This window comes from Lysinibacillus sp. ZYM-1, assembly GCF_001308875.1.
Lineage (GTDB): Bacteria > Bacillota > Bacilli > Bacillales_A > Planococcaceae > Lysinibacillus.
On record NZ_KQ465134.1, the window covers coordinates 1 to 51,723 of the forward strand.

General features: G+C 33.2%; 59 protein-coding genes and 2 pseudogenes. 21 read left to right on the forward strand and 40 right to left on the reverse strand.

Features of this window, described 5'->3' with window-relative positions; genetic code table 11:
- Positions 1-166 precede the first annotated feature (166 nt).
- Positions 167-1,390 (forward strand): IS110 family RNA-guided transposase, encoded by a 1,224-nt coding sequence (locus AO843_RS18780; protein WP_054612617.1) that lies wholly within the window; start codon positions 167-169, stop codon positions 1,388-1,390.
- A 456-nt stretch (positions 1,391-1,846) separates the two neighbouring features.
- Here the strand turns inward: AO843_RS18780 and AO843_RS18785 are convergent, their stop codons facing one another.
- Entirely contained in the window at positions 1,847-3,019 is a 1,173-nt protein-coding gene (locus AO843_RS18785; protein ID WP_156313991.1) for an MFS transporter, read from the reverse strand.
- A gap of 91 nt (positions 3,020-3,110) precedes the next feature.
- On the opposite strand from AO843_RS18785, the gene AO843_RS18790 reads away from it, so the two are divergent.
- On the forward strand, positions 3,111-3,980 hold the full coding sequence (locus AO843_RS18790; RefSeq protein WP_054612619.1) for a LysR family transcriptional regulator: 870 nt from the start codon (positions 3,111-3,113) through the stop codon (positions 3,978-3,980).
- 943 nt (positions 3,981-4,923) lie between these two features.
- On the opposite strand, the pseudogene AO843_RS25220 reads toward AO843_RS18790, so the two are convergent.
- The 4 genes and pseudogenes from AO843_RS25220 to AO843_RS18805 all read right to left on the reverse strand — a co-directional run.
- Positions 4,924-5,181: pseudogene (locus AO843_RS25220) on the reverse strand (Bcr/CflA family drug resistance efflux transporter); the annotation flags it as partial.
- A 50-nt stretch (positions 5,182-5,231) separates the two neighbouring features.
- Entirely contained in the window at positions 5,232-5,999 is a 768-nt protein-coding gene (locus tag AO843_RS18795) for a hypothetical protein (RefSeq protein WP_054612620.1), read from the reverse strand.
- Positions 5,989-6,573 carry a sigma-70 family RNA polymerase sigma factor gene (locus tag AO843_RS18800; RefSeq protein WP_054612621.1) on the reverse strand — a complete coding sequence of 195 codons (585 nt, stop codon included), beginning with the start codon at positions 6,571-6,573 and terminating at the stop codon, positions 5,989-5,991. The genes AO843_RS18795 and AO843_RS18800 overlap by 11 nt, the downstream gene beginning before the upstream one ends.
- A 544-nt stretch (positions 6,574-7,117) precedes the next feature.
- Positions 7,118-7,702, reverse strand: coding sequence for a zinc metalloprotease (locus tag AO843_RS18805; RefSeq protein WP_054612622.1), 585 nt, complete (start codon positions 7,700-7,702; stop codon positions 7,118-7,120).
- 759 nt (positions 7,703-8,461) lie between these two features.
- Here AO843_RS18805 and AO843_RS18810 point away from each other — a divergent pair.
- The 3 genes from AO843_RS18810 to AO843_RS18815 all read left to right on the forward strand — a co-directional run bounded on the left by AO843_RS18810 (position 8,462) and on the right by AO843_RS18815 (position 9,886).
- A complete protein-coding gene (locus AO843_RS18810) occupies positions 8,462-8,656 on the forward strand; it encodes a hypothetical protein (RefSeq protein WP_054612623.1) in 195 nt (64 codons plus the stop codon).
- A 120-nt stretch (positions 8,657-8,776) separates the two neighbouring features.
- The gene (locus tag AO843_RS25615) at positions 8,777-8,830 is read left to right on the forward strand and encodes a hypothetical protein (protein WP_369814438.1); all 54 of its coding nucleotides are present in this window, start codon (positions 8,777-8,779) and stop codon (positions 8,828-8,830) included.
- A 585-nt stretch (positions 8,831-9,415) separates the two neighbouring features.
- On the forward strand, positions 9,416-9,886 hold the full coding sequence (locus AO843_RS18815; protein ID WP_054612624.1) for a DUF2975 domain-containing protein: 471 nt from the start codon (positions 9,416-9,418) through the stop codon (positions 9,884-9,886).
- Positions 9,887-10,003: 117 nt separating this feature from the next.
- Here the strand turns inward: AO843_RS18815 and AO843_RS24195 are convergent.
- Both AO843_RS24195 and AO843_RS18820 read right to left on the reverse strand, forming a co-directional pair.
- Positions 10,004-10,096: pseudogene (locus AO843_RS24195) on the reverse strand (IS3 family transposase); the annotation flags it as partial.
- An 87-nt stretch (positions 10,097-10,183) separates the two neighbouring features.
- The gene (locus AO843_RS18820; protein ID WP_054612625.1) at positions 10,184-11,863 is read right to left on the reverse strand and encodes a diguanylate cyclase domain-containing protein; all 1,680 of its coding nucleotides are present in this window, start codon (positions 11,861-11,863) and stop codon (positions 10,184-10,186) included.
- Positions 11,864-12,434: 571 nt separating this feature from the next.
- Between AO843_RS18820 and speD the strand changes: the two genes are divergently transcribed.
- On the forward strand, positions 12,435-13,940 hold the full coding sequence (gene speD / locus AO843_RS18825) for an adenosylmethionine decarboxylase (protein ID WP_054612626.1): 1,506 nt from the start codon (positions 12,435-12,437) through the stop codon (positions 13,938-13,940).
- A gap of 950 nt (positions 13,941-14,890) precedes the next feature.
- Here speD and AO843_RS18830 read toward each other — a convergent pair.
- The 11 genes from AO843_RS18830 to AO843_RS18880 form a co-directional block, all read right to left on the reverse strand.
- Positions 14,891-15,949 (reverse strand): NAD(P)/FAD-dependent oxidoreductase, encoded by a 1,059-nt coding sequence (locus AO843_RS18830; RefSeq protein WP_054612627.1) that lies wholly within the window; start codon positions 15,947-15,949, stop codon positions 14,891-14,893.
- A 318-nt stretch (positions 15,950-16,267) separates the two neighbouring features.
- Positions 16,268-16,429, reverse strand: coding sequence for a hypothetical protein (locus AO843_RS24630; RefSeq protein ID WP_156313992.1), 162 nt, complete (start codon positions 16,427-16,429; stop codon positions 16,268-16,270).
- Positions 16,430-16,597: 168 nt separating this feature from the next.
- Entirely contained in the window at positions 16,598-16,897 is a 300-nt protein-coding gene (locus tag AO843_RS18835) for a hypothetical protein (RefSeq protein ID WP_054612628.1), read from the reverse strand.
- Between the two features lie 415 nt (positions 16,898-17,312).
- Positions 17,313-17,774, reverse strand: a complete 462-nt coding sequence (locus AO843_RS18845) for a GNAT family N-acetyltransferase (RefSeq protein WP_054612630.1) — start codon at positions 17,772-17,774, stop codon at positions 17,313-17,315.
- An 88-nt stretch (positions 17,775-17,862) separates the two neighbouring features.
- A complete protein-coding gene (locus AO843_RS18850; protein WP_054612631.1) occupies positions 17,863-18,234 on the reverse strand; it encodes a hypothetical protein in 372 nt (123 codons plus the stop codon).
- Between the two features lie 91 nt (positions 18,235-18,325).
- Positions 18,326-18,883, reverse strand: a complete 558-nt coding sequence (locus AO843_RS18855; RefSeq protein ID WP_054612632.1) for a GNAT family N-acetyltransferase — start codon at positions 18,881-18,883, stop codon at positions 18,326-18,328.
- A 189-nt stretch (positions 18,884-19,072) separates the two neighbouring features.
- On the reverse strand, positions 19,073-19,354 hold the full coding sequence (locus AO843_RS18860; protein ID WP_054612633.1) for a hypothetical protein: 282 nt from the start codon (positions 19,352-19,354) through the stop codon (positions 19,073-19,075).
- Positions 19,355-19,919: 565 nt separating this feature from the next.
- On the reverse strand, positions 19,920-20,633 hold the full coding sequence (locus tag AO843_RS18865; RefSeq protein WP_054612634.1) for an MraY family glycosyltransferase: 714 nt from the start codon (positions 20,631-20,633) through the stop codon (positions 19,920-19,922).
- Between the two features lie 159 nt (positions 20,634-20,792).
- On the reverse strand, positions 20,793-21,101 hold the full coding sequence (locus AO843_RS18870; RefSeq protein ID WP_231630204.1) for a hypothetical protein: 309 nt from the start codon (positions 21,099-21,101) through the stop codon (positions 20,793-20,795).
- 228 nt (positions 21,102-21,329) lie between these two features.
- A complete protein-coding gene (locus tag AO843_RS18875) occupies positions 21,330-21,941 on the reverse strand; it encodes a Type 1 glutamine amidotransferase-like domain-containing protein (protein WP_054612635.1) in 612 nt (203 codons plus the stop codon).
- A gap of 208 nt (positions 21,942-22,149) precedes the next feature.
- On the reverse strand, positions 22,150-22,629 hold the full coding sequence (locus AO843_RS18880) for a GNAT family N-acetyltransferase (RefSeq protein ID WP_054612636.1): 480 nt from the start codon (positions 22,627-22,629) through the stop codon (positions 22,150-22,152).
- A gap of 217 nt (positions 22,630-22,846) precedes the next feature.
- Between AO843_RS18880 and AO843_RS24635 the strand changes: the two genes are divergently transcribed.
- From AO843_RS24635 to AO843_RS24910, 3 genes are all read left to right on the forward strand, one after another.
- On the forward strand, positions 22,847-23,005 hold the full coding sequence (locus tag AO843_RS24635; RefSeq protein WP_197278960.1) for a hypothetical protein: 159 nt from the start codon (positions 22,847-22,849) through the stop codon (positions 23,003-23,005).
- 391 nt (positions 23,006-23,396) lie between these two features.
- Positions 23,397-24,041, forward strand: coding sequence for a pentapeptide repeat-containing protein (locus AO843_RS18885; protein ID WP_054612637.1), 645 nt, complete (start codon positions 23,397-23,399; stop codon positions 24,039-24,041).
- 277 nt (positions 24,042-24,318) lie between these two features.
- Entirely contained in the window at positions 24,319-24,489 is a 171-nt protein-coding gene (locus tag AO843_RS24910) for a hypothetical protein (RefSeq protein WP_197278958.1), read from the forward strand.
- Positions 24,490-24,728: 239 nt separating this feature from the next.
- Here AO843_RS24910 and AO843_RS18890 read toward each other — a convergent pair whose 3' ends face one another.
- From AO843_RS18890 to AO843_RS18905, 4 genes are all read right to left on the reverse strand, one after another.
- On the reverse strand, positions 24,729-25,553 hold the full coding sequence (locus tag AO843_RS18890) for a DNA alkylation repair protein (protein WP_054612638.1): 825 nt from the start codon (positions 25,551-25,553) through the stop codon (positions 24,729-24,731).
- A 408-nt stretch (positions 25,554-25,961) separates the two neighbouring features.
- The gene (locus tag AO843_RS18895; RefSeq protein ID WP_054612639.1) at positions 25,962-26,843 is read right to left on the reverse strand and encodes a cation diffusion facilitator family transporter; all 882 of its coding nucleotides are present in this window, start codon (positions 26,841-26,843) and stop codon (positions 25,962-25,964) included.
- Between the two features lie 432 nt (positions 26,844-27,275).
- Positions 27,276-27,704: a YxiJ family protein gene (locus tag AO843_RS18900; protein WP_054612640.1), complete on the reverse strand. Its 429-nt coding sequence runs from the start codon at positions 27,702-27,704 to the stop codon at positions 27,276-27,278.
- Between the two features lie 44 nt (positions 27,705-27,748).
- Complete coding sequence (locus AO843_RS18905) at positions 27,749-28,183, reverse strand: DUF1878 family protein (protein WP_054612641.1); 435 nt, start codon at positions 28,181-28,183, stop codon at positions 27,749-27,751.
- A 1,388-nt stretch (positions 28,184-29,571) separates the two neighbouring features.
- Between AO843_RS18905 and AO843_RS18920 the strand changes: the two genes are divergently transcribed.
- The 3 genes from AO843_RS18920 (at position 29,572) to AO843_RS24205 (ending at position 30,867) form a co-directional block, all read left to right on the forward strand.
- Positions 29,572-30,063 carry a DUF2798 domain-containing protein gene (locus tag AO843_RS18920; RefSeq protein WP_054612644.1) on the forward strand — a complete coding sequence of 164 codons (492 nt, stop codon included), beginning with the start codon at positions 29,572-29,574 and terminating at the stop codon, positions 30,061-30,063.
- A 332-nt stretch (positions 30,064-30,395) separates the two neighbouring features.
- On the forward strand, positions 30,396-30,506 hold the full coding sequence (locus AO843_RS24200; protein ID WP_082389533.1) for a YjcZ family sporulation protein: 111 nt from the start codon (positions 30,396-30,398) through the stop codon (positions 30,504-30,506).
- A gap of 244 nt (positions 30,507-30,750) precedes the next feature.
- The gene (locus AO843_RS24205; protein ID WP_082389535.1) at positions 30,751-30,867 is read left to right on the forward strand and encodes a YjcZ family sporulation protein; all 117 of its coding nucleotides are present in this window, start codon (positions 30,751-30,753) and stop codon (positions 30,865-30,867) included.
- 282 nt (positions 30,868-31,149) lie between these two features.
- Here AO843_RS24205 and AO843_RS18925 read toward each other — a convergent pair whose 3' ends face one another.
- The 6 genes from AO843_RS18925 to AO843_RS18945 form a co-directional block, all read right to left on the reverse strand.
- Entirely contained in the window at positions 31,150-31,896 is a 747-nt protein-coding gene (locus tag AO843_RS18925) for a VOC family protein (RefSeq protein ID WP_054612645.1), read from the reverse strand.
- 110 nt (positions 31,897-32,006) lie between these two features.
- Positions 32,007-32,729 carry an SDR family NAD(P)-dependent oxidoreductase gene (locus tag AO843_RS18930; RefSeq protein ID WP_054612646.1) on the reverse strand — a complete coding sequence of 241 codons (723 nt, stop codon included), beginning with the start codon at positions 32,727-32,729 and terminating at the stop codon, positions 32,007-32,009.
- Positions 32,730-32,980: 251 nt separating this feature from the next.
- Positions 32,981-33,142: a hypothetical protein gene (locus AO843_RS24915; RefSeq protein ID WP_197278959.1), complete on the reverse strand. Its 162-nt coding sequence runs from the start codon at positions 33,140-33,142 to the stop codon at positions 32,981-32,983.
- Positions 33,143-33,398: 256 nt separating this feature from the next.
- On the reverse strand, positions 33,399-33,686 hold the full coding sequence (locus AO843_RS18935) for a hypothetical protein (RefSeq protein ID WP_054612647.1): 288 nt from the start codon (positions 33,684-33,686) through the stop codon (positions 33,399-33,401).
- Positions 33,668-34,648, reverse strand: coding sequence for an anti-sigma factor (locus tag AO843_RS18940; RefSeq protein WP_054612648.1), 981 nt, complete (start codon positions 34,646-34,648; stop codon positions 33,668-33,670). Before AO843_RS18940 ends, AO843_RS18935 begins: the two co-directional genes overlap by 19 nt.
- Positions 34,649-34,650: 2 nt before the next feature.
- On the reverse strand, positions 34,651-35,127 hold the full coding sequence (locus AO843_RS18945) for a sigma-70 family RNA polymerase sigma factor (protein ID WP_054612649.1): 477 nt from the start codon (positions 35,125-35,127) through the stop codon (positions 34,651-34,653).
- Positions 35,128-35,670: 543 nt separating this feature from the next.
- On the opposite strand from AO843_RS18945, the gene AO843_RS18950 reads away from it, so the two are divergent.
- From AO843_RS18950 to AO843_RS18965, 4 genes are all read left to right on the forward strand, one after another.
- Positions 35,671-35,883: an RNA polymerase subunit sigma gene (locus AO843_RS18950; protein WP_231630205.1), complete on the forward strand. Its 213-nt coding sequence runs from the start codon at positions 35,671-35,673 to the stop codon at positions 35,881-35,883.
- A gap of 280 nt (positions 35,884-36,163) precedes the next feature.
- The gene (locus tag AO843_RS18955) at positions 36,164-36,505 is read left to right on the forward strand and encodes a hypothetical protein (RefSeq protein ID WP_054612651.1); all 342 of its coding nucleotides are present in this window, start codon (positions 36,164-36,166) and stop codon (positions 36,503-36,505) included.
- 283 nt (positions 36,506-36,788) lie between these two features.
- The gene (locus AO843_RS18960; RefSeq protein WP_054612652.1) at positions 36,789-37,637 is read left to right on the forward strand and encodes an MBL fold metallo-hydrolase; all 849 of its coding nucleotides are present in this window, start codon (positions 36,789-36,791) and stop codon (positions 37,635-37,637) included.
- Positions 37,638-37,818: 181 nt separating this feature from the next.
- Positions 37,819-38,325, forward strand: a complete 507-nt coding sequence (locus AO843_RS18965; RefSeq protein WP_054612653.1) for a tubby C-terminal domain-like protein — start codon at positions 37,819-37,821, stop codon at positions 38,323-38,325.
- A 64-nt stretch (positions 38,326-38,389) separates the two neighbouring features.
- Here the strand turns inward: AO843_RS18965 and AO843_RS18970 are convergent, their stop codons facing one another.
- On the reverse strand, positions 38,390-38,758 hold the full coding sequence (locus AO843_RS18970) for a DUF6713 family protein (RefSeq protein ID WP_054612654.1): 369 nt from the start codon (positions 38,756-38,758) through the stop codon (positions 38,390-38,392).
- A gap of 179 nt (positions 38,759-38,937) precedes the next feature.
- On the opposite strand from AO843_RS18970, the gene AO843_RS18975 reads away from it, so the two are divergent.
- Positions 38,938-39,138: a hypothetical protein gene (locus AO843_RS18975; protein ID WP_054612655.1), complete on the forward strand. Its 201-nt coding sequence runs from the start codon at positions 38,938-38,940 to the stop codon at positions 39,136-39,138.
- Positions 39,139-39,257: 119 nt separating this feature from the next.
- Here AO843_RS18975 and AO843_RS18980 read toward each other — a convergent pair whose 3' ends face one another.
- Genes AO843_RS18980 through AO843_RS18990 form a run of 3 tightly spaced genes read right to left on the reverse strand, consistent with a single transcriptional unit; the run spans position 39,258 to position 41,587 of the window.
- Entirely contained in the window at positions 39,258-40,136 is an 879-nt protein-coding gene (locus AO843_RS18980; protein WP_082389534.1) for an NAD(P)-dependent oxidoreductase, read from the reverse strand.
- A gap of 17 nt (positions 40,137-40,153) precedes the next feature.
- Positions 40,154-41,236 carry a DNA alkylation repair protein gene (locus tag AO843_RS18985; protein WP_054612657.1) on the reverse strand — a complete coding sequence of 361 codons (1,083 nt, stop codon included), beginning with the start codon at positions 41,234-41,236 and terminating at the stop codon, positions 40,154-40,156.
- 21 nt (positions 41,237-41,257) lie between these two features.
- The gene (locus tag AO843_RS18990; RefSeq protein WP_054612658.1) at positions 41,258-41,587 is read right to left on the reverse strand and encodes a hypothetical protein; all 330 of its coding nucleotides are present in this window, start codon (positions 41,585-41,587) and stop codon (positions 41,258-41,260) included.
- Between the two features lie 156 nt (positions 41,588-41,743).
- On the opposite strand from AO843_RS18990, the gene AO843_RS18995 reads away from it, so the two are divergent.
- On the forward strand, positions 41,744-42,691 hold the full coding sequence (locus AO843_RS18995) for a helix-turn-helix transcriptional regulator (protein WP_054612659.1): 948 nt from the start codon (positions 41,744-41,746) through the stop codon (positions 42,689-42,691).
- A gap of 50 nt (positions 42,692-42,741) precedes the next feature.
- Here the strand turns inward: AO843_RS18995 and AO843_RS19000 are convergent, their stop codons facing one another.
- Positions 42,742-43,506 (reverse strand): SDR family oxidoreductase, encoded by a 765-nt coding sequence (locus AO843_RS19000; protein ID WP_054612660.1) that lies wholly within the window; start codon positions 43,504-43,506, stop codon positions 42,742-42,744.
- 158 nt (positions 43,507-43,664) lie between these two features.
- On the opposite strand from AO843_RS19000, the gene AO843_RS19005 reads away from it, so the two are divergent.
- Positions 43,665-44,105 (forward strand): Lrp/AsnC family transcriptional regulator, encoded by a 441-nt coding sequence (locus AO843_RS19005; protein ID WP_054612661.1) that lies wholly within the window; start codon positions 43,665-43,667, stop codon positions 44,103-44,105.
- Between the two features lie 377 nt (positions 44,106-44,482).
- Complete coding sequence (locus AO843_RS19010) at positions 44,483-45,001, forward strand: CcdC family protein (protein ID WP_054612662.1); 519 nt, start codon at positions 44,483-44,485, stop codon at positions 44,999-45,001.
- A 172-nt stretch (positions 45,002-45,173) separates the two neighbouring features.
- On the opposite strand, the gene AO843_RS19015 is transcribed toward AO843_RS19010, so the two are convergent.
- From AO843_RS19015 to AO843_RS25620, 6 genes are all read right to left on the reverse strand, one after another.
- On the reverse strand, positions 45,174-45,401 hold the full coding sequence (locus AO843_RS19015) for a YhjD family protein (protein WP_231630206.1): 228 nt from the start codon (positions 45,399-45,401) through the stop codon (positions 45,174-45,176).
- A gap of 138 nt (positions 45,402-45,539) precedes the next feature.
- The gene (locus AO843_RS19020; RefSeq protein ID WP_054612664.1) at positions 45,540-47,798 is read right to left on the reverse strand and encodes a type I restriction endonuclease; all 2,259 of its coding nucleotides are present in this window, start codon (positions 47,796-47,798) and stop codon (positions 45,540-45,542) included.
- A gap of 130 nt (positions 47,799-47,928) precedes the next feature.
- The gene (locus AO843_RS19025; RefSeq protein WP_054612665.1) at positions 47,929-48,540 is read right to left on the reverse strand and encodes a hypothetical protein; all 612 of its coding nucleotides are present in this window, start codon (positions 48,538-48,540) and stop codon (positions 47,929-47,931) included.
- Positions 48,541-48,822: 282 nt separating this feature from the next.
- Positions 48,823-49,053 carry a hypothetical protein gene (locus tag AO843_RS19030; RefSeq protein WP_054612666.1) on the reverse strand — a complete coding sequence of 77 codons (231 nt, stop codon included), beginning with the start codon at positions 49,051-49,053 and terminating at the stop codon, positions 48,823-48,825.
- A 107-nt stretch (positions 49,054-49,160) separates the two neighbouring features.
- Positions 49,161-49,343 (reverse strand): hypothetical protein, encoded by a 183-nt coding sequence (locus AO843_RS19035; protein ID WP_054612667.1) that lies wholly within the window; start codon positions 49,341-49,343, stop codon positions 49,161-49,163.
- Between the two features lie 145 nt (positions 49,344-49,488).
- The gene (locus AO843_RS25620) at positions 49,489-49,650 is read right to left on the reverse strand and encodes a DUF6710 family protein (RefSeq protein WP_369814439.1); all 162 of its coding nucleotides are present in this window, start codon (positions 49,648-49,650) and stop codon (positions 49,489-49,491) included.
- A gap of 229 nt (positions 49,651-49,879) precedes the next feature.
- On the opposite strand from AO843_RS25620, the gene AO843_RS19040 reads away from it, so the two are divergent.
- The gene (locus AO843_RS19040) at positions 49,880-50,965 is read left to right on the forward strand and encodes a hypothetical protein (RefSeq protein ID WP_054612668.1); all 1,086 of its coding nucleotides are present in this window, start codon (positions 49,880-49,882) and stop codon (positions 50,963-50,965) included.
- 202 nt (positions 50,966-51,167) lie between these two features.
- Here AO843_RS19040 and AO843_RS19045 read toward each other — a convergent pair whose 3' ends face one another.
- Positions 51,168-51,692, reverse strand: a complete 525-nt coding sequence (locus AO843_RS19045) for a P-loop nucleotide/nucleoside kinase family protein (RefSeq protein WP_054612669.1) — start codon at positions 51,690-51,692, stop codon at positions 51,168-51,170.
- Positions 51,693-51,723 lie beyond the last annotated feature (31 nt).

Below are 51,723 nucleotides of genomic sequence, written 5' to 3' on the forward strand. Positions count from 1 at the left end.
GGTCGATGAACTATGGTGCCATAGAGCCCATCCGTTAGTCTGACTCCAACGACCACGGTGCATCACAGAATGTCGCTCCCTTACGGGAAGCACTCATGGGAGATTAATCCTACTCTGGTTGTTGCACCAGCCTCCAATACTATTTGCCGTAGAAAGGATGATTACAATGGAAGTAATCATTGAACGCGCATGTGGGATGGACGTTCACAAGGATTCCATTACTGCATGTATTATGACTCCAAAAGGAAAGGAGATTCAAACGTTTTCCACTAAAACTGTATTTCTATTACAGTTAATCGACTGGATCAAGGAGCATGGTTGTACCCACGTAGCAATGGAGAGTACAGGTGTATTTTGGAAGCCGATCGTTAACTTACTTGAAGCAGAGAATGTTGAATTTTTAGTTGTGAATGCTCAACATATGAAAGCAGTACCAGGTCGCAAGACCGATGTGAAAGACGCAGAATGGATCGCCAAACTACTTCGACATGGACTACTCAAAGCAAGTTTTATTCCGGACCGAAATCAACGAGAACTACGAGAGTTAGTTCGGTACCGTCGTAGTATTATTGAAGAGCGTGCTAGACAACATAATCGGATTCAAAAGGTACTAGAAGGAGCAAATATTAAACTTGGCTCCGTTGTCTCAGACATTATGGGTGTCTCATCTCGTGACATGCTTCGTGCCATCGCAGATGGAGAGGATGATCCTGAAAAACTAGCGAGCTTCGCTCGAAGAACAATGAAGAAGAAAAAGGATGAGCTTGAACTCGCTCTTCGCGGGTATATCAATCCACATCAACGGCTAATGTTAAAAACCATTCTTACTCATATTGGTTTTCTTAGTGAACAGATTGAACTGTTAAATCTGGAGGTAGCTACTAGACTATCTTCTCACCAAGAAGATATAGAACGGTTGGATTCCATTCCTGGCATCGCTACCCGAATGGCTGAGCAAATCTTAGCAGAGGTCGGAACCGACGTGGAGAAGCAATTCCCCAGTGCAGCTCACTTATGTTCCTGGGCAGGGCTAGTACCTGGACACAACGAGAGTGCTGGTAAAAGGAAATCAACTAACATGAAAAAAGGAAACAAATACTTGAAATCAGCTTTAATAGAAGCTGCTCATTCTGTCAGAGGGTCCAAAACATACCTGGGTGCAATGTATAGACGAACTGCTTCGCGAAAAGGTAAAAAGCGAGCAGGAATATCCGTTGCCCATGCAATTTTAAGGATCGCCTACTATCTCTTAACACGCAAAGAAATGTACGTAGACTTAGGTGAAGATTACTTTGACAAGCAAAAAGAACAATCTATTGTACGATATTCAGTTCGAAGACTTGAAAACTTAGGGTATAACGTCACAATTGCTGAACCAGATGCCTCCTAATCCAATAAATAATTCCATCCTAATTTTGACGCTGCGTCTGCTTTCGTGTTGTCTTTATTCCGAAATTGAAGAGTTTAATTTTCATGGGAGTTTAATAAGGACAGCGACGCTTCTTCCAAAATCGCGCCCTTTAATGGAATAACTAAGATGTTTATTAAATCCTATACTCATTAGTCATACTCTAATGAAAGTTCCTTGTTCTCTTCTTCAAGACACGTTTACAAAAGGCGGTAAATGCACAGCGAACTTGCCATTCGGTACGTTCGTTCTAACATGCATTTCCTCTCCCCTTCGTAACTGTAAATGTGGGTGATGATTTCCCCTTCTATAACCTTCAACAACATTTTTTATAAAATGCCAAATATCGGAGAGTATTAAAAAAAATAAAAACCCAACTGAATATCAAGGCAGTTGAGTTTAGAAATTACTTTTTAATTCATTAAAGTCGATGGTGCTTCATAACTTTTTTTTATTTAGGTAGAAAGAATATCTGATAAAAATAAGTGCAAGTATAACAAATAATCCACCAATCCAGCTTAAATTTTCTATATTATTATATTGAATAATGATTCCTCCTAATGCAGAGCCCAGCATCATGCCCACATTCATTAAGGCGGTATTAAAACTGAGTACTGTTTCAGAGGATTGTGGTTTTAGTGAAATCAAATAAAACTGCTTTGCTGGTGTCGTTGTCCAAGTTGCTACTCCCCAAAAAGCTAGTGTGACAAATACACCCACTGCCCTATACTGTGTAAATGCTAGTACAAATAAAGAGATGATATGAACACATAAACTTAATGATATTGTTCGATTAGGTCCCCATCTGTCTACCGCATATCCTCCAAAGCGTGAACCAATAAAAGCAAAAGTGCCTAAAACAAATAAAGCGATACTTGTCATTTCAATAGAAAAGCCAGCAGTATGACTTAATAATGGAGCAATGTAGGCAAACACCATAGTATATCCTAAAATCCAAAAGATCGTTGTCATTAAACCTGTAAGGACTCGTTTATCTTTAATAATTTGCAACTGTTGTTTAAATGGCAGCGGTTGGTTTCCTTCTATATATGGTAATAATTTGTATAGTCCTATCAATAAAAAAACTGTGCCAAACGCAATGATTAAGAAAATATAGTGCCAATCAAAATGTCCAGCTAAAAATGTGCCGATAGGAACTCCAAGTACTAATGAAACAGTGAAACCAGTAATGACTGTTGCCATAGCACTACCTCTTTTTTCTGGAACTGCAATTTGCGCAGCATAATTGGTGGCAACAACAATGTATAATCCTCCACTCATCGCCATAATGACTCTGGATAACATAAGAAAGACAAAATTATAGCTAAAAAATGCAACTAGATTTCCTAGAATAAATATAGAGATAGCATATAAAAGCACTTTTTTACGGTCCAATTTAGACGTTAGTATGACCAAAATCAAAGCTCCAATGGCATAAGATAAAGAATAAATCGTAATCAACTGGCCAGCTATTGAAATTGAAACATCTAATTCAAAAGAAATCAGTTCTAAAATTCCAGAAACAACAAACTCTGCTGTTCCTGTTACAAAAGCTCCTAAAGCTAAAAGTATGATGATTAGTTGATTTATATTATTTTTCAATTTGTACATCTCCTTATATTTGAACTGCTGTTTTTATTTTAGGTCCCATGTTAATATAAGTAAAATTGATGTTTTTAATAAAGGAGATGAGTAATTACTCATGACTATTGTGCGCTACGAAATCATTGCAAAAGTAGTCGAGCTAGGAAGCTTTACAGAAACTGCTGAAATATTAAATATGACTCAATCAGCCGTGAGTCATGCAGTTGCGAGTTTAGAATCTGAATGGGGAGTTTCTTTATTAATTCGTGATAGAAAAAAAGGAATAACACTTACAGAAATAGGGCAAAAAATTCTGCCGAATATTAGAGAAATATTGAAAAGAGTGGAAGTCATTAATCAAGAAATTGCACTTATGACAAGCTTGGAAACAGGTATTATTCGTATCGGCACTTTTGCAAGTGCTTCTTTTTGCTTATTGCCTAAATTACTTGTGAAATTCCGGAAAAAACATCCTAAAATAGAATTTAAATTTTACGAAGGAACCTATGAGGAAATTACAGAATGGTTGGGTTCAGGCATTATTGACATTGGATTTGTAGTAAAAGGAAAATCAAATCCAAATTTCGATTTAGTTCCTTTGATTAAAGACAAGATGGTAGTCGCTTATCACCCTGATCATCAATTCCATTTTAAAGAAACAGTAGAAATGAATGATTTAATGGATGAATCCTTTATTATGCCAACAGGGATGTACCAATCACATGTTGAGGAATTATTTGCAGAAGCGCAAATTAAACCATCTATTCTTTTTGAAGTACACGACTGTACAACCATCGCTAATATGGTACAGGAAGGACTTGGCATTACGATAGGTCCAGAATTATATTTAAAGACACAGCAAAACATAAAAATCAGCAAACTAAATATTGAAAACAGCCGTGAAGTAGCACTTGCCTGTCATTCTATTGCAAATGCTTCTCCTGCAGTTAAGGAATTTCTCCATGTGGCAAAAAATGTTTTTAAGTGAACATTTGCAGCGATTACGTTTCAAAATAGAACTTCCTTTATTCATGTAACTCATGATAAAAGGGAAGAAAAAAGAAATTTTTTTATGTATAGCCTTTTAGATTTATTAAAAACACCTAACAAGTGTAGTGGAACGTCCCCAAGCGTTGTTTTGGAGCCTTTCGTTAAAAAATGTTTTTTAATAATAGGGCCCTTTTCATGAAGAAAGACACTTTCCTTATTTCAGAAAAGCGCCCTATTACTGAATAAGGACTTTGCCATAACCATTAAGTTTTGATAGCTTTTAAATATACCGCCCCCTACCTCATTACATTGAACTATTGATTTTAGTTATGTGCTTTTTTGACAAATAAAAATACTTGTATTTAATTATTTTTTGAGTTAATAGATAGTGTAGCCTCCAGTTCAGGAATATATTGAATCTCGGCTCATCATTTTCATCCATTTGAAATGCTCCCTTCTCGCTTTCATCAGAGAGGTGTATATACGGCTTGAGGGTTACTGTCTTTGGAACAGATTCAAAAGGAACGTACCGAAGATCAACAATTCACTTTATTCCACAATCTGGCCCGTTTGTTGAACAAAAAAACTTTATTGTAAATGATCAATCTTTGTTTTAAATAATCGAACTTTGTTTTAAATGATCAATCTTTTTTATAAAACTACTGTAGCTTTAAAATAAAGTTTGATCAAAAATACCGCAAAAATCCAATTTTACGATAAATAAAAAGAATCCATTTTGAAAAAAAGATTGATCAAAATGGATTCTTATCTGCAAATTTAAGTTTAGTTTTTATAAAAAAGTTTAATCACTTTCAAGGTGCCTAAAGTTTATTTTCGACTTGGCTTATAAATGATATAGTGACTCCTATTACGTATCGTGAGAGTCAAGCATTTATCTTTTTTTGAAAACGGTGCAACTTTTTTAAGCATCTCGATATTATTTATAAAATTACATCTTTTTTATAAAGTAAGGGTAAGCTTTTTAAAAAGATAACAATCCCTAGTGCTAAAAAATATATTGGCATTGCAAGGACTGTTTCGTTATGGAAAACGCTCATACCATAGATTGTAGCGCTAACGAATAAATAATAACCTAAGCTAAATATCGCACCCGCAGAACCAATGACGTCTTGAAAGTCAATGAGTGCTAAGCTTAAACAGTTTGGTAAAGCGGTACCTGTACCAAATAAAATAATAAAACACTAACAATCATGGTTGGCATTTGTAATGAAACCTTTGCTTTCATTTCTTACTTCTTTAGAGGTGCGCCAACCTTGAAGCTTTCAATAATTTTGCCCAGTGTCGCCGTATCAAAATCGTCTTGCGCATACAGTTCTACCGTAAAGCCATTATTCTCCCAAATCACAATCCCGTTTGCGAAGTAAACCGTAGTTCCCTTGATCACTTCTTTTTTCACTTCGTCTGTGGTACCGATGCCGTTTTCTCCACCCTTGGAAATCAAGAAGTTAATGGATTTCTCACCTTTTTCGAACTGTACTTCCACCATGTTGTTTCCTTGGATGACTGTGTTGACGTACTTGTAATCTGCCAGCCAAGATGGGGCTGGGAAGTTTAGACCCAATGCGGCACGAGCTTCTTTCACAGTCAAATTAGGACGTACCGGCATTTGAATCTCGCGGGAAGCATCAGTCGCTGCTTGCTCAGATGCGCTATTATCTGCGGATACAGTCTCTTCCTTATCGTATTGGACGATTTGCATATTTCCCACCTGAAAACGTTCCCGAATAGTTTCCATCATATTTTGTGCAAAAGAGGTAGTCGAAAAACCACCTGTCAAGATAGCAACAGCCATAGCACTTACGGTTACAGTTTTCCATGTATATTTTTTCTTCAATATCTCATCCCTTTTCATAAAATTTGGTTGAATGGTTCCTGATCTCATTTTGAACGTGAGACGATTGTAGATTCGGTCTTTGGAGGCTTTGTCAGTAAGCTCCAGATTGGTAAGCAAGTTAGTCAGGTCAGAAAATTTATCTATATCCTTCCTATTTTTCATATTGAAAACCTCCTTTTTCAAGTTCTAGTTGCAGCTTCTTTATACATCTGAAGAGGACTACACCGATATTTGAACCGCTGACTCCAAGCAGGTCAGCAATTTCCGCGTTTTTCAAACCGGCTGCATACTTCATGCCAATGATATTACGTTCCTTATCGCTTAGCTTTGCCAGAGCCTTGTACAAGATTTCGTTGCTGTCATCAATAATGACAATTTCTTCTGGAGATGACCTTGGTAAAATCATGTCCATAATTGAATCCAGCGAAAAGGTGACTCTTTTTTTCTGTGAGCGGAAGTAATCAACCACAGCGTTTCTAGCAATTGCAAACAACCAAACTTCAAAATTGGACTTTTCTGGCGAGTAGCTGCTATATTTTGAAATTACTACCTCAAATACATGACTGCAAATCTCTTCCGCGTCAAAGTGGTTGTTAATACGGTAGCAAATATATTTGTAGACACGGCTATAGTATGTTTCGAAAATCGCTGTAAATTTTTCTTCCGACATAATGCCCTTTTGAAAACCACGAATGTCACTGTGGCTGATTCCTGTATTCACTTGAGTAACCTCCAACTACTTCACCTCCCTTCACTTATTTAAGACCCTCGGAATCAAAGACTCCGCATTAACTCTGGCCTAACGGCCAGGATCTTTCATTATTCCACACCAAAAACAGGGTAGGAACAAACATTTCCCTTAACTTTCTCAAAATAACCCACTATTTATGAGATACAACCAATAAAGGGATATTACAACAAATATTGCGCAATTTGTTGTGGTTGTGTGAGCCTCACATTAGTTAATACGGAAAACTAATCATTTCATTAACAAATTGGTATTTATTTTTATTAGAGAAATGCTCCCATATGGAAAACGTGAGATATCCCCAACTAACTGACGAGGAATGGATTCGTTTATTCTGCTTAACAAGAGCGTTTAAGTGCTCCCTTTATCCTTTAAAATCAATTCTTGTACTCCATGCCTGTAACCAGATATGGCCTTTTCCATGAATAAAGACGCTTTTCTTATTACAGAAAAGCGCCCGATTATGGCAGATTATAAGCATATTTCTTTTTAAACTAAGCACCCCGTTAGTGCAATAAGAAAAAAGAGCTTCCTACGCAGCCCGTGCTTTTCGGCTAAAGATGGCTCTTCCTAATCCCATGCTTAGAATCATTATTATTATTGAAATGATGTATCCCAGTCTCCAACTATCTGGACTATTGAACAGCATGAAAACGATTAGGACAACTATGAATAATCCTATTAAAAATAAGGGTATTCTTAATTTTGGTTTGTAGTTTTGAACAGTTATCATATCACTTGCAAGAAAAACATTGCTAATTGTCAAGTAACTTGCAGCCTCCACTAAATGAAATAAAGCAAATGAATAAAAAAAGAATACTAAAATCGAATGATTAAACTCGTTCGTTAGCATAAGGAAGGATATAGGAATACCAAAAAGCAGATTCACTATTATTCCCGCTATGCCAACATTAAAGTACTTTTTACTATTTAGAGTTTGTGCCTTTATTTCATCTACAGGCTGGGGTGTAGAGAAGAATAAATAGAATGGCACATAAACTTTAAAAGGATTGTCTTTGCATTTATATTTTGCATATACGACCCCATGTCCAACTTCATGTAACCAAATTACAAAATATAAAGCACAGTAACCAACAATAAAATATAAGAAAGTCATTTATTATCACCCACCATATGTATAATATTTTCTCTTCATTCAATAGACTCCCATCCTCTTTTAATATAGTACTTCGACGCCATTCTAAAAATAACCTGCTTCTTAGTTCAAGTGAAAATCTTCACAATTTCTTTGCTCCATAATGATTTTCTTTAAATGTGTTGCTCAAGAAAATGGCCCGATTCTTAAAGAAGAAGCGCAATCTCTACTCTAGAATTGCACCCTTTAATGGAATAACTAAAATATGGACTTATTTCTAAAATCGCTTATAGCTTGTTGATCTAACGGACCCGTAGTTTAATAAGAACCTTAAATACTATCCTACAATTCTTACAGAATAGAAAACGAGAATACTGAGTACTGCAAAGATTTGAATAATAATTCCCACCACGCTACAAATTAAACCGGAAGTAGCTAATCCTCTACCAATTTGTTTTTTCTACAATTTCTTTTGTCGCTTTTCTAGCAACTACAACTCCTATACCACCCAAAAACAAACCGATAAATGGTATTAGGATTGATAGTATACCAAGAGTTAAAGAAATTTCCGAATTACTGTTTGTTCGAGCATTTTCAACCGTTTAGATTTCCCCTTTACAACCTTGAATTACCACAATATCCCATATGAATTATTCCACTAAACTACACCGTTAGTAAAAAAGCGTCTTCCCTTGTTGTAAGTTAAAGTGGAAAGTTTCACAAATAATAAAAAATAGATTATACTGGACTAACTACCATATTTAAAAAGGAGCATTTCCTATGACCGAGAATAATCAATCTGAAGTACCCAAAAAAAAAATCAGCCTGCAAGAGGCAGTGAAACAGCAGCTTGAAAACAAAAAGAACCGTTCCTCTGCTAATCAAGGAAAAATGAATCACGACCTTTCAACAAAAAAAATGAAAAGCCAGCAAACGAAAAAAACAAGCAATACCCGCAGAAAAATGGGTGTCTAATATACGGACAATATCGGAAAGACATATAACAGCAAAAGCTGTTAATATTGTTAAAAAAGGGAAGATTGCCGGAGATATCATTTAAGATATTTTTAACAAATCAGGCACCCTTCCCACCGTATTAAAGTTAGGCTAACAGATGGACAGGTTGGACGCATACAGGAAATCCACTAAATAAAAGAAGTGAAAAAGCATTCAAGGATAAACTGTTCCCTGAATGCTTTTTCATTTCTTTTATTCTTTTCATTTTATAACTGGTTTAGCTAAATGCCCCGTTAGTACAATAAGAAAAAAGAGCTGTCTAAAACAGCTCACTGATCTTCAAGTAAAGCACTCCGTTACTTTAAGTGTAATTTTTCACAAACCTCTTTATTTTAAAGTTAAATCATCAGGGAATACCTCAAGTTCATAACTTTCCATACCATGAGAATCTAAATGACATGTGTCTTCCACTCTCCCACCCATAAATCTATTAATTCTAAATTCTATTATGTTCAATGGATATTCAACAACCTAAAAATATTGATAGTTACGAACTCTAATTAATCTAAAAAGGCACTTTCCTTGTTGCCAGGAAGCGCCCTATTGTTTAGTTACTTCATGATAAAACTTACAATAACTGAAGTACGATTCCCACATGAACATTAAATAATTATTTGAATAACAACAATAATATAATAAAAAACGAAATAAATATATTGATAAACGATAAAAAATAGACTAATATCATATTATCATTAAATCTGTGAGGTACTTCAAATGAATGTTAAACTAAGTTCAATTTTTTTCTTAAAGATCGTTACTTTTCTTATTGGAATTGCGGTACTTGCTGTGTGTATATATTGGTTACCTCAAACAGCTATACGAGATGCGAAAGTGCGTCCAGGAGATTACTCGATATATCCATTGTTAATATGTGCGTATGGAGTATGCATTACGTTTTCTGTTGCGTTGTATCAAGCATATAAACTATTGAGTTATATCAATATAAACAATGCTTTTTCTGAGTTATCCCTTAAATCCTTGAAAGTTATAAAAAAATGCGCTTTTACAATTATTTTCTTCATTTTGTTTTTAATAGTTTACTTAAGGGTTTTTGCTATGTTCACAGGTGAAGACGCAGCAGGTCCGATAGCACTTGGTCTAATAGGGATTTTAGTAACAGCAATCATCGCTGCCATTATAGACGTACTTCAAAAGCCCATAAAAAATATCCTAGAAAAAATGTAGGTGTTTATTTTGCAAGTATAATAACTACTTTCCCTACTGAAATATGACCCTTAAATGAAAAAAATTGGCGCCTATTCTTTTTTGAAATGACACCAAAAATTTAGACACTATATTAAGTTAAACAGCTATAAAGGATTGAATTCGGTATTGTACCGAGCTCAATCCTTTTAATTTCTCTTTTATACGTTTGTGATTATAGTACTCAATGTACAGTTAAAGTTCACGCTTACTTATTACTCTACAATATGGCCCGATTGTTAAATGAGGAAACATCCTGCACCAAAATTCTAATCGCAATTAAAATTCCGTATTAGTATATACTTTAAAACAATTTCGGCCATCTTCTTTGGCTTGGTACAATGCTTTGTCGGCTTGTTTTATTAAGGTTTTATAATTCATTTCATAAGGGGAATAGAATGAAATACCAATACTTGAGGTTGTATTAAATTGGTGTTCATCTATTACCCATTTGTCCTGTAAAGAGTATATTATTCTGTTTGCCACATTGACTATAGCTTGATTATCCTTGACATCTGGTAAAAGAATAGCAAATTCATCTCCACCTATTCTTGCAAAAATATCATGTTCGTGAAGACAATCTTTTACTCGTTCAGAGAATTCTTTTAAAAGTTGATCTCCAATATCATGTCCCATTGAATCATTAATATGCTTAAATCGATCAATATCCAAAATCATAACAGCTAATGTTGAATGAAAGAATTTTGCTTTCTCCATCTCTTCTAAAAGCCTGGAGAAAAAATATCTTCGGTTTGGTTGACCAGTAAGATGGTCTACTAATGCATAATGTTGTAATTGCTCCTCATATTTTTTTCTTTCAGTTATATTTCTAGCAACAAATAATATTTTATCTACTTTATTCCCTTCATTATTTAAGATAGGAGAACCTATAGTATGTAACCAAATAAACTCTCCTTTCTGAGTAATTCTTTGAAATCTAATCGATGTAGGTTTACGTGTAGAATTAATTTTTTCTATTGAAAATTTAAATGTTTCCATACTATCATGGTGCATTCCTATGAAAATTGGTTTATTTAAAGTCTCATCAGGTTTTATTCCTAAAACATCAAAATGTGAAGGAGAGCTATAAAGAACTGTACCTTGTGGGTTAATTATTTTAATTAAATCTGAGGTGTGCTCAGTTATTAGGCGATACCGCTCTTCACTTACTTTAAGTTCATTAAAAAGCTTTTTTTTATCTGTAATGTCCTTATATATAGCTACTCCACCATCCCAGTTCCCTTTTTCGTCAAAAAGTGGAGAATAGGATGCTAACACATCTATAACATTTCCCTTCTTTGTTATCCGTTGAGCCTCGTGCGAAGGTAGAACATGGCCTTTTTTAATTGATTCCATGATAAAATTTTTAAGTTCACTTTTATCTTTATCTAAAATGATGCTAATAAAATTATTATTTAATATTTCTTCCTTTTTCCACCCAAATAACTTTTCAAAAGCAGGATTAATACTTGTATAGTTCTCATATCTATCGAAAGTATAAATAGCATCAGCAGTGTTATTTATAATATGTTCAAAATGATTAGTAGACCGTTTTAATTTACCCTCTTTTTGATTTAAGTTACTATTTTTTACTATGGTAATGATATGTGTACAAAACCCGTCTTTGAAAAAGGGAGAAATTACTGTTTCATATTGGATTTCATGGATCGTCTTTATATTTTTTGAGTCAGGAAATGTAAATTTATAATGTAAAGGAGCCCCACCCTTAACAGCCTCATCATATTTTTCTTTTATTACTTTATACACTTTGTAGGAAAGTACTTCACTTAATAGTTTCCCAGTTATCCCCTTCTCTACTCCTGGAAGTGAATAAGCTGCTTCATTTATAAATAAGTAACGATAATCTCCATTATCTTCTTTCTGTATAATAAACACCATATCTGTAAGACTATTAAAAATATGGTGGGCTAGATCACTATTTAGTTTTTGGTTATTCATTAAATGTGGTTTCCCTTCCGAAATCTAGTTCATTTGCGTTGCATTCAAAAACACATAGTCATTTTAATACAAAAAAAGCAAGAAATAAATGTATTTTTAATAGTTTTAAATCTTTAATAATTTATTTAATTAATATCTGCTCATATCGTTAAATGAGAGGATGTGGGGTTTATTGGAAAGAAAGTCCTTGTTGTAGTCTTAAGCATCATGGGGGTTCTTCTATTAAGCTTCGGATTAGTTGATGTCTCCGCTATTGTTAATGCCGGTTTCTTTACCTGTAAATATAACTTGTGAATTTACTATATCTATAATATAGTAATAATACTATTTTATTAAAGGGTGAACTTTTTGTTACTGTAGAATTCTAATCTAAATCAACGTTATAGCTTAATAATTTTGTTTAACAAAACCACCTTATACGGGTGTTATTTGTTGTGCAAAAAAAGCAAGATTAGAATTAGTGAGCTTAATATAAACATTTAGCGCGACTAATTTTATTCGCGCTTTTTCTATTCGTTGATTTAGACAATTTTAATTTTTTACTTATTAAAATTGAGAGGACGAATCTACAATGCAAAAACTATTACAACAAATTACAGTTGATATGCAGCTTGAAGAACATTATCATACATTAGAAAAAGCTTTACTTACTTTATATTTCCATTATAATTGTACAACCAAATCTTTAGCTTATATAACAGAATTACCAATACCTATTGTTTCGGCAATGAAGAAAGAATTTGCCAAACAAGGTTGGGGTAAACATAGCTTAACGAAAAAAGGCCAGCTAGCCGTTTCGCAATATTTCCAACTCTCAGGTGCCAATGCTGATCTATACCTACAATTAACGACAGATGATGCATTTCGAATAGAATGGATTACAAAAAATATAAGCGAATTAAGCTCTATTTATGATGCTAGACCTACAGCTGACGTGGAAATTGATCAAGCAAAATGTACAGTTGAAACAGCTGTAAAACGTGCATTGCTCGCACTAGACTATACGATGCTACTTAATAAGCGCATTTTGTGTTTAGGCGATGATGATTTCATTAGTATTGCATTAGCATTTTTAATAAAGAAAATTGCCCCACACTCTGCAACTAAAATTGTTGTATTAGATATTGATAGACGAGTTTTAAGTACTATTAGCAAAATAGCTAAAGACTATGAGCTTCCGATTAAAACAGATTATTATAACGTTCAGGAGCCTTTGCCCGAAACATACGCTGCCCTGTTTGATTGCGTATACACAGATACACCGTATACATTGATTGGCGCACAGCTCTTTTTATCACGTGCAATTAATGCACTAAAGCCAGAAGCAATGCGGCATGTGTTTTTTTCCTATGCCAAACGTAGCTATCAAAAGCAGTGGGAGCTACAGCAAAGCTTATATGCTATGGGCTTTGTGATTAATAATATTCATTACGACATAAACAACTATGAAGGTGCGCAGATTTTAGGTGCTACAAGTCAGTTATTCGTATTACAAACAACAAAGCAAATGAATCCTTATATTCCTAATCAGCGTAAATTTACGCGACCAATTTACACAGGAGAGATTGAGAAGAAATCTGTTGTTTATCAGTGTAATCATTGTAAGAACTCACTTACAGTAGGGACTGGCAACGAATACACTACGATTACACAGCTTCAATCCAGTGGTTGTCCGAATTGCAAAAATAACAAGTTTTCACAAATTAAGAGAACAGTAAAAAAATCACAATCCCAGCATGCATTAGGGCATCACATTTTATTAGAGTTGCATGATTGCAATGGTGCATTGCTCAATGACGTACAACAAATTAAAAAGCTTATGTGTCAGGCTGCCCATAAAGCAAAAGCAACAATTGTGACCGAACATTTCCATCATTTTTCACCTTACGGAGTTAGTGGTGTAGTCATTATTCAAGAATCACATTTAACGATTCATACGTGGCCAGAGTATGGCTATGCGGCAATAGATGTTTTCACTTGTAACAGTAAATTAGCGCTACAAGAGGCTGTACAATATATTACTGAGCAATTTAATGCGGGAAATGCCACACAGCATTACGTACATCGAGGTAAATAGATAATGGGTAGTATAAACCCATAAAATGCAAAAAGAAAAAAAAGTTGTTTCTCTTTTTCTTATTTGCATTTTCAATAATTTACGTGTAACAACTCATTTGAGGAATGGTAGTTTAAAACTTTCTATAATAACTATGGCATACGTGACTTTTACTCTAATACTGTTGTATCATGGTTTATATAGCATCTTAGCCAAATTGGTTAAGATGCTTTTTTCATCCACAAAAGTCGATGAGGGTTAAAATTCTTTGCAATGAAAATAAATAAACACAAACGTCGACTGCTCTAATTGAACTATCGTGCCGCTTAGTTTAAGAAGAACAGCGACGCTTATTAAACAATTGCGCCCGATAGTTGAATTGCATAACTTTTAAACGGTTTTACTATTTTTCAAACGACTTTATTATGATTTAAACAACTTTATTATTATGAAACAGCTGTCTCCCTAATCTTTGAAATAACTGCAGGATTTATCAAGTTTTCTTTCATCATACACCCTTCTCGTAATAAAATATTTGTTTATATTATTTCAGAACAAGAAATTTGTGAAAAAAAAATAACCAGGTTCTCAATTTAACAAGCACCTGGTTATTTTACGTATAGTTTAGCTATTTTTCATATTTTCATATGTAAATTTAAAATACATATGTAAGATAACTCCAATTATCAACCCTACTCCGCATACCATATAGTTGAAAGTAGATGATAATGAAAAGATTTTTGATACTATAAAAAAACTACAAAAATATATTAGCATACAAATCGAAGCTTTTTTCCTACCATCACTCATAGAAATCACTCCCTAAACATTATTGATGAATACGATAACAGGTAGGCTTTCAAACCAAAAATGGTTTATTTATAATAAAAGCATAATATTTAACCTTACTAATAATGACAACTGTATCGCACAATTATTTATTTTTTTTGAGGCTTAATCAAAAACCAGAATTATTTATTTACTGGGTAAAACCGAGATAGTCTACAACCTTCTAGTTCTTCTAACCGCACATTATCGACGATTTCCTTCGCAACCAAGCGACTAATAACAGGTGATAACGTGATTGCTGCATGCATAACTGCTAAATAAAGTCCTTTTATTTGATCATGATAACCAACAATTGGATAACCGTCTTTAGGCATTGGCCGCTGCCCTACTTGAATACTATCTAGTTCAAGATACTCTCCATTTTTCAAATCATTTCGAAGCGTATCAAAAGCTCTTCTTCCAACCTCTTCAGGTCCGTTTTTTCCATGGTCATCCAAATAATCTTCAGCAGCAATTATAGTCGTATCAGATAGTTGCCTTGCCTCAAATCTTGAATTAGAAATTAACGTATGAATAAGTTTTTTAGGTGATTTCATACGAATAATAATAGAGGGTGATGACTCAACAGGGACCTCAATACTAAGAGGCTTACAAAGCTCAGGTAAAGTTGTTCCAGTTGCTAATACAATGACATCTGATTCTATAAAACCTTTGGAAGTATGTATGCCGACAACTTTATCGTCTTCCTTTTTAATTTGGGTTACTTTGGTATCGAACAATATATTTACCCCATTCTCTTGCGCTTTCTTTACTAAAAGATTCGTTAGAATATTAGGGTCTACCGCACCTTCTTTAAAAGCATAAAAAGCTTCCTTTGGATATTCTTTTAAATGAGGTTCTAATTCTGATACTTGCTGGTGAGTTATTTTTTCTATATAAGATTTATGGGTGTTTACAGGAATTCCCCATGAAAGAGAGCCGTTCCAATCGACCTTTAATTCTGGAAGCTCTTTTTCCAATACATGATAGGCTGCTAATGACCCGTCATACAAATGTTGAAAGTTTTCTGGAACACGCCCTGAAGGATTGATCCAAGCAAAGGAAGCTGATGTTACACCACATCCAGCTTTTGAATGGCTCTCTACTAGAGTGACATCCTGATTTTCTTTTGATAGATTATATGCTATAGATGCACCAACAATCCCTGCACCAACAACTATAACTTTTTGTTTTTTAGACATTACTTTCCCTCTCTATTCTATTTATGGTATACATATAATCAACCAAATACAGTTGATCCTCTTCTCTATTAACAAAATTTTCACGGCTACAATGTTACCGCAATAAACCAATTACTTCTTCCATAAACCTAACTCGTTAGCACAAAAAACGACTGCTCTTTTTGAACAATCGCACTCCGTATGTTTAATGCCATTTGCCTTTGTTAATGTCTTTGAAGAATCAATGTAATCATGTTACACAAAGTACACTCTTCACCAAGAGTGAGCCCTCTTAGTTGTCAGAAAATTACCTAAGCTGTTCCTTTCCACCTTGTTGAATTATTGAGGATTTTTCTTATTCATTAAAAATCCTTCAAAAATCATATATAAAGCAAGTACAATCCAAAAACTAAATAACCATGTGTTATTTTCTTTTAAGTCAGAAAAAATTAATATTGCACCAAATAACGTAATTAAAACTTTTGTTATTATTTTTAACACCAACAACACTCCTTTATGTCGAAAGATAAATCTTGAGGTTAAACTAATTGAGCAACTTAATAATACCATTATTTTACATTTAAGGGTAATTCTCATTAGATTTATAGATTGATATATTATCTATTTTCGTTTAAATCTTATACTATTTAATAAGCAGTTTTATAGTTTTCAGTATTTACTGCTATACCTTAAATAACTAACTACTTTTTTATAAATCCTAGTTAAAATTTTAAGCCCATAGTAGAAAAATATAATATTGACTATAAAACCTATCCAAAGGAAGCTGAAACCACCATTTTGGTATAGATGTAACCAATCAAATGGAAATCCATAGATTTCTTTTAAATTTTCTTTACCGCTATATACATTAAGATTTTCTTTACGTTCATAACCAAAAGGTATAAAAATCACTAGAACAATACTAATAATCAGGAAACATACATTGTTTCTTTTGCTTTTATTAATCATAATTATCCCTACTTATGTATACATTTTTCATATAAAAATTTTAAAAGTTCGCTGCGTTCTCATTATCGAGTTAGGTTTTTCTTATTTTTGGTGAATATGTTAATATAAAAATTATATTAGGAGGAACATTAATGAAAAACTTTATATTTAGCTTCTTAAGTATAGTAATTAGCTTTACTGCAGGTATGCTAATAATTAATAATAATATCGATATAATTAGTAGCGTCTTCCTATTATTAATTTTAATAGGAGCAATCATAATATTGATTATTGTATTATACTGTAATTATAAAATTAAACCCAAAAAATAACAAAAAAATTCCAGATTAAGCACCTGAGCATTGTTGGTTTAACCTACAAGCCAATAAAAATAATAACGTTAGTATATAACACAGAGTGGTCTTTTGTAAGAAATTTACAGGTTTTTATACATATTTATACCCGCGATTTGGAAACCTAATGTTTCATAAAGCTTTATTGCTTTATGGTTTGTTCCAAAGACATGTAATTTAAAGAATAAGATTTCATTCTTTGATAAATACTCTTCGATGTCTTCCATAACCTTTGTGCCTATCCCATTTGACCGAAATTCATCTACTATATAAATCTCATATAAAAATGCACTTTTTTTTGATTCATTTACTTTGATCCACACGTAACCACACTGCTCATCATGCATCATAATATTAAAAAATTCATGTTGCTCTGTGTAAAATCCATTTGGTAAATAACCTTGCAGCTGTTTTTTCGCTCTAACTTCTGCAGATTCTGTATCAACTTCAAACGTATGCTCAGCTAAAGTTTCTGCAAATCGCTTTTCTTTATCTAAAAGATACTCATTAAACTCATTTTCATTCATTTTCTTTAAATACTGCATAATTTCCCCCTATCGAAATTACCTCATTATCTATTAGTTAAATATTATTTAGATTTAATTAATGAAGTAATTATCCAGCATAATGATTTTATCTACTCTTATGCAAACGTCTTAACAAATAATCAAAGATCACAAATAGAGTTATATAAATACTTCCGATTAAAGAAACTAGATAAATAGTATCTTTAAAAGTATTAATATTAAAATTAACTAAACTAAATATTAGTGAAAAAATCAATGCACAAAGTAAATGCTTAGCATACATGAATATAGCATTTTTATTTTTACTGTATTTTTCAATCATAACCGATATCACAACAGCTATAAGCATAGCTGGTGCAGTAAATGCAGTACCATAAATACCATATGAAATGCTGTATGTAGATGCAATAAATAATGGAATAATAAATATTCCTACAATTAATGTAATGACAGCTGAGCTCATTTTGTTTTTTATCATCTTTTCACAATCCTCTTGTTTTCTTAACGAACGTATCTAAGACACAAACCATGAATTTATAATTCATTTGAATTACTAGGAAGTGTGACTCTTAATATTCACTTTTCAAAATTGAAAAGATGGCAAGGTCAACATACTTCCCCTTTTCAAATTCATGTTGTCTTAAAACACCTTCTTTATAAAAACCTAATTTTTCCAATAATTTGATAGATGATTTATTTTCCGGTTCTATTTTTGCCTCTATTTTATTAATTTCCATCGATGTAAAGGCAAAATGTATTATCTTGCTTAAAGCCTCTTGCATAATACCCTTCCCCCAATATTCAGGTTTTAAATCATACCCAATTTCTATACGGTTATGTTCTTTTTCATAATTCAAATAACCACATGTTCCAATCACTTTTTGGGTCATAGTTTCTTCGATTACCCATCTTAAGCCAATTTGTTCTTTAAAAATTTTCTCATACCAATTTATTTCATCTATTGCATCTTCAACTGAATCAAATAATTTTAATGGAAGGTACTTAACCACATTTTCATTTGAATAAAGTTCAAATAGATCTTTGCTATCATCTACTACTCCTTTTCGTAAAATGAAGCGCTCTGTTTCCAATTTAGGAAAATCTTTAAATTCGAATCCACTATTCATAATAACTCCCCTTTTCACCATAAATTAACATTATGTATAATTGAATTTTAACATATTATGTTGAGGTAATTATCAAAAATATTGTTCATAAGTAAAACCCTCCTTGTTACGCCAAACAAAAGTAAAATTTATGGCCTTATTAAATAATGAAAAGCCACATCCATTGGATGTGACTTGAAAATGGATTATTTATAATAAATTTCGTGATTTAACACTTTTACCAGATACTATAAACGTATTTCGTTCTTCGTCAAAAAGGATAGTGAACCTAAATTCGTTCATTATACTTCCTGAATAATCACTAAGTCTTAATGTAGGACTAACCCAAAACACAACTTCATTTCCATCCATCTTCCAACCTTTCTCAAAGCCTTTGTGCTTTTCTTCAAGACGTTTTCCGATAGGCTGTCCGTTATTACTGATTGTGTTCTTTACTAAATCAATTAAATTAGTTTGTGCCTTCGTATTCATTTACCTCACCCCCACTCACACTAATAATAGTGCTGTTGGTATTATATGGTTATGAATATAAAATTAAAACAATTTAAGAACCTATATTCCTAAAAAAAGCATCCATACAATTTTAACTGAAATACAAAAATTCTATATTATGTAATCCTTGATACTGGCTCATTGTTTATTATTAGGGCCGTTAGCGCAATAAGAAAAGGTTCTTTAAGTTAATTAGCTTGATTTTAAACACTTGCACCCTTTCATTTAAGAAGGATGAAGTGATTAAAATTTCTTCTCTTCTGAGTATATCTTTACAAGAAAAAAAGAAATTACTAAAGAAATGAATCCAAAAATAAAGACTTTTAGCCAAGATATTTCTACATTGAAAGGCGACATTTTCTCCATATTTAAAGTATATAAGGACCACCATTCATCCCTTGTCGACAGAAAAACAGAAGCAAACAACCAAACACCAAATTACATAATAGTATTTATAAGACAAAGGATTGTATCTTGAATGTTTCTCTCTCCCATTTAGCGATTTTACTTTATTCTTATTGAATAAAGCGAAGTACTTAAGTTTCTAAATAAAGCGATATTTACGTGAAGATTGTATGATCACCAAAACAATCGTTAACCCAACAACGAGATACCATATTTTATGAAAAGGTACTATGAACATTAATGCACCAAATAATATAGCAATTAAAGAGCTAATTGTAATTGATTGCACGCTCGTAAATTTATCTTGAATAAAATAATATAAAGTGAATGGTAGTGCTAAAGTAAATATCGGAATATAAATGGTTACAATAGATGTTTTAATGAGAGATATTGAAAGTACAGCTATTATGAAACCTATTGATGTAGTAAGCGTTCTACCCAAAAGTACTTTACCTGAAAAATAGCCATACAATAGAATAAACACAATCGCTAAGCTGCTATAAATCCCCATATTAAAAACAAATGAATGACCCATAAAGTAAGCTGACATTGAGAAACAAACTAAAGAAGCGATTGGTAACAGCAATATTGAAGGTTTTTGAACCTTTTCTAAATTCATTACATTTGTAAAACCTACCAGAAATAATAAAGTAAATGGAATCGACAAATAGCCTAAATCGAAGTGATCACCTAGATTAATATAACGAACCTCAAGTTTGCCGACTATTATAATTACAAGTGACGCACAAATTTGACCAATCACCCGCCAAATGCTTGATAATTTAAACGCTTGCGTAAGCTTATCTGAAATTACAATTGCAACGATGCCCATTAATAAAGCAACATATAACATATTTTCTCCTCCTTAAAACTTTGGAAATACACTGTCCTCATTTCAAATTTTACAAAACAGTAAAAAAATTACATATTACCTATAATACCACTTATTGAACTAAATTGCTCCATTTGCGCAAAAAGCGACTGCTCTTATTGAACAATCGCACTCTGTTTGCTAATGAGATTTGGAAACATGCTTACAATATTTTTCTAACTCTCTTAAAGTAAATAGTGATGTGATAGGGTATTCGCTTGAAGTTTCTTTTGAATATGTTAAATGAACTACTGCAAATTTGTTCAGGTATTTAATCCAAAAAATAACATCATCATTATCTTCTCTTCTAGCCACTGCTACAGCTTCTTTTCCATAGAGAATGTGTTTTAGAGATAGTTCTTTCTCTAACTCTTTATTTAAGGATTCTGACATCCTTTTTGATATCAACCACCATGGATCGTTCATAAAACTTTTTAATACTTCTCGCATTATCGATGATCACCTCCAATAATTAAATTTAACGTACTATTCCTTCTTACAGCCAAATTAGTTGAGGAAACAATACATTGCAGAAATAACTAAAAAGAAGCAACCTCTTGGCTACTGCATCTGCTTTTGTGTATAGGATACTTTATTAAATTTAGTAGGATCAATAATCGTTTCAAAAGACAACTTTATTATTTGTGTTACTTCTTTATGCCCTACATCTCTTGACATTTAAATTACTTCCATATCATCATCTCGAACTAAAATCACCTGTGCGTTAGATATCAGAGTCATTGGAAGTTTATTGTTATAATTCGTAATTACCTCTTCAATCATACTACTAAAGAATTCATGTCCATAATGAGGAACCGGATAGGATGCTATTAGATTTAAGCCCCGAGTTGATTCTAAATGCGCTGCCTTTTTCATTTCATCAATATATTTTACATATTCAATATCAGGTGCCATTATTATTGAACCAGCAGACTCACCTATATAAAGCTTACCAGCATTAACTAGTTCAATCATTAATTGATCTATCTCCGACCTTTTTAATTCTTGAAGTAAGAAAAATGTATTACCTCCTGATACATATATAAAATCATTTTTCCTCAATATTTTTTCTGCTTCCAATTTATCAGCTTTTGATATATCAAGTATTTCTATAAACATGCCCAATTCTTCAAAGGCCTTTTTTGCAGACTCTACATAATGTACTACCTCTTCAACTGCACTTGCAGTTGGAATAAAAGTAACTATTTTTCCTTCCAAGTTCTCGCCAACAAAATCTTTCAAAAAATGACTAGTATCATAAAATGAAGAAGATAAAAACATTTTTTTCATAAAGCGCCTCCCAAAATAAGAACTTATGTTTCTATTTTTAGCGTAATAGATTTTCTTAAAAAAATCAAACATTCATATTTTTGAACTAATTTTCAAAATTTGATACTAAACTTTTCCAAAAAAATACAACCAGAGTTAATCTACAAAATGTAGAATCAACTCTGGTGATGATGGAATAAGTATTCTTACTCTCATTTTTGGTCTACTATCATTTTATTAATTGTCTCATGATTATTTCTTCCCCAATACGTCCTATTAGCCGTTCATTTGTATCTTCAAATCCTACTTTTTCATATAGTTTTTGTGCTGGTATATTATCTTTGTCTACAACTAAAACAATTTCATCGCAATTAGGGAATTCAGTTTTAACAAATTCAGCTAGTAATGTCATTCCTTGTTTTGCGTAGCCTTTTCCTTGCTCTGTATGATTAATAGAAAGTGCCGTTAATAACAAAGCATTGGGATTATTAGAGTATTTTTTTACTCTTTCATTTAAATTGAGGAGAAAGAAACCAACAGGTGTATCGTCGCTTAAAATAACAATACGATGCTGTCCTTCATTAATTTCCTCAAAATTACTTGGAAGTGCAGAAAATTGTTTTTGTTCTTCTGTTAGTACAAAAGAGCTCAATTCTTTCATATATTTATTTGAAAAATGTTTTAATTCAACCCTTTTCAATTTTTCCATATGATTTATCTCCATTCGCTTTTTCTATACTTTACCATTTTTTATTTGAAATTTCTAAATATATAGCTCCGTTAATTGAATATCAATCATATTTTATAAAACACACTTTTTATTAAAATGGGCATAGTGCTCCCCGCTTTACTCATTGGAACACCACCTAGGGATTTGTCATATGCTATAGAAATGTTTTTCTACTAATGACAAAGGAGTATGCTCTTTGCGTTTTGGCTACCCCCAAGCTTGGCGTGAAGACATACTGCACAAGTCGACTCAAAATATTATGTATACGACAGTTGGCGAACCTAAATTTACCGAGAATTTAATCCAATACAAAGGATTATTGATTGGCATCACGACAACTGTTGGTAATTGGTAGGTACTCTAGATAATGTTTTCATTGATCACATAGTTAAGCAATGACCTTGAGCTAGGTTTCGTAGTCCATCGATGACCTGCTGTATGAGCTAACTGACAACGATTGTAGAGTCGGTTGACTGAGAGCCATCCTTAACATGCTGGCTCCATTATTTAACTTCGTTGCCCTGATATATTAACTCAATAGCACTAACCCACTGAAATATACCCTTTTTTTCATTTTTTCGGCAATCTTAGTTGTAACAATTATTTTCTTTACTATAATCTTCATGTTGTGCAGTAATGTGGTAAAGATTTAGATTTGTCCACACTTTTACTTAATATGAAAGTCTTTTTATTTTATTTCTTTTTCTTTAAGATAGTTCCTAACTACATTTGAAGGGTGTGCTAATATGCCACGTAATTTCCAAATTACATCACCAAAAATACCTACTGATCTAGAAAAGGCTAATTTTCAAGATATTTTTTATGAGGAAGAACCATATTTATCAAATTGTATGATTGCAGATACAGTCATTGATAACGAGGTTGTTGAAAGATTAATCGTATCAAAAGTTATATTTAAAAATGTCACATTCATAAATTCAAGTTTTAAAAAAATTGATTTAACGGATGTCATTTTTGAAAACTGTGATTTATCTAACTCCATTTTAAAAGAAGGCATTATACATAGAGTTTTTTTAAAAAACTGTAAGTTATTAGGTGTGGATTTTTCTGAAGCTAACCTTGGAAATGTTTCTTTTGAAAATTGTATGGCAACCTTATGCAATTTTCCTGAAGCTCGTATTAAACAAGTACTATTTGATAACACCATCCTACAAGGAGCGAATTATTTTGATTGTTTACTAAATAAAGTGGCATTTCACGAATGTGATATTAATGATGTTGATTTTTCTGAAACTTCATTAAAAGGGATAGACATTAGTACATGTAAATTTAAAAGACTTCAGGTAACTCCAGAAAGTTTGAATGGGTGTGAAGTATCTTCTGAACAAGCAATAGGATTTGCTTCATTGCTCGGGTTAAAGGTTAAATGATTAGACCCAGCTATAACATTAGTCTATAAAACTACTTAAAATAGCTTTGTCTTAAAAAGACTGCCTATTTTACGGTACGTTTCAAGTAGCCAATGAGATTTATTCTTTTTTGGTTACTTTTTTGATTCAAATGAAAAATCCATCCTTCTCAATTGAACTTTTTCTTTCTATCAAGATCCACATCGTGTCAGTAAAAGAACCCATTCATAGTTCTAAAAACTTCCTAACTATGTTTTTCTTTTGCAATACGATCATTTAAATAGTAGGAGGTGTCATAATGACCCTAAAAATTGTTAAAACGCTTTTATCTATTATTATCGTGTTTATGTATTATCTAGGCTTTTGGACAGAATCCTTCACGATAAAAATGGTTATTTTCTATCTTATGGTCGTCTTTATTTTCGAGGTAGGTGTGGAAACTGGTAAGAAACAAAATAACAGAATGTAATTAGAAAATTTTATGCATTTCTCTTTCATTAATCCCATTTTTCTTCCTTAACAGCCCACCTACCCCAGCTCAATCCGTTTAGCTACTTCATGAACCTAACAATTAAAGCTACGTTTGTGGCACTGATTAGTTATTCCATCTATTGGAACATCCTGCATTCATGAGGTTAATCTATATCTTGATCTTGTAAGCTATATCAACTTTCATATTGTCACGGGCCTTATTCCCAGTAAACAGAGTTAGTTTTTCATTATTGTTCTTTGGGCTTTCTTAATAATTTTTGCGGTTGCTTTTGTATCAGATTCTTTACTCCATTTTTCACATAGCGTTATCACAAAATCAGGCTGGGTTTTACTAGCATCATTTAACCAATTTCCAACAGAATCTTGTACATACTTTGATGGATCTGATTTCAGTTGGTTAAGAATTGGAAGAGCTTTATTAGGAGTTTGTTTTAAAACTTCGATATGTTTGGCCCAAACACCTCGAGGACGAATTACTTCAATGGAAAATCTACGTATATTTTCATCATCTTTTTTTGCCCAGGCTGTTAACAATTCTATACTTTCATCAAGATTTTGCGATATATCCTCTCTAATAGACATCCAAGAAATTTCTCGAACACCAAAATGATGATCCCCAGCAAAGGCATATATGTACGCTAATTTTTCTTCTAAAGAGGTGTCATCATTTCTATTCATAAATGCTGCCCAACAACGGACACTATCCGATGGATGAGTCGCAAATTTTTTTATGAGCTCTCCTTTCTTTTGCTCATTTTCTTCATCTATAACTTTATTCAATAGTTCACCAGTTAAGCGAATTGCTTTCATACCTGATTCAGCATCCTGCTTTAACATTTCTGACACTATACTTTCCAATTTATTATGTAATCCTACTTTAGGAAGAACATTTTTCAATAAAGTAATATGGTTGATGGCTAACCATTCAGTTAGATTAACACTCTCTATTTCCCCTTGATTCAATAACATCAGTACTTCCTCAGGGATATCACTAACTTTTCTAGCTCCTTTTCTATTTAAAATATCTACATGAATTGGCATGAAGTCTTCCTCCCACTATATTTTTTCCAATGTAAGTTCATTATACTAATAATTTCTAATTTATTTAAACATGCTTATAAAATATCTCGAAAAATAACCTAAGTATGAACAAATAGAGAAATAAACAAACATACCTTTTTCCTTTTTAGAATAGAAAAAAGACCAAGACCCCAATAAATTGAGTTCCTAATCTTATGTTTGATAGTATAAAAATTGAACAAGTAATTAAAGTTACAGTCCCGTAAATTGTAAATTATAACGGTATAGGACGAACAATATATAATGCAAAATTAATTTTATATACAACATTTATTGTAGCAAACTTTTATTTCATCGAATGAATTAAAGTAGTGCCCTGCAATGAATATACCTATATTGTTTAGTTTGGTCACTTCTAAATCAAGATTTTTATACTTTTTCCTCATCGGGTTCTACATGAACATGAACTTCGTAAACTCCCTGGCCATTAATCATCTTATCTTCAACATGACAAGCTACCTCATGTGCCTCTGTAATATCCATATTTGCATTTACTAGGATGACTACATCAATAACTTCATTGTTGCCATAATTTCTACCTCTGATTTCCTTAATGCCAATAACGCCATCTAACTTTAAAATAATATTTTTGTAGTTTTGAAGTATCTTTTCATCAAATCCGTCAGAAAGTTCGTGAGAAGCTTCTTTGAAAATATCCCAAGCTGTTTTACAAATTAAAAAACCGACAATAATAGCTGTTACTGTATCTAACCACGGCATATGTAATTGTGATCCGAATATACCTACTGCTGTTCCAATACTTACCCACGCATCTGACAAATTGTCTTTGGCCGCTGCCATAACGGCTTTACTATTTATCTTATCAGCCAATTTTTTGTTATAACGATATACAAAATACATAACCAATGCTGATCCTAGTCCTACATAGGCTGCAAAAATGTCAGGCGTTTCTTTTCCACCTTGAAAAATTGAAGTAAAAGCATCGAATAATACTTGAATACCAACTGCCATCATAATAAAAGAAGCTACCATTGAAGCAATTGTTTCGCTTTTCCAATGACCGTATCTATGGTCATGGTCTGCAGGTTTTTGTGAAAGTTTAAGTCCTATTAGTACCGCAATCGAGGCAATAATATCCGTCGTATTATTTAGCCCATCCGCCTTTAATGCATCTGAACCACTCATGTAACCAATTCCAACCTTTATTATGGACAAAACTATATAAGCAATAATACTGATTATTGCACCACGTTCACCTAATTTAAGATTATTGTATCTTTCTTCTTCCAACTCATTTACCTCCCATTTAAGCACTTTTTTTATAATAACAGCCCAACCTCGAGTGGGTCTACAGCAATCTTTTTGCCTAAACCTACATAAGTGGAAGTAATATAAAAGAGTTGTTTATAGGAAAAATTCATTACCAAAAGAAGTAGTCTTTCGAATTTCAAAATTTATTTCAATATATTATTTCTAACCCCATTTCTCATCATACTGATCCCCTCCTTTGTGTGATAAACCTTATTACTAAGTCATCAATGGGCACAATTTAAATTCGAGCTGTGGCTCTTCAGGCTATCCACTGACAAATAAAAGGTGTATATGAATGAAATACAGAAAAACACTTAATACATTGGTATGACAACGTTTTAAGTGTTTTATTTCGTCCCAAAACTTTCATTTGGGAATGTTTTATTGAATTTTGTTGTATAAATTTCAAGTTCATTTCTCAAAAGTCAGATTTATTTTTGTGTATAGATTCTGTCGTTTTAATGGATAATGGTTATTTGACAACAGTTGTAATAACAATTTTCGTGCTTGCTCATAGGTTTTATATTCCTGAAAAAAATGATTATAGTTTGCTATCCGGTCTTCCAAAAATTCATATTGATTATAGTATTCAAAAAAAGACTTATATAGCATGTCAATTTGTCCTTGTGGGATTTGATTTATCTTATCATCTAAAATATAACTTAATGTTCCAGCTATATTCACACAGTAATAACGAAAATCTTCATAGAAATCCACCTCATCGGATATATTCAAAAATTCTGTTCGAAAATCTTCACATATTTTATTAATATCTCTAGTAGGAAATGGTTTTCTTAATTCGGTTTTAATTTCAGCTAGTTGTTTTAGAATATCATCCATATTTTCACCCCTATAAGTATGTCATTTTAAATTACATAAGTTTGTTAATGTCCTTCTAATTGGTTCAATAGATAGTCACATAGTTCTTTATAAATGGATTGCCTTTTTAAATTTAAGATAAAGTGTTTTGCATTTATTTCTTTATTATGATAGATACAGTTCAAGTAATGTTCGAATTCAGAGATACTTGGTAATTCAGTTTTGTATATCTCTAAGGTGTCAATTTGATAGGTTTTTAACAACGTTTTTAATGATTCATCATCTTTGTTTAACTCGTGATAACTATGGAAGTTATTATCATTACGCTCGTTTAGACGATAATAGAAAGCTGATAGTATCTTCATTACAGCATTAACTTGGGTTTCCTCGAATTCATTATCCAAGGCATACATAAAAAAAGGGAATTCATCATCATTAACCATAAATTTAAGTAGTTTAATTTGATATTTTAATTGCCTGATTTCTTGCTCTACATTCATTTCTTCACCTCTTTTATCATACTAACATAAATTGGATACCATTCTCTTATTGAAAACCTGCTCCATTAATATAAGTAGAAAAAGGCTCTACTCCTTATTGAAGTAAAGCCCCGTTAGCACAGTTAGTAGATAGATATTTATTGAAAGTTATTACTAATTAATTGAAAAAATCCAAACATATTCGGTAATATAAAGATCAAAAATAGCCCTGTAAACGAGAAGGTTATAAATCTTTTTCTATCTATACCAACTCTTAATTCCCAGAGTCCCAGGCATACTAAATACAAACCTATCAACATACTAATCATTGGTAACATTACTAAATAAATATTCATTTCATTTTCTCCTTTTACTGATTACGTTTTATATGTATCTCTTTGAATTGACATAGTCCCTTTACTTTAATACGTCTGGCATGAATATAAGTTCCATTTTTAAATAAATTTTCCATTTAAAATTAACAAAAATCTTAAACTAACCTACTCTTTTAGTTTAAGTACTTTTCTTTACAATCTCCACGTCCAATTTAATGATTGTATTTTATTCAATTAAATGGTCCATTTCATGAAGAAAGACGCTTTCCTTGGCCCGCCTAAACAACCTTTTCCTCATCTTACACACTCGCGTCACTTAACAAGGAATTATGCTTGTCGATTCAGCAGTGGCCGCTATCCTCTTACTTAAACTATTTAGGGCATACATCCAAGCCAAGCTCTGACATTAGGCATAAACTGGTTATATGTCTAATTTAAAAAAAGAGGTGAATCTTGACTTATGCGATATATGGAAGAAATGCCTTTCTATGGACAAAATCCAAGGGGTCTTGAAAATTGTATATTTCGTTTCACGTATATGTGGCTTAGAAACGGTGACAATTTCTGGTTCTTTCTAACTACTGTTGGACACGAAAGAGCGTATGGCTACAGGTTTTTCGGTGGAAGATGGAATCAATATTCCATTGCTTTAAGAGACATTGACTCCTTCCGTTGTTCTCATCCGACTCCTACTCCATATTAGAAAACTGCACCTGACCTTTTTTAACCTTATCATTCAGTCTTACTTTAGAATGTGCGGGCTTTCTTAATTAGAGATCGTTTTTTGTATCTAATACAGTAAACACCAGATACACTTGCGTGTCCCTTCAATCATGTATAAAACGTTAATCTTTCGGTTAGCGTTTTTTATACTGAATTTAGAATGAACGCCAAAACGAACATAAGTTTAATCCTTCACAACTTCCCTTTTCATGTCCATATTCGTTCCTTTTTCCTCGTAATGTACAGCAAAAATTAAATTTCATTCTTTATATAACCGTCACAAAGTTGTCACTTACGAAGATTTTATCAAATCTATATACTAACTCTAGTAACAGAAAGGAGTGTTGACATATGCCAACTACTAGAAAAGAAAGTCTCTATTTTGGTTTAATCATGTGTTTTGGAATGGTACTTTTTATGACTCTTTATAACTTTTACCTTAAAGGTACATTCGGACAAGTATCTCTCTTAGGAGGAATAACTGATTTTTTTATAGGGTTTATTGTTGCCATAATTCTTGACTTGTTCCTAGTAGGACCTCTAGCTAAAAGAATAGCTTATCGATTAACAACAAATACATCCAATGTTCTTTTTAAAGTTCTGACAATATCCACCTGTATGGTTATTGGAATGGCTTTTTTCATGTCCATTTACGGTTTGGTAACAAGTTATTTTCACAATGGTTTATCTTCCAACTCGGTTATAAAGGAATTTTTCTCCGTTTTTTGTAGGAATTTTATTGTAGCCTTGCCCTTGCAAATCATTATTATGGGTCCCATTGTACGTTATATTTTCAGTAAGTATATAAAAACTACTCAAAATAACGTAGCATTAAAAAATTAAGACGGGCTATTTACATTACGTTTCATGTAGCCATTGAGATTTATTCTTTTTGGTTACTTTTTTGATCTAAGGGGAACTCACTCCTTAGCCCCTACTTAAATTACTTACTTGCTCAAGTTCTTTCCCCAAGGCTCTGTAACTCCCGACATACCTTGTACCAGCTTTAGATTTGTGGTAAATGTCTTTTGAATCAATATGCATTATCAGGGCAATTTGTACCTTGAGCTCGTCGCAACAAATTTTCCCCAACTTATAGCTCTATAAGGTTGGATAAATACCTCTAAACTTCCAATAACTATACATACTATAGACATAGAAAGGAGGGATATTTCATGAGCTATTATTGTGGAGGCAATAGCGGTGGTGGCTATGGTTCATCATTCGTTCTAATTGTTGTTCTATTTATTCTATTAATTATTGTCGGCGCTACTTTCTTGTATTAATCTCTAATCACCCTTTTGTTCACATAGATGAATAGAACAAAAGATAGATAGTCATAGCAGAACCACTGTTTCCAGCCTATTTTCCGTCCCAAATTATCAGATAAAAGTCTATTACCCTTTCTTATGAGCTCCCAAAATCATAATATTTATCGTTATATAAATTTCCATTTATACAATAGATAAATATCGCAATTCATATTAACAACTATTCATAAAATAGATGATAGAAGGGGGGGAATTAATGATGTCTCAAGAATATGGTAATGGAAGTGGTTATGGATCTGGATCATCTTTTGCTCTAATTGTTGTACTATTTATTCTTCTGATTATTGTCGGTGCTAGCTTCATGTCAAGATACTAGTAATGTCCCATACGGTCTCTGATGCTATGCTCGTCTCTATTGCTCATAATTTCTAGGATAATTCAAACTAACTTATCCTTTACACCTACCAATAGTCATAAGGGTCACTATCCTCCGTGTGACCCTTTTTAAGTCCTTAATTTTTCGGAAGGTTTATTGGATGCATCCCCTTCTCTTTTTGTCGTTGTTGGGTCAATTCTTTTGACGGAGGATCATCCTCCGAAACCTCGTATTTAGAAATAAAACAGTTATCTAATATAGAATTATAGGATGTCATCATGTTTAACTATTTATAATTTTCAAGTTTCCTATTTCAAGTTGATTTGTTGATTTTTCTTCATTCTTACAGTCCAAAATTACTTCAACTGAATGTTCTTTAGATTCCACAAATGAAATAGTTTGTTTTTCAAGAGCAATGGTGATTGTCTCACCCTCTGTTTTATAATCTTGAAAAAGTGCTTTTAGTATATTTTTGTCTTGTTCTGTCAATGTGCCGTAAATCTTCACTTCTAGTATGCCATTTATATTTTTTTCTCTACTATTTGGCACCATATACTGTTGCATAAATGCTTTGCTTTTTTCATCATTCAACTGCTGTAAGAAAAATTGAAAAGGTATCACTTCAAATTTAGGTAAATTTGAATTTTTCCAAGGCATCGTCTTACTCAGTAAATTAAAGAACCATCTGAATCTTAATGGTTTTGGTGGTGATACCTGAATGTTGTGACGAATAAGATTCTGATAGGCCGCTTCAATATCATCTACTTCTAATGCAAAGCCAATAAGTCCCCTATGCCCTCTTTGATAATCCTTTGTCCAATTCTCTAACCACCCACCACCATCATTCGATTTGATTTTAACCAATTCAAAGTACTCGTTGCCAATCCAAATATTCGATACTTTAAATCCTTTTGTCCCCTTTCCCCATTTTGGTTCATATGGGAGACCTAATGATCGAACTTTCTCAATAAAACTTTTATCTTCTTGTACAAAACTATCGACATTTACAACTAAATGGTCTATTTTCATATAGCTCATCCCCTCTATGTGTTTAGTTCTTTTAACACTATTCACTTCTATACTCTAATAGGACCGAAACGAAAAGGAGTTCCAACTTTGCTTGGAGCAGTATGGAACAATCACGCATTTAAGTCTGTTATTGCAGGAATATTAATTTCTTTTACACATGATACCGGTGATAAATTAATTACACATTGCACGATAGATACAATATCTTGTACAGGAATGCGTGTACCTTCATATAAATGAATGGCTTTTTCGGCTCCTTCTTCATAAGGGACCTCTGCTGCCAGTTCCCCAGGATTAATACAAGTGACAGGGATTTTATCTTCTCTTAAATGTTCACGTAGAGCATTTGTAATACCTCGTATGCCGAATTTAGATGTGACGAATGAAACTTGTGAATTATTTGTGTGATCTAATCCTGCTGTTGAACCAATTAAAATAATTTTTCCACTTTTCGCTTGTCTTAAATTCGGTAAAAGCGCCTGAATATATGTAATAGTAGAAGTTAGATTGATATTGATTAAGTTTGAAATATCTTCGACTTCATCCTTATCAAATGTATAGTCATCCTCAAAACCCCGCTTTTCCCATACCCCAACATTATAAATTAGTACATCAATAGCAATGTCCTTTAACTTTTCTTTTAAAGATGGTATTTGCTGTTGGCTAGACAAATCAATGGAGATCCATTGACGATTTACACCATCATTGATATCTATACTCTTAGGTCGTGTACGTGAAACCATCCATACAGTATCGCCCTTCACGGGTAAGCCTTTTACAAAAGCATCACCTAATCCTTGACTTGCTCCAAATACAATAATATTTTTACTCATTTTTACCATCCTTTCAAAATTACTGTTATCATTATTAGATTATAGTAATTTTAAAATTAAATCTATTATGAACTGGGACCATCCTAAACAAAGAGAGGTATGAGCTCGGAGAAATCGGAAATAGAATAAGCAAATGATGCATCGGTTTGAGCCATTGTCATATGAAATGATTAGTCAACCAAAGCTTAAAAAATGTAAAAACCAGATACTCCACCGAGCACCTGGTTTATTTTTATAGAATTCTGTTTTTATTATTGGGACAAATCTTCAGTTGATTTTTCAAATGCTAGTAGATGTCCATCCATTTTTGCTTTTTCAAGTTCTTCCATATATTCTTCTTTTCTTTCATCAAGTCTTGAATCAAGTGTGTTTTGATAACCCGGAAATAGATTGTAATCTACTGGTTTACCCATAAGTTCACCTCTTATTCTCTATTTTTTTACTCATTATAGAATATATTGATATTTTCTGACAATTACTTTCGGTATTTTTGATTATAAGGGCTGACAAGACATCACAACTGTCGTCTTATAAGAAACTTTTAACTATATTTTATTACCTATACGGAATATATGATAAAAGCCTCACTATGCTGATATAGGTTCGTCTACTCTAATTGTCGAGAACTCAGTTACGAATTGTGAAAGTGCGACACTCCATTTGCTTTTGTTAAGGAAATGGTATAATAAACCAACCAACGAAAAATATAACAATCATAAATAAAACAAGATAGCAGCCAAGAAAGATTCCCCACATTCCTAGAGAACGGCTAGATTTTGAAATAGTTGCAATGATACCAAAAATGAATATCAAGATAATGAAATTCCTACTAGTAAATGGAGCATCATAGCCCACGATAATCCAACTATTAATCATTATTAGCGTCCATAAGCCTAAGCTAACACTAGCCCAGCCAAAAACATTAAAAATGGACTGTTTTAACGCACCCAATTCCATAATTTAACCTCCCCAAGTTTCATATGTTTAATCATTGTTAGAGTTTGTAGCTGTTCAACCTCAGCTTTAGGTCCTGTAATGACAACCCCATATGTTTTCATGTCGTGTTGTTCTAAATATTTAATTCTCTCTTTTAAGTCCAGGTTTTTATGAGCGGAAACAGCGGTAGCAGTCTCCTCATAATCAGCTAGAAAATTTAAGATGGATAAAAAAGTTTGTTCATGAGAAGTTGCATTTTTAAATGGCGACCAATTTGTTTGATCAGGTTGTACAGGATAGCCTATAGGCGATACAACATTCCCCCTTGCACTTAGCATGGTGTCTTCTACACCTGTATAAATAGCTGCCCATGTAACATCTACATTCGGCATCTGCTGTATAACTTTATCCACTGAATATAAATCGTTTAAAGAAATATACGCTTCTACAACTGTTTCATTTGGTAATCCTTTTAATTTTCTTTGCTCTTCAATCGTATTAAATTCTGCTCGATTATCAGGATGTACTAGCCACTGATTTGTTTCAGTCGGGTATTTTGGATACGATTTTTCTAGTTTTGAAGTAATGTTCTTTTCGACTAAATTATTTAACATAAAGCGTGTATCATAATGTTTCACGGGATAGACCTCATCACCTATCTGCTTAAATTGCTCAAATGATAACCCCATCGAAAATAAAGAGAAATTCATATCAAATTCAAGTTCTTCCAATGTCGTATTCGGTTCTGTTACATAAAGAGTCTGGCTTGTTACATCCATTAATGTTGTAGATTTTGTACCAAAAGCATAATACAAAAATGTTAGCATATAACAAGTTGGGACAATTAAAAGGGCAATTGTCAACGTCGTTACAATCAGTTTCCGCTTAGATGATGCAACGGCTTTCTTTATTACATTTGTCGAAGGTGCATCTCCTTTTTCACTATCCTTAGCTTGTTGTAATAATTGTTTATAAGAATCCAACTCTATTCCTCCCTTGTAATCAGTGCGCGCATTTTTTTGCGTCCTCGCGCTAAATGACTTTTCACAGTATTTAAATTTAAATGTAAGATGTTTGCAGCTTGTTCATTTGTACAGTCATGTACATCGCATAACAAAATAATTTGTTTTTCAATCGGTTTAATCTGTTCTAGTAGGTTTAATAACTTCAGATAAGCATCTTGTTCCACAATGATTTTTTCCGGTGTATTTGAATGAATTTGGTCAACAATATCGGCAGTAACATACCGCTTCTCTTTTCGTGTACTGTCGATGTATGTATAGTAAGCTACTTTAAAGAGCCAAGGTTTGATATCTTGAATTTCTTGACCAAGAAGGGTGATATGCGCCTTTGTAAATGTGTCCTGAAGCAAGTCCTCCGCTGCACTATGATTTTTGGTAAGTGAATATAAATAGCGATATATATCTTTCATATAGGTGATATATATTGTTTCAAGTTCCATCTCTTCCCACCTTTCAACCTATCCTCGTTTAAAGGTCGTAAAAGGTTGCAAATAGTTTAAATTTATTTTAAATGTCTGCTTACAGAATTAGGTGACACATTAAAAAAAAGGAAAAAACCCATTCAAAATAAAGGGGTTTTTGCCTTTTTGTTCTCATTCATTCTTTTGTCGATTTACTCACAATAAGCAATAAATTATCCTTAAAGTGAGGTTCGATACTTTTAACTTTATTTTTCCATATAAATATAACGTGTATTTTCACCATAAACAGCCAAAGTAACACTGTGTAGGTCTCACTACTGAAAGCGGTCGTGTCGCTTCTTTAAACTGAGGATTCCCAGTACCAGTTGTGCCAGAGATGCTAAATGGTAACGGTTTTTAGCGTATACAGCGACATTTCAACTGTTTTAATGTATAAGTAACCATAAATGACACACACTATTATGAGGTGTATCGCACACACTGATTTTGGCTGTGGCGCTAGTTGACAGTCGCAGCCTCTTTTGTGTGATGAGTAGTACCCAACTATAATTTACATAAGAGGTGTTTTATTTGACCACATTAGGAAAATTACTATATATCGCTTTCCTTGTAACACTGTTTTTAATAACAACAATCTGGGATTATTTTATAAATGATAATTGGGCTTTACTTGAAAATTTATTCTTTTCCTTTTGGGTAGCAAGTTTTATATTTATGGCATTGTTACTTAGAAGTAAAAAAGGTGAAACTGAAAAAACTAAAAACAGAAGCTGATTGGAGAAATTTCTAATCAGCTTTTTTACTGTCTATTCCCTCATAATAGTACCGTACAAAACCCACACAATCTGTCTTATTGGGTGTTTCTATTATGATATAAATCTTGTTCTATAAGGTTACGTTTATTAACAGATTATCTTTAAAAATTTTCTACTAATTAAATTATATAAAAAATACAATTATGATGAATAAGACTAAAGAATGTAGATCAGTACTACATATTATGAAAATATAATCTGCAGATTATAAATTTTTTACATGTAAGGAGGTGAATTAATTGCCTTTAACTACTGGTCCAATTGAAAATATGGGAAATCAGCCAGCAAATGCAAGTAGTGTTCGCATCAAAGTTCTTAATCTCACTGGAGGTTTACTAACAGGCGTAGTAAGAGTTTTTAGACTTAACGGTTCAAGACAATTATTGTCAACAACTCCTTTTGCTGCAGTTGCCAATGGTTCTACTTTTGTAACTCCAGGTGTAGGAGGTTCAGCTCAATATGAAGTTGAAATTGTTCCAAATCAAAATGGGGGAATTTATAGCGTTTATGGACGCACAGCTTCAGGTGTGATCATTACTGCTCAACGGTTTGCAAATTCAGAATTAACGCAGATTTTCTAATCTTTAAGTTACTCTCGAAAAGCCTTATACCTCCGTTATAAGGCTTTTCATTTTCTTCTTTTTTACATAAGAGAGTGCGATGTTAAGGGTTGCTAAAAATCCTCATGTGTTGCGTTCAAATTTATTTCTGTTTTTTAAAATTTATATGTTATACTTTTCCATAAAAAGGAGGTACAGTCCAATGGTAAAAAAATAAAATGAGAAAATCTTTCATTATTTTATCGAATAAACATGGAGATTTTCTCTCTCATAAAATGAATATCTAAATTAGAGGAGAAATATCATGTTAAATAAATTAAGTGACACTATTTATTACTTATCCCATCAAGATGCTAAAGAACAGCCAACATTAGGATTGGTATGTGGTGACAAATATAGTCTAATGATTGATGCTGGAAATTCAACCCAGCATGCTAAAGGTTTTTTACTAGAAATCGAGAAACTCAATGTACCACCTATCAAATATTTGGTCATTACTCATGCGCATTGGGATCACTTCCTTGGCATGAATGAATTTGATGCAACAGTTATCGTTAATCATCAAACAAATGAGCGATTAAAACAATGGCAAAATTATAGTTTTGATGATCATTCTCTGCAAGAGTATGTGCATACTAATCTGATAAGTGCCAAGTGTATGGAGATCATACAAGCAGATATACCAAATAGAGAGTGTTTTAAATTGCAGGCTGCGGATGTAATTTTTGAAAATACATTAACCATCGATTTAGGTAATAAAGTTTGTTTAATTGAAAAAATCCAGAGTACACATACAGACGACTCTACAATTATTTATATCCCTGATGAAAAAGTTATTTTTTTAGGTGATGCTGCATATGGAACAACCAAAAATTCTTTATATCATTTCAAGCAATCACTATTATTGCCTATGATAAAAGACATTCAACAATATGATGCGGAATTGTTCCTACTTGGTCATGAATCAATCTGTGATGCTCATGAAATGAATATTTATTGGGAAGAGTTAACAACAACTAGTCGAGCTGTCAAATCTACTTCCCTAGAAAAGGCTATTGAGTGCTTCAAGGTAGAAAATAATAGAAACCCTAATGATAATGAATTATTTTTCTTGAAAGCATTTGTGAATGACCGTATAATTCAAGCCCTTTAATTTTATAGATTAGTAGCCACCTCATTTCCAAAGATGAGGTGGCTTATTTACTTTCCAACATTAAATTCACTTTTTCACTTGCTTCTTCAGTTCAACTCAATAAACGATTTATTTGAACAAAGATATCAAGCCATATTACTATTACTGTTGATCGAACTATTTAATGGAGGGGAGAACTACCTTGCAGATTTATTCCTATAGCATCCCAGAATTCAATTTCTATTACACGAGCATCCCTATTTACAACAAGGACAACCAAATTATAAGTATCCTTAAAATAAATCGTCATCGTATCCTTACGCAACTGTTTCATATGCTACTTCGAACAGGAATGCCATACTGCTACAATGCGTTTTCGATTGATAATAAGGCGCTATACAAAATTGATTGTGTGTTTACTGGTGTACGTTATACACTCTATAGCAACAGTGCGCTGAAGAAGGTTGCAATAACCCAAAAGCGTGTGCAATTAATTGAAAAGACGCAGCGTTTTACGATCAACGGAGACGTGTATCGATTCGAGAAAGATTACACTCACTCAGGAACCTTAACATTAAATGATAAAAAGATTGCTACGATAAGAAATTTAGATCATACCACTACAAATTTAACAAAGCGTATCCATATTGAAGCAATCAATGATATCATCGCCTCTTTAATCGCTATCCTGTATCAAACTTTTATATAATGTTCCGATAACACCCTTCAAAGCCTCATAAAAAGCCACATCTTATAAAAAGATGTGACTGTTTCTAAACATTAATGAAAAAGAATAAATGGATTGCCGCAAGCATTCCCATGGGATAAATGATAGCTCTTGAAAACGTGTTCTTAAATTCATTTCGAGGATGTCTTTCAAATAACAAATGCAGGATTGCATGAATTATAAAGAATATATCGAGAACCCAAAAAGTTATTGTTTGATATTGGCTGAATAGTAAAGTTAGAATGATGACATAAAGAAAAAGATGAATAATCGTGAATATTTGATAAGCCTTTGAATCTTCCAGATCTTTTAATACGATAAATAATCGCCACTCCGAGCGCCTTATTGCATCCATTTCATGCAAAAGAAATAAAGCAAGGTTAAATAAAAAAAGGATAAGCAATAAATCAGGCATATAAAACCTCCTCCATCTTTATATACTTAATGTTACTATAAAACTATTTTTCAAATTCCAAGTAAATCCTCTAAAATATGTCGATATAAAGTCGCGAATAATGTTGAAATATGGGCTAGAATGTCGCTTCCTCTTTTTTTATGATACAATTTACATATATTACATAATGAGGTGATGATATGGAAGATGAAAAATTAGTTTGCAAGGCTTGTGGTAGTGATTCTTTTACTATCGGGCAAGTTGGTGGTGATTTTAATCAAGGAAATGTTAGACCTATAGATTCTGTATTTTCTGTAGGTTCCCCATTTATTTTTAGCTTTTGTAAAGACTGCGGAGAAGTGGCTTCCATTAAGGTGGAAAAACCACAATATTTTATATAACCCCTAGTTTAATGGGGTCGCTCCCGTCTCAGTGACCCTTAAGTGGTTTCTTTTTATAGTTATCTTTCGATGAAATAAGTCACCCATCAAGAGTGGCCTACTTCGTTTCACCTACATACTTATCTCAATACTTTAATCAAAGCACCCAGTTCTTCATTTCCAAATCCCGCTTCCAATACCCTCTTGAAAAGTTGTTGGGCAAACACCGGAAATTCATTGTTAATATTTGCTTCTTGTGCTTGTACCATAAAAAGTTCAACTGTCGTCATACACATATTTATAGAACTTTGTGGGTTATCGTAGGTTTCTGTTTGAATTACTTGACTCTCATACTTGATGACCTCTCCAACAACTTGTGAAACTTGAGCTATCAAGGCACCAAAATCATCTACACGTAGTCCGTCCGATTCAAGGATGCGTGCCGCGTGGAAAAACCCTAAATAGGAACCAAACAAGTATGAAAGAAAGGCCAAGTCTGTAGAAGACGCAGCACTGACTTGTTCTCCAAGATAAGGAACATTTCCTGCTAAGCATTTTAAAATATGCTCACTCTGTTGATAGGCCTTTAAAGAACCTGAAGTGAAAATTGTAGCCTCAGAATTCCCCATTTGGAGTGGGGAAGCCGCTATTGCTCCGTCAAGATAATTCACCTGATTTTCTTGCGCCCATAGCTCATGGTCACGTGCTTGCTGGGGGCTACCTGTACTCAACTGAATAAGAACCCGGCCTGAGAGAGCTTGTTTGACCTCTTGTGTATTCAAAATATGAGTTGAAGCCTCATAATCAGATACACAGATAATGGACACTTCGCTTGCGCTTATGGCAGTTGCTACACTGGTAGCAAAGATAGCTCCGTCTTTGATTAAAGGCTCTGCTTTCGCTATTGATCGATTCCATACAGTAACTTGATAGCCCTTTTTAAGCAGTAAACCTGCTAATGTTGCTCCCATTGATCCCAAGCCAATTATTGTTACATTATTCATTTTCTGTTCCTCCATTTTTCTGTATTGTTACTTTAGCGTTCAACGTAAAATTCTGTTGCAGCTAGCTCTTTCCCATTTATGATTACTGCTAGCTTATGTTGACCCGGATAATGCTTTCGGGTTGTCAAATCTTTAAAATGGTGACTCCGTGTGTATTGGTGACCGTCTCTTTCGAAGATGCGTTCCGTTATTTTGAATAATTTTCTTGAAGTTGTTCCATTCGCTTTGACAAAATCAATCGCATATTCGATTCGGAGCTTCTGTGGTGCAGTAGAGTTAGTCTGAACGGTAAATGTAAAATCAAGGGTTTGTCCAATCGCCAGCCGATCTTTTTCTAGCGCTAACTCATGAACTGTCACATCTGGAAAGATGTCAAAGCCAAACAAGAAGAGCACCTCAGCATCTCCTTTTCGCAGTAAACCACGACACCCATGTTTAATAATCCAATCTGTGATTGAACTCTCTCCATACCAATCACGTGCGAGCTGTTTCACTAGTTCCGGATGATCCTTGGAAATATCATTCAGATTATTAGCCACACTTTTCTGTACATAAACAGATGGATCCTGTTTGAGTAGGTTCAATATCGGTATGATTGGTGACGGATTCAATTTGTATGTTTCCAAAGCAGATGCCCAAGGCAATCTAGGGCGACACCCCTCGCTGGCTAACCGCCTGATATGAGGATTGGGATGGCTCGCCCACTTTAACATTTGATCCATCATCTTATGTGGATCTTTTACAATAAAAGACCGAACAGCAAACTCTGAACTGGAGAATTGCGTAAACACCTCTAATCCATGAATGGAAGCATGCCAATCATCTAGTCCATTTACTTCTACAAAATCAGGCAAAAATAAGTATTCCACTCCCTTACATGTAGGTGCAATTTGTATCAAAATGGATAATGCCTCACAATAGGATGTTGGTAAAGTCGTTCGTAAAGAATTACTGATATGCCTAATACGCTGTTTGAATTTTTTCGTTTCCCAATGGTCGTCATAGATTAAATTCATAAACTTATGTGAATCAAAAGCAGGGTATTCAACTTGTAATATAGTTATAAATTGATGGAAGAAATCTGTTGTATATTTACCCTCAAATGTGTCAGCCATGTCCCATTCCCCTTTTAGTTATTATTTCAATCCGTTCAAATTAGTCGGGACTAGATGTCTTTGTGTAATCTCCCGTGAATCAATCATAGATACAAAGATTTGAAATTCAGAGGTAGTCTTCAGTTTCTCCATAGCAACCAGAGCACTTTCCATATCACACCAATATATAATGTCCGTCCATTGACTTTCATCGGATGTATGTAGTAAGGTACGGCCTTCAAATCCTGATACTTCAAGCTTTAGTACCTCCGTAAGTGCGGCAGCTGTCTGACAAAAACAACGCTTGTCGATCCCCTCCTTCAGTTCAAATAATACAACTTCCATTACATAGTTTTGTTTTTCTAGTTCCATTTTTTTGTCTCCTTTTAGCCTCTTAATGATGAGGTCAATGTACATCCTGTCAAAATGTCAAATCTTCATAAACATTGACTTCGAGTTTTACTATACGGGATAATAGTGACAACTATTGTCACTATTAATTCATTTTTTAAAGAGGAGGCACTTTTCATGCACAAAGCGCAAAGACTTATTCAGCTCATGATGAAGGTCAATGAACGTAAAAAATTTACCATTCAGGAGATGGCTGAAGAATGTGGTGTTTCACGCCGAACAATGATTCGTGATTTAATGGAACTGAGTGAACTAGGTGTACCCCTTTATTCCGAAGCTGGGCCTAGCGGTGGTTATCGTGTTTTGCGTGAAAAAGTGCTACCGCCCATCAGCTTTACCGAGCATGAGGCAATCGCATTGTTTTTTGCTTGCCAATCCCTACGTAATTACAAAGCTCTCCCCTTCAAAAACGAAGTAAATACTGCATTAGATAAATTTTTCTATTATTTATCAAGTGAGCTAAAGCAAAAGATTGAAAGTATGCAGCAACGCCTTATATTTTGGGTGCCTCCTCATGAGTTAGAAGTGCCCTTCTTAAAGGAATTACTTGAAGCTGCACTTGAACAACGTGTCATCACAATCATGTATGAAGCGGCTACTCGTAAAAATAGAACCATCCAACCTCTTGGGATCTATACGATGAACGGGCTGTGGTACTGTCAGGCTTATTGTTTCTTAGCAGAGGATTATCGAGTATTTCGCGTGGATAGAGTGAAGGATTTTTCTTTAGTCGAAGACCAAAGTTTGAAAATGAACATGACGAATGAGCACATAAAGTCGTGGATCATGCCGCCGGATGAAGATAATATGTTAGATCTTGAAGTAGTTTTAACACCAGAAGGAGTAAGACGTTGTCAATCAGAAGTATGGTTATCTCAGTGGATCGAGCTTCATGAGGGTGGATGTGGTATGATTCGTGCAAAAGTAAACTCATCATTTACGCCATGGTTGGTACATTTTTTTCTGGGCTTGGGCATGGAGGCAAACGTAAAATATCCCCGGGTCGTACGGGAACAAATTAAAAGTAAGTTACAGGAACTAATGAAGCAATACGATGAAGTATAAAAAAACAGGTACTATATGCACCTGTTTTTGGGTTCCTAATAGAGGAAGTTCTATAATCGGAAACCTCCTGAAACATCTAAAATTTGCCCTGTTATCCAGCGACTTTCCGAAGATGCGAGGAACGCCACTGCATCTGCAATATCTTCCACTTGCCCTATTCGATTGAAAACAGAGGACTCAGTAGCAAATTTTCGTATTTCTGGATTATCTAGCAACTTAGTATTAATATCCGTCTTTGTATATCCAGGCATAATCGTATTCACTGTTATGCCCCTTTCTCCAAGATGTTTAGCAAGCGGGAGCGTCATGGTGTTAAGAGCTCCTTTACTTAAACCATATGCAATGGAACCCGTTAAACCAAGTCGTACCTCGGCTGATGAAATATTAATAATACGGAATTGTTCTCGTAGTCGTGGCAATGCTTGCTGGATTAAGAAAAACGGCGCTTTAATATTAACAGCTAGAATTTCATCAAAAATTTCTTCTGTCGTATTTTCAATTGTTCCTTGCGTACCTATCCCTGCATTATTTACGAGAATATCAATGTTGGATGTACCCACTCTTTTTTGCAGTTCTTGCTCTAATTGTTCAATTAGTTTTGTGACACCGCTGATGGAATTGAGTTCCGCTTCAATAGAGAAAGCTTTCCCACCATTTGATTCAATTTCACTAGTAGTTTGATATGCAGCCGCTTTATTTCGACCAAAGTGAATAGCGACTAATGCACCATCTTGCGCCAATCTTTTTGCAATTGCACGGCCAATCCCACGGCTGGCTCCTGTTACTAACACTATTTTCCCTTCGAGACTCTTCATTTTTTCATCCTTTGTTTGTGACATCGATGTATATATATTGTCATCTAAAAACCAACCATTTTAAATACATATTTATAAGTAAATGCATTATATTGCTTATGATATTATAGGTATAATTCGATATTTACTTTATAAAATGTAGTAAGGAGATCAAGTAAATGACAAACACAGTAAAACTGGATGAAATAGATCTTAAAATCATGAATTTGTTGTATGACAATGCTAGAATGCCTGTTTCTGAAATAGGACGAGTTATTTCGATGACACAACCTGCTGTGAAAGAACGCATTAACAAGCTTGAAGAACAAGGAGTTATAGCTGCCTACAGGACTAAGTTTGAACCTTCTAAAATTAATAAAAATATTCAAACTTTTATTATGTTTAAAACAAGCCAATGCAATGATTTTATACAATTTTGTCATTCCTCTTCAGAAGTGACAGATTTATATCGCATCAGCGGGGAATTCAATTATATGATGAAAGTAATGGTCGATTCGATGGAAACTCTCGCTTCTTTTTTAGATTCTTTAATGAAATTTGGATTATCCTCTCCGTTAATTGTCTTAAAAAATGAATTTGAAGAAAAAATATCGTTCTAACTAGGTGTCGATTATTTTGCAGTTTCTATCAAAGAAAATACCAGGTACTCGGTTGAGCGCCTGGTACAGCTATTTGGTTAATTTTGATTAGAGATGTAATTTTACCTCTACCTTCATTAATTTTAAAGACAGCAGTTGTTCTATATAATTATCGTTTAACCCGCATAGGTTGCCAAATAAGTGAATAAGCACGAGTAACATATGACCCATTTCGAAAAACCAGTCATTTGTCAAGATAACGGATGACGAGTTTTTCCACCTGTGTTTTCAATGCCTGGTTAGCATAATTCTATGCATAGTTGTATAAGGGAAAAGATGGTTTTTGCTGTAATTTATGTAATAATAGAAATATTAAAACATAATTCAGGGAGGTTTTTATGCAAACTGCAATACCGGCTACTTCTATATTTGTAATTATTGGATTGTTCATTTTAGTTCGTAGAATCCGTTCTATGTACAAACCAACCAAAGGCAAAGGAGTACGAATAATTCTTCCTCTTCTATTTTTAACACCTGGGTTTTCATTTTTTCTAAACGCTTCTGGGCACGTCACATACCTTCAATTATCTGTAGCAATTCTTTTAGGAGTGGGGTTTTCTATTCCTCTTATTTTATGGTCAGATTATGAAATACGAAATGATGGTTTAATTTATGCTAAGAAAAGTCCTGCTTTTGTAATTACTTTCGCCATTATGATCGCTTTACGTTATTATTTTCGACAACATATTTCTACTATCGAACCAGGTACACTCAGTATGTTACTTTTCTTACTTGTTATTTGTTATTTAATTCCTTGGAGAATAGCTTGCTATATTAAGTATAAAAAGGTTCTTAAACTAAAAATACAGTCAGTCTCTAGCACCCTACAAAATGAAACAAGAAGTATAAGTTTATGAATAAATGCACTTAAACTAACGGGCTTTAGGTGAATAAGGCTTAATTGATCAAATAAAAATCTCATACTTAGTTAGAAAGATTAACTCCATTTTGATCAATCTTTTTTCAAAATGGAGTGTTTTTGCGTTTGCTGATAAATAAAGGTTGAAAGTAAAATTTTTTAATCAACCGCTATTCTAAAGCTACACGTATATGATTAGCCAACAACTTTTCCACCTGTGATTTAAGAGCTTGATTTGCATAACGGAGTACTACATCATTACCTGCAGTGGCAACTTGCACGTCACTAAAGTATTCATCTACTGGTTGCCAACCTACTACTCGTATACGTTTTTGTGCAAGTTCTCGTTTGAGGTTAAAATATTCTTGTCTTAGATCCTTTAGTAATGAATCCATCATTGGAAGAAATACCGTTTTCATTATTTTTGAGCAAATAAATAAGTACCGAATCACGTCAAAAATAGACGATGTCTCGGTACTTCCGTATGCATCATTGAATTATGTTTAATTTATTTAACGGAACAATAGATTTTAGCTTTAAACGGCATTAAGAATTTCTAATGCTTGCTGGGCAACTTCACTTACTTCTTCATCAGTACTATACTTTATACTATTTGCTGCCATATATAGCCTATGAGATAAAAATGGATTTTGCTCTTCAACAGCAATTTTACAAATTTTTATTAATTCATGAGGTACTCGTAAAAAACCTATTCTCAACGCATAGGTAATTGGTTCAATTATACCTTCTTCTCCGCACAACATTTCACCTGCTTCTATTGTAGAATGTACTGAGTACATGAAGGATTGATCTAACTGTTCAATTGGGTCAACTCGTCTAATAATATCCTCATAGCTTCCTATAGTTGTTAAAATTTCACGGTATCCACCGAATTGATCTTCTACCCCCTCCATAACGAAAGGCAGTGTCATTAAATGTGATAAAACTAGCCAAGGGTGAGTATTAGAAATCAATCTGTAATCTCCTGAGTTCTTTTTCAAATGTGGCAGTTTCACTAAACCTTTATTTCTAATATACACTTCTAGGTTTAAATCTGTTTTTTCATTGACCTTCTCAATTATTGGTGGATTAATTAACAACTGTTTATAAATATCATAAAATGTATAATCGTTGTTATCTCCTAATTCAAAAATAACATTGGCAGCTATAATATCTCCGTAAGGTAATCTATTGCTTAATTCCAAAATTTTACCTACCGCATATTCTGTATCTAATTTCTCCATGCTGATATCTTTATAAAGGGCTCTAATTGCTGCCGCTGAAAATATTTCAGGAGTTTTGGGTGCTATATATTGATTTTGCTCTTCATCAATAAACCAATCGATATGCCCTTGTTCTCGTAGCCTTTCAATTCTATTTTCTCCAAGCATAACCTCTGCTTGATCATATGGTACATATCCTCTTCCATGTGAAACCATAAGTTCCAGAGGTGTTTTTAAATCTTGTTTTAATGCTGTTCTTGCTAATCTAACCATGTCGTTTTTAAATGTTTCATCATCTGTGAAATTTTTAAACAGCTCTTTAAATAAGGACAGGGGTAGGAAGTTTGGAATAACCATTATTGAATCATCCATTACGGCACGATGAATATTCTGAGCTAGACTTATTCTAAGAATACGGGGTTCTCGGAACTCCTTGTTCCTAATCGCCCCTTCGAGAAAACGAATAGACCAAGTTTTGATTAGCATGTCCTCTACATAGTTAAATTCTTCTTCGTCTAATCTATTAACTTCTACTTTTATTGCTTTTTTACCAAAGAGACTTTTACCTGGTCGCCCTGTTCTTTTAGACATTAAATTAAAATTACTGCTATCGCATCCAATTATTATTGAGAATGATGAATTATCCGAGCATAAATTTATTATTTCATCTATATCTTTAATAATTTCATGTTCCCCAAATCTAACTTCATCAACGATTAATACAATCTTCCCTGCACTATGTCGATTAGGTATAATTCCATGTACAAGCCATCTTTTTATATCATCTAACGTCGAAACTTTAAAATGCTTGAGCAATTGATTAGCCAAATACTGCAAAATACCATATCGACATTCCTCTGCATTAATATAAATTGGTATAATATCATCCTGTTTTTCTTTACATATTTCATACAGAATATTGGTTTTCCCAACTAAAGGTGCACCGGTAACGGCTACGACTGCATTTCGTCTAACATATTCGATTATCCGAGGCGTAATTTTACGCGGAAAATGGAAGTTATCAGCAATTGGTTGAGTATAATCATTAATTGTTCCCATTTGGTTATTAAAGTTGCTTTTATTTATATCATGGATTATTTTTCTCCATACATCGGGATCTTTTCCTAATAGTATTTGTACAGCCTCATCCAAACTTGAGTCAGCCATTTGGAGAGTATGTGTAATGGCTTCATCAAGGATCTTTCTATCTAGGGATGTATGTTCCATTACTTCACCTGAGTATGAATTATAGAAACTAGTATCGTTTCCATTCGAAACAATTACTAAAGGTGCGATTGGTTCTAGTAATCGCGCATAACTCAGTCCTTGTTTTCGATCATCGTCTGTTAAAGGATGTCCAGGTTTTTTTAACTCTAATACTGCTAAGTTACGTCCATTATATTGAATTAATATATCAAGACGAGGCTTTTTCGTGCTTGGTTTAATTGTTATCTCATCATGTCCTATTTTAACTGAAAAAATATGCTGATGAATTATATTCATGTTTTGATAATTAGGAATGATTTTCTCCAGCTCACTCCTTACTCTTGCTTCTAATGTTGCTTCATTCATAGTGCGATTCCTCCAAAATAGAAATTTCTTCTCTATACCTATTATATGCAATACTTATAGTTCCTTAACATTTCAATGAAATTATTTGGAGAGGAATATAGTTTGAGCAATCGTATTTTCAACTCTTGATTCATCTAATAATTGTTAGATGCTCTAACTGACTTTTAAGTAAATATAATTCACAATATATCTCTTCTATCTGTCCACCTTGCTCTCTTTTTACGATTTCTAGCCGCTCTATTGCCTTTTCGAACGGCATTTGAACAAAGTCAATTTGTGGCGCAGCAATCTCTTGTGGAAACTTTATGCCATTAGGATAGTATGGTTTGTTAACAAAACCTACAAAAGGAATGGGGCCATTTTTCTCATCTAAATATGGTGAAATGTTTCTAACCCATATTAATTTATCTTTAGGGAAATAGGCAAAATTCTTATTATCTAATGATCTAAAGCTAAGTACTCCATCTAATAAATGTGTTGTGTCAACATCTAAAAAACAACCACTCCATTTCTGTTCCATATATACTGTAGTTTTTATCTCATCTTCATTAACTTTTTCATTTCTCATTTTAAAATCTGTTATTACAATATCAATAAAATTCTCTCCATATCTATGAACATCCGACTTTAAAGGTTTACATGTAAATCCATCATTAGAATATCGATGAATTATAGCACATCCTTCTTTTTCAGGAATTTGTTTTACGTTAGATTTAATTAGGGTTAGTAATTTAGTTATCATTAATCCCACTCCTTCAATAAAGTATCTGTGCAAAATTTTTGGAATAAAAAATACACCGAGCCATGTCTAATAGACGATGACTCGGTGCTTCCGTTTGCATCAAAAAAGTTATGTTGTATATGAATACACCAAATTTATCATATTAATCCAATTATATAAAGTTAAATAATGCTGAATATAAAAATTGTGAAAAACATAGTAATTGAATACAATCATTTGCCGTCAGTATTTACTTTAACCTGGATTGTAGATAGATAATCTAACTACTACTTTTCAATTGCGTTAATTATTATTTCTTGAAAGTCTAGTAGCAATATAAATTGGTGAATCCATATCATTATCTTTATCAAGTAGCTCTATTTTTCCATCTATTATTTTTTTTACACCATTTTCTAATCCAGGTAATTCTCTAACACATTCAAAAGAACAAGCTGGAAATTCACTTGCACCAACAATATAATAATCTCCATAGTCTCCATCAAGTCTTGTTTGACAGCATGTACAATATATCAAATTACTCACCACATTTCATTTTTCATATAGATAGCTAATACAAACAAACCATTTCTAGTTCAACTTATATAATTCTTCACAATAATTTACCTGTCTTTATAAAGGTATCATTTTCCAACATCAATCTCATTCTCGTCTACATAAAATATATCCATTTTCTTATCAACCATATCAGGCCGCTTCATTATAGATTGAGCAATAATAACATTCATTTGAGCGACATTTAATTTTTCCCATAAGGCTATAAATGCACCTTTATCGTCTACACCAAGCCCCTGCGTAAACATCATCTAAATAAAAATGATACCTAAATGTTATTTCGTTATTAGCAACAAGTTCTATATTTATATTTTCGCCTATGACTGGTATTCTGTGATCACTTTCTTTTATCGACATTACTTTCACCCTCTCCGTACAGGGATATATGGTAAACAATTAATCTAATGCTCTCTTCGCACGATCAATTAATCTTCCAATTTCAAAAATTAATGATTCTTCAAATGAAATTGCCTCCCTAAATGGCTTGTTATCAGATAAATGGTAAAAATATTGTTCATCCGCCCTCATTACGTTATACAGTGGCGAACAATCGACAATTTGTGCTGGTAAATCCCTTGTTTTTTTAACAGCGCAATAGTACTTGAGTGAAGCCCATTTTTAAACAGCTCAAAATAAAATAAATAATTTTTATAATTACTCTCCTCGTATCTCCATTCTACTACACTATTATTTAAGGCTGCCATTATTAGAAAGGGAATTTGATGTCAATTATTTCCGAGATTTTGCTTGTACAGAGTGATATAATTCGATAAAAAGGATGATTGCAGTGGACGATTTACTAGAGAGACTAAAACAAGAAGTTGTAATTAAAAAAGCGATATACTTTATGCACTCGATAGGTATAGCTTATTACGAAGTACCTAAGAGGGAAAATTTCCTTAATGCTAACGGCTATAAGGATACCATTAACCCTGCATTAGAAGAAATACGAAAGTCAATGCAGCAAAAAGGGATAGCAAAAGAAGAGCTTAAAAAATATCTGTGGAATATTGAACCATATCTAGCTTTTTTGCTGGATGAAACTGCAATACCAACCGAGTTAATCATACTAAGTTTTTTAGATAAAGACTTCGATTTACAGGAAATATTCTCAGTTCCACTTGAGTCTCTCCCTGATACTGCAGACAAATACGGCATTGTGTTATTAGATGATACAAGCTCCGCTAATCATCAAGGTGTGTTTTATAGAGATATTTTTTATTTTTATAATCCGTTTTATGGAGCAAGAAGAAATGCGAAAACTCCGCCTTACCTTATTCAACTTCTTACTGACCAAATGAAATTACATAATTCTGTTTCATTAAGACTTGATCTTTCCATTAGTCTTTCAAAAGAACATTATAAGCCATTCATGCGTGAATTTTCTGAAGTGTTTCAAGGAAGAGAAATTAATCTTGATGAAATTCATTTCCCTCTTCATCCTGGAAATAGTGAATTTTTCTGTGTTTATAATCCAAAAACCATGAAAAAGATACAGTTTAAAATTTCTCATAGAAAAGATTCTGAACGCTGGATTGAAGTTGAGGAACTTTGGAACATTGATGGAAAAGAAGAACAAGAAACTTTTATAACAAGATATTTGCATTCGATATTTAACCCTCTGACAAATAAGTTTGTTCATGTAGATGGATCGTTTAATTTTTATAATAATGATAACTATAAAGTAAGGGTAAATCAGCAAATAAACGCTCATGCAAACTTACATGTCAAACAATGGCTTGTGGAAGGAGAGATTAGCATTATAGATTGGGGAAGGATGATTTTACAATTTTTTAATGATCACGATTTGATTCTTGATGCCTTTAAAGGAAATTTGATTGAAGAGGTATTTGAGGACAATCATTCAAATTAATAAATAAGCTTCCGTCGCCGCGGAAGCTTATTTACTATACTGCACGCTAATTTAAAGAACTCTCTAGCCTTTAATTGAGAAATGTGACCAATCTTAATTTAAGTTTAAAACATTACGCACAACAATCAGGCCCTTTCCATGAACAAATACGCTTTCCTTATTTCAGAAAAGCGCCCTTTAATTGAATAAAAATATTTACAACTCATTTCTTTATGTAATTTACAACGTCATTAATATAAATATCGATAGGTACGCCAGTATTTACAACTATGCACTGATAATCAGTGGGTCTTTTACTATTGTCTAATGTATATTTAAAATTCTCTTCGGAAGTTACCTCACTTATTTGACTTATCATTCTTTCTCGATTTTTCAATCTAAAATTAATCTCTTGAAAATCATCAAGGTAGCACTCAACATATTTGTACTTCACATTATATTTTTTAGACATAGCAATTCCTCGATCTACCATTTCTTGATAAAGGCAAGGGCTATCAAATACTACATTTTGTCCTTGTGATAAGTAAAATTCAATTAAAGACCAATCAATATTATATGAAATCTTACCAGTTAATTTTGAATCGATTTGAATTTCTTCTGTTGACTGTAATAAAGCAGATTTTACAATATCGTGGTCTATTATGACTGCTCCTGTACGCTCAGCAATTTGACGAGAAAGTGTAGACTTTCCAGACCCAGGAAAGCCAGACATTTGAACAAAAAACATGTTAATCCCTCACTTCTTCTACTATAAATAA

Excerpts from the sequence above, each read along its gene's own strand:
- AO843_RS18780 (WP_054612617.1), top strand. The coding sequence starts at position 167 with ATGGAAGTAATCATTGAACGCGCATGTGGGATGGACGTTCACAAGGAT.
- AO843_RS18785 (WP_156313991.1), bottom strand. The coding sequence starts at position 3,019 with ATGTACAAATTGAAAAATAATATAAATCAACTAATCATCATACTTTTA.
- AO843_RS18790 (WP_054612619.1), top strand. The coding sequence starts at position 3,111 with ATGACTATTGTGCGCTACGAAATCATTGCAAAAGTAGTCGAGCTAGGA.
- AO843_RS18795 (WP_054612620.1), bottom strand. The coding sequence starts at position 5,999 with ATGAAAAATAGGAAGGATATAGATAAATTTTCTGACCTGACTAACTTG.
- AO843_RS18805 (WP_054612622.1), bottom strand. The coding sequence starts at position 7,702 with ATGACTTTCTTATATTTTATTGTTGGTTACTGTGCTTTATATTTTGTA.
- AO843_RS18810 (WP_054612623.1), top strand. The coding sequence starts at position 8,462 with ATGACCGAGAATAATCAATCTGAAGTACCCAAAAAAAAAATCAGCCTG.
- AO843_RS18815 (WP_054612624.1), top strand. The coding sequence starts at position 9,416 with ATGAATGTTAAACTAAGTTCAATTTTTTTCTTAAAGATCGTTACTTTT.
- AO843_RS18820 (WP_054612625.1), bottom strand. The coding sequence starts at position 11,863 with ATGAATAACCAAAAACTAAATAGTGATCTAGCCCACCATATTTTTAAT.
- speD (WP_054612626.1), top strand. The coding sequence starts at position 12,435 with ATGCAAAAACTATTACAACAAATTACAGTTGATATGCAGCTTGAAGAA.
- AO843_RS18830 (WP_054612627.1), bottom strand. The coding sequence starts at position 15,949 with ATGTCTAAAAAACAAAAAGTTATAGTTGTTGGTGCAGGGATTGTTGGT.
- AO843_RS18835 (WP_054612628.1), bottom strand. The coding sequence starts at position 16,897 with ATGATTAATAAAAGCAAAAGAAACAATGTATGTTTCCTGATTATTAGT.
- AO843_RS18845 (WP_054612630.1), bottom strand. The coding sequence starts at position 17,774 with ATGCAGTATTTAAAGAAAATGAATGAAAATGAGTTTAATGAGTATCTT.
- AO843_RS18850 (WP_054612631.1), bottom strand. The coding sequence starts at position 18,234 with ATGATAAAAAACAAAATGAGCTCAGCTGTCATTACATTAATTGTAGGA.
- AO843_RS18855 (WP_054612632.1), bottom strand. The coding sequence starts at position 18,883 with ATGAATAGTGGATTCGAATTTAAAGATTTTCCTAAATTGGAAACAGAG.
- AO843_RS18860 (WP_054612633.1), bottom strand. The coding sequence starts at position 19,354 with ATGAATACGAAGGCACAAACTAATTTAATTGATTTAGTAAAGAACACA.
- AO843_RS18865 (WP_054612634.1), bottom strand. The coding sequence starts at position 20,633 with ATGTTATATGTTGCTTTATTAATGGGCATCGTTGCAATTGTAATTTCA.
- AO843_RS18870 (WP_231630204.1), bottom strand. The coding sequence starts at position 21,101 with ATGCGAGAAGTATTAAAAAGTTTTATGAACGATCCATGGTGGTTGATA.
- AO843_RS18875 (WP_054612635.1), bottom strand. The coding sequence starts at position 21,941 with ATGAAAAAAATGTTTTTATCTTCTTCATTTTATGATACTAGTCATTTT.
- AO843_RS18880 (WP_054612636.1), bottom strand. The coding sequence starts at position 22,629 with ATGGAAAAATTGAAAAGGGTTGAATTAAAACATTTTTCAAATAAATAT.
- AO843_RS18885 (WP_054612637.1), top strand. The coding sequence starts at position 23,397 with ATGCCACGTAATTTCCAAATTACATCACCAAAAATACCTACTGATCTA.
- AO843_RS24910 (WP_197278958.1), top strand. The coding sequence starts at position 24,319 with ATGACCCTAAAAATTGTTAAAACGCTTTTATCTATTATTATCGTGTTT.
- AO843_RS18890 (WP_054612638.1), bottom strand. The coding sequence starts at position 25,553 with ATGCCAATTCATGTAGATATTTTAAATAGAAAAGGAGCTAGAAAAGTT.
- AO843_RS18900 (WP_054612640.1), bottom strand. The coding sequence starts at position 27,704 with ATGGATGATATTCTAAAACAACTAGCTGAAATTAAAACCGAATTAAGA.
- AO843_RS18905 (WP_054612641.1), bottom strand. The coding sequence starts at position 28,183 with ATGAATGTAGAGCAAGAAATCAGGCAATTAAAATATCAAATTAAACTA.
- AO843_RS18920 (WP_054612644.1), top strand. The coding sequence starts at position 29,572 with ATGCCAACTACTAGAAAAGAAAGTCTCTATTTTGGTTTAATCATGTGT.
- AO843_RS24200 (WP_082389533.1), top strand. The coding sequence starts at position 30,396 with ATGAGCTATTATTGTGGAGGCAATAGCGGTGGTGGCTATGGTTCATCA.
- AO843_RS24205 (WP_082389535.1), top strand. The coding sequence starts at position 30,751 with ATGTCTCAAGAATATGGTAATGGAAGTGGTTATGGATCTGGATCATCT.
- AO843_RS18925 (WP_054612645.1), bottom strand. The coding sequence starts at position 31,896 with ATGAAAATAGACCATTTAGTTGTAAATGTCGATAGTTTTGTACAAGAA.
- AO843_RS18930 (WP_054612646.1), bottom strand. The coding sequence starts at position 32,729 with ATGAGTAAAAATATTATTGTATTTGGAGCAAGTCAAGGATTAGGTGAT.
- AO843_RS24915 (WP_197278959.1), bottom strand. The coding sequence starts at position 33,142 with ATGGGTAAACCAGTAGATTACAATCTATTTCCGGGTTATCAAAACACA.
- AO843_RS18935 (WP_054612647.1), bottom strand. The coding sequence starts at position 33,686 with ATGGAATTGGGTGCGTTAAAACAGTCCATTTTTAATGTTTTTGGCTGG.
- AO843_RS18945 (WP_054612649.1), bottom strand. The coding sequence starts at position 35,127 with ATGGAACTTGAAACAATATATATCACCTATATGAAAGATATATATCGC.
- AO843_RS18960 (WP_054612652.1), top strand. The coding sequence starts at position 36,789 with ATGTTAAATAAATTAAGTGACACTATTTATTACTTATCCCATCAAGAT.
- AO843_RS18970 (WP_054612654.1), bottom strand. The coding sequence starts at position 38,758 with ATGCCTGATTTATTGCTTATCCTTTTTTTATTTAACCTTGCTTTATTT.
- AO843_RS18975 (WP_054612655.1), top strand. The coding sequence starts at position 38,938 with ATGGAAGATGAAAAATTAGTTTGCAAGGCTTGTGGTAGTGATTCTTTT.
- AO843_RS18980 (WP_082389534.1), bottom strand. The coding sequence starts at position 40,136 with ATGGAGGAACAGAAAATGAATAATGTAACAATAATTGGCTTGGGATCA.
- AO843_RS18985 (WP_054612657.1), bottom strand. The coding sequence starts at position 41,236 with ATGGCTGACACATTTGAGGGTAAATATACAACAGATTTCTTCCATCAA.
- AO843_RS18990 (WP_054612658.1), bottom strand. The coding sequence starts at position 41,587 with ATGGAACTAGAAAAACAAAACTATGTAATGGAAGTTGTATTATTTGAA.
- AO843_RS18995 (WP_054612659.1), top strand. The coding sequence starts at position 41,744 with ATGCACAAAGCGCAAAGACTTATTCAGCTCATGATGAAGGTCAATGAA.
- AO843_RS19000 (WP_054612660.1), bottom strand. The coding sequence starts at position 43,506 with ATGAAGAGTCTCGAAGGGAAAATAGTGTTAGTAACAGGAGCCAGCCGT.
- AO843_RS19005 (WP_054612661.1), top strand. The coding sequence starts at position 43,665 with ATGACAAACACAGTAAAACTGGATGAAATAGATCTTAAAATCATGAAT.
- AO843_RS19010 (WP_054612662.1), top strand. The coding sequence starts at position 44,483 with ATGCAAACTGCAATACCGGCTACTTCTATATTTGTAATTATTGGATTG.
- AO843_RS19015 (WP_231630206.1), bottom strand. The coding sequence starts at position 45,401 with ATGATGGATTCATTACTAAAGGATCTAAGACAAGAATATTTTAACCTC.
- AO843_RS19020 (WP_054612664.1), bottom strand. The coding sequence starts at position 47,798 with ATGAATGAAGCAACATTAGAAGCAAGAGTAAGGAGTGAGCTGGAGAAA.
- AO843_RS19025 (WP_054612665.1), bottom strand. The coding sequence starts at position 48,540 with ATGATAACTAAATTACTAACCCTAATTAAATCTAACGTAAAACAAATT.
- AO843_RS19035 (WP_054612667.1), bottom strand. The coding sequence starts at position 49,343 with ATGATGTTTACGCAGGGGCTTGGTGTAGACGATAAAGGTGCATTTATA.
- AO843_RS19045 (WP_054612669.1), bottom strand. The coding sequence starts at position 51,692 with ATGTTTTTTGTTCAAATGTCTGGCTTTCCTGGGTCTGGAAAGTCTACA.